Below are 56560 nucleotides of genomic sequence, written 5' to 3'. Positions count from 1 at the left end.
GGGCGCGCAATATTTTCCATTGCGCTCACGAGAACCGAACCCATCAGCGCGAATTGATGCAAATGTTGCGGCTCGCAATCGACATTTGCGCCAAGATCCAGCATGTAGGTGGGCGCGCCTTTCTGATTGGGAATGATGCCGCAAATTGCCGGACGGTGGACGCCCGGAATGGTCTTGAGAATATAGCGGGAAACCGCCATCAGTGCGGCTGTATTGCCTGCCGAAACGCAGGCGTGGGCAGCGCCATTCTTGACCAGATTGATCGTTACCCGCATCGACGAATCCTTCTTTCGGCGCAAGGAAATCTCGAGCGAGTCGCCCATCTCCACCACTTCGGACGCGGGTACAACAGTGATGCGTGGATGCGCAACGCACTTGAGTTTCTTGAGCTCTGCGTGAATCAGCTCTTCTTTGCCGACCAACATCAACTCGGCCTCAGATTCGCGATTGACGAAGGAGACTGCCGCCGGAACGGTCACTGATGGGCCATGATCGCCACCCATGCAGTCAATTGAAATTTTTATTGTCATTGATTTGATTCAATACCCTGTCCCAGCCGCAACAGGGGCCAGATTTGGCGTGATTCAAACTGACGCAACGTACTGTGTCAACACGTGAAAAAGCGGCACCAGGCAAAAAATACGCTGCGCCGCTTTCAATTTTGTTACTGACAAATTTACTCGTCGTTTTTCGTTTTGAGAACTTTGCGACCACGATAGTAGCCGGTTGGGCTAATGTGATGACGCATGTGTGTTTCACCGGTGGTTGGCTCGATGGCCAGTTGCGGTGCTACCAGGAAGTCGTGTGAACGATGCATGCCACGCTTGGACGGGGACTTTTTGTTTTGCTGAACAGCCATGATTACTCCTAAACCTTAAGATCTGAAATTTTAACATAGTCGACCTCGCCAATTGCGACGAGACCGAACAACACTCTGTACATAATGGCCGTGAACAGTCTTCGGCTTGCTACTAAGAACGTCTAACAAAATGCGCCTTGCTGCGTTGCCAGCCACGTTTTGTTAAACGTTCTAAAAACGATTACCGCTTTAATTCTTTCAGCACGTCGAATGCCGACGGCTTCTTTCCCGCATCGTACGACGCCGCCGAATCTGCCGGGCAAACGTCATGCTTGACCGACAAGGGGATGGACAGCAATGCCTCATCCTCAATCAGATCCGATATCAACATTGCTTTCGAACCCACGATCACATCGACTTCGTCGTCGGACAACAATTCGTCGATACGGTCCGCCTCGACCTCATCCTTGGCAACAATCAGCCGGGACGTTGACGAGATATCGACATCAAGCGGCGCCAGACAGCGCTGGCATGCCAACTGAACCGACCCGGAAATCTCCAGCAACAATTGTGCATGACCGAACTGGTCGGCGCCACCCTGCAATGACCAAACCAGCCCTGCCGACTCGCCAACAACTTCTTGCGCCAGACGGGTCAGATCTGCCACGGGCATTTGCCCATTTCGGCTTTCTTTCAACCGGCAAAACTCGAAGCTGTCAATTATCAGCGTGCTCATGTCGAAAGTCGAATCCGGAAAACCTGCGATAATAACAGCCTTTTCCCTTATTCGTCAAAGCCTTAGCACTGCTTTCTCTACGCCCCTTCAAACCATACAACCATCGATGGCCAAACTACTGCAACAACCGACGCTGGTACTTGCGTCGGGCTCGATTTATCGACAGGAACTGCTGTCGCGCCTGCGATTTCAGTTCACGGCGATCTCACCCGACATTGATGAAACAGCCCTGCCCGCCGAGGCGCCGCAGGATACCGCGCTGCGGTTGGCGCAATCCAAAGCCGAAGCAGTCAGCGACCGGCTGCCGGAGTGCATCATTATCGGATCTGACCAGGTCGCGCTGCTGGACGGCGAGCAACTTGGCAAGCCAGGAAGCCACGCCAACGCCCTTGCACAACTCCTGAAAATGCAGGGCCGCGAGGTGCATTTTCATACTGCCCTGTGCCTTCTGGACGGGCGTGCCAGCAACAAATCGACGCGAATTCAGCTTGCCAACATTGAAACGGCGGTGAAATTCCGGCGATTACCCGAAAATCAACTGGATGCCTACTTGCGTATCGAGCAACCGTACGACTGCGCGGGCAGCGCCAAGAACGAAGGTTTGGGCATTGCGCTAATCGAATCCATCGTCAGCAATGATCCCACCGCCCTGACCGGACTACCCTTGATTGCACTGACGACAATGTTGCGCAATGCCGGCTTTTCCTTTTTTTCCGCCACGCCGTAACGCGTGGTCGGCCCATCCCGTTTGCGAAGCTGATCCGTCATGCCTGGAATTCTTTACCTTATCCCCACTACCCTAAGTGCTGCAGCGAGCGCCGACGCCGATTTACTTGCGACGATCATTCCCGATCACGTGCAAAAAATCACGGCCAGCCTGAATTACTTCATCGCCGAGAATGCCAAGACAGCCCGCGCGCATTTGAAACTTATCGCGCAGCACCATCCTCTGGCGACGGCAATGCAGGAAATTCGTATCAAGGAATTGAGCGTCAACACCGCCGCAACCGAATTGCCCGCCCTCCTCGCGCCCTTGCTGGCAGGGCAGAATGCGGGGTTGATCTCCGAAGCCGGCGTACCCGCGGTCGCCGATCCCGGCGCAAACCTGGTCCGCCTGGCGCATCAACATGGCGTGATCGTCAACCCGTTGGTCGGCCCGTCGTCCTTGCTGCTGGCAGTCATGGCCAGTGGCTTCAACGGTCAGAGCTTTGCCTTCAACGGCTATTTGCCGATCGACGCGGACGCGCGCATGAAGCGCATCAAACTGCTGGAAGATCGATCGCGCCAGGAAAAGCAGACCCAGCTATTCATTGAGACGCCATACCGCAATTCCGGAATGCTGGAGGCACTGGCAGCGACCTGCTCGCCGACGACACTGATCAGCGTCGCAACGGCATTGACAACTCCGGACGAGAAAATAAAGACGCAATCGGCAGCGCAATGGAAGAAGGACCTGGCGGCGGCGAGGGCGCCGGACTTCCACAAGAAACCAACCGTGTTTCTGTTTCTCGCAGAATAGCGCCGGAAATGCGAAACGGCGGGTTAAACCGCCGTTTCAATTGCCCCCGAACGGGACACCTCATGAGAGACGGACTGTCCCTCTATCCCGCGCGTCGCGCGGGTGTCAGCCCAACTGCAGAATCACCGAGCCAATCCCGTATGCCCTGTCGCTGAAGATCACTGATACTTCATCTTAGTTAAAAAACTGACACAAGCAAGTACGAATAGTGTGAAGAGCGCCGATTAACGAAGGTGCGATCCGGTGCCGGACACCATCGACTTCATCGCGCCAGCGCCCATTGCCGCGCCGAATTTTTTCAGCACGCGTTCCGGCAAGCCCTCGTGCTGCGTGTAGTCAACAATATCCTCGGCCTTGAATTCGTCACGGGCAATGCTTTCGACCGTGCCAAACCCGTCGGCCAGCCCCAGCTCGACCGCCTTTGAGCCGGTCCAGAACAATCCCGAGAACGTGTCTTGTGTTTCCTTCAGCCGTTTGCCGCGTCCCTTGCGCACGACGTCGATGAATTGCTGATGGATTTCGTCGAGCATTTCCTGTGCATAGGCCTTTTGCTTGTCGCTTTGCGGGCTAAATGGATCCATGAATCCCTTGTTGACACCTGCGGTTTGCAGTCGCCGCTCAACGCCGACCTTTTCCATGAGTCCGGTGAATCCGAAACCATCCATCAACACGCCAATCGAGCCAACGATGCTGGCCTTGTTGACGTAAATCCGGTCAGCTGCAACGGCAATGTAGTAGCCGCCGGAGGCGCACATTTCGTCGACCACCACGTAGAACGGCTTCTTCGGATGTGCCTTGTGCAGGCGCACGATTTCATCATTGATCATGCCTGCCTGAACGGGACTGCCGCCGGGACTGTTGATGCGCAAAATGATGCCGACCGCCGCCGTATCGGCGAATGCCTTGTTCAGGGCGGGAATGACCGATTCCGCCGCACCGCTGCCGCCACCGGATTCAATGGTGCCGTCAATATCGATCAATGCCGTGTGCGCGGTCAGCATTTCCACTTCGGCCTTGTTGAAATTGAACAGGACGGCAATCGCAAGCAACGCCACGACCAATGTCGACAGCTTGAAGAAAATACCCCATCTACGGCGCGACCGTTGTTCACGCAGGGAGGCATACGCGAGCTTCTCGATCACTTCGCGCTCCCAGCCGTCCTTCATTGGCTTGCCGCTGGATGCGGGCGGGACCGGATTGAATTCGTCATTGTTCATTCGTGCTCTTTTCTGTCGGTTGGCTGCAGTATTGCAATCGGTGCGGTGACATAGTCATCGGGATGCCAGCAAATCTGGCCCGCCACCTCGGTGATGCTAATCGGACGCAATTTTCCGCCGCGGCACGGTCCGCCCTGGCAGTGTCCACTTTCGGGCGCATAGATCGCGCCGTGGGTCGAACACATCAAGTAAAACCCGCTCGATTCAAAAAATTCTCCCTTGGCCCAGTCAAGTTCAATCGGCACGTGGGCGCAGCGATTCAGATAAGCGTATGCGACGCCGTGATAACGCACGACGAAGCCGGTACCCTGCCAGTCACCGGTGGCAACCGGAAACCGGATACCCTTGCCGCCTTCCTCCACGTCCGAGGAAGCGCAAACAGGGATTGCATTCACGGTCTCCATGGTTCACGCATTGGTGGACAACCACGCATGCAACTCAGCCACGGAATTGGCTGCATACATTGGCTGCAATTCCGCCAGCTCTTGCGCTGAATGGGCGCCATAGTGCACGGCAACGCCACCTGCCCCGGCATTCAATGCCATCTGCAGGTCATGCGTGGTATCGCCAATCATCAGCGTGCGCTTCATGTCCTGGCCCAATTCCCGCGTGAGTTCCTGCAACATGGCCGGATGCGGCTTCGAAAAGGTTTCGTCGGCGCAGCGCGTGGCATCGAACATGGACAATAACCTGGCTGCGTTCAAGGCCCGATTCAAACCGACACGACTCTTTCCGGTTGCCACTGCCAGGAAATAACCATCCTGCGACAGCTCCGTGAGCATTTCACGAACACCCTCGAACAGGGTCAGATCATTATCCTTGGCCAGGTAATGGTGCCGATAGCGCTCCACCATCTTCGGGTAATACTTGGGATCGAGGTCCGGCAAGGCAGCTTCCATTGCGTCCTGCAATCCGAGCCCGATTACATACGACGCGGCCCGCTTGTCGGGAATCGGCAAGCCGAGGTCGCGTGCAGCATCCTGAATGCATTTGACGATGGTGGCCGTGCTGTCCATCAAGGTCCCATCCCAGTCGAATACGATTAAATCAAATTGTTTTCGCGCCATGATTCCCGGCAGCAATGCCGCCGACTCCGTCTGTTGACTTGTAAGGATTATGCCGTAGCAGAAGATTCTTTGAGGCTGTCCAGAAAGCGCAGGCACTCCGCTGGCAAGGGCGCGCTCAGGGTCATTGGCTTGCCAGTTTCCGGATGGACGAACGTGATCTGGTGCGCATGCAGGAACATGCGTTTCAACGCAACGCGTTGTCCATCCGCCTTTTGCAGTGCCCGGTTGAGCGCAAAGTCGCCATATTTGTCGTCACCGGCGATGGCGAAGCCGCTCGACGACAGGTGCACGCGGATTTGATGGGTGCGACCTGTCTTCAATTCTGCTTCGAGCAAGGCGAACTTGCCGTATCGCCGCAGCAGGCTGAATACCGTGTGTGAGGCCAGACCGTCGGCCTGCACGCGAACGCGGCGCTCGCCATCCGGCGCATTGTATTTATGTAACGGCAAACGGATGTGCTGACGGGCATTGACCCAGTCACCCTGAACCAGCACCAGATAGCGCTTGTCTGGCTCGCCATCGCGGATCTGCTCGTGCAGATTGGTCAGCGCCGAGCGTTTCTTGGCCAGCAGCAGAATGCCTGACGTATCGCGGTCCAGCCGATGCACCAACTCCAGAAACTTGGCATCCGGCCGCGCCGCGCGCAGTTGCTCGATCACGCCGTAGCTGATGCCTGATCCGCCGTGGACGGCAACACCAGCCGGCTTGTTAATGATCAGCAAGTGACTATCTTCGAACAGAATGTCGAATTCGGTGCCCGGCGCCGTGGATTCTTTCTTTTCAGCCACCCGTACAGGTGGCACGCGCACGATATCGCCCTCGGCCAATCGGTAGGTCTGGTCGATCCGGCCCTTGTTGACGCGCACTTCCCCGGAGCGCAAAACCCGGTAGATATGGCTTTTTGGCACGCCCTTACAAATACGTAACAGGAAGTTGTCGATCCGCTGGCCCGACTCTTCATCGGAAATGGTGATGAGCTGCGCTTGAGGAGGGACTTGCGACGACCGGGAGGGCAATGGCGTTTCCAGCTCTTTCCCAGAAAATCTCTCTAAGTCCTTCATTTTGAATATATAATTGTTTCGCAGTGGTTACAAAACTACTGCTGGTGTGAGAATAAAAAAGCACATTCTACACAGGGGCGTCTCCATCGGCCTCGCCAATTTGCAAATTCGATGGAAAAGATGTGTATGCACCCTTCCTGCGCGAGTCAAGGTCGCACCGTTGATGTCATCGGACAGCGCGCAAGAGGGCTGATAAGAGTAGTCGGAATGTACGGATATGTCGGGCCAGCTTGCCAGCTCAAAGGCAGCTTGCCCGTTGACGATGTTGAACCCTGTTTGCCGAATCTGCTGAACCCGATGGTTTGTTTAGCTCAACCAAGTTGCTTTGCTGCCGATGCCGCGCTCGATCAATTCGATGCGCGCGGTGTCAGACGGTGCGCGCTCGGCATTCCGGAAAACCTCATCTGAGTCAGACTGCGGTTGGCGCCGGTTTTCCCGGCACGCTGCAAGACAGGACAATTCCCTCCCGCCTGCTCCAATCTCGCGTACATCCCTGTACTCGTGCCGCCACTTTAGAAGCAGGCGGCACTTAAGACGGCCACTGAGTCGTCACGGAGCAAAATAAAATGAAACGCATGTTGTTTAACGCGACGCAACAAGAAGAATTGCGCGTCGCCATCGTTGACGGTCAAAAACTGATCGACATTGATATCGAAACCACCGGCCGCGAACAGCGCAAATCGAACATCTACAAAGGCGTCATCACCCGCATCGAACCCTCGCTGGAAGCCTGCTTCGTCAATTACGGCGAAGAGCGCCATGGCTTTCTGCCATTCAAGGAAGTCGCCCGCACCTACTTCAAGGACGGTGTCGATGTGCGCACTGCCTCGATCAAGGAAGCCCTGCGCGAGGGCCAGGAAATCATGGTCCAGGTCGAGAAGGAAGAACGCGGCAACAAGGGCGCGGCACTGACGTCGTTTGTTTCGCTGGCCGGACGCTACCTCGTTCTGATGCCGAACAATCCGCGTGGCGGCGGCGTGTCGCGCCGGGTCGAAGGCGAAGATCGCCAGGAACTGCGCGAAACCATGGACAAGCTGGATCTGCCCACTGGCATGTCCGTGATTGCCCGTACCGCAGGCATCGGCCGCAATGTCGACGAACTGCAATGGGACTTGAACTACCTGATGCAACTCTGGCGCGCCATCGAGGGCGCCGGCCAATCGTCGACCGGCGCTTTCCTGATCTATCAGGAATCCTCGCTGGTCATCCGCGCCATCCGCGATTATTTCCAGCCTGACATCGGCGAGATCCTGATCGATACCGATGACATCTATGAACAGGCACAACAGTTCATGAGTCACGTGATGCCGGACATGGTGCATCGGGTCAAGCGCTACCGCGACGACGTGCCGCTGTTCTCGCGCTTCCAGATCGAACATCAGATTGAAACGGCGTACTCGCGCACGGTGCCATTGCCTTCCGGCGGCGCCATCGTCATTGATCACACCGAAGCACTGGTCTCGGTCGACGTCAACTCGGCGCGCGCCACCCGTGGCAGCGATATCGAGACCACCGCATTCAACACCAACTGCGAAGCCGCTGAAGAAGTCGCCCGACAATTGCGCCTGCGCGACCTGGGTGGCTTGATCGTCATCGACTTCATCGACATGGAAAACGCGAAGAATCAGCGCGAAGTCGAAACCCGCCTGAAGGACGCCCTGCACTTCGACCGTGCTCGCGTCCAGATGGGCAAGATCTCCCGCTTCGGCCTGATGGAATTGTCACGTCAGCGTCTGCGTCCGTCGCTGTCCGAAGGCAGCCATGTGACCTGCCCGCGTTGCAATGGCACGGGCCACATTCGCGATACCGAATCGTCTGCATTGCAAGTCCTGCGCATCATCCAGGAAGAAGCGATGAAAGAGAATTCGGCCGCGATTCATATTCAGGCGCCGGTCGATGTTGCTGCGTTCCTGCTCAATGAGAAACGTGGCGAGATCCTGAAGATCGAAACCCGTCATCGTGTCTCGATCATCATGATTCCGAACAAGCATCTGGAAACGCCGCACTACAAACTGGAACGCATCAAGCATGACGATGCGCGCCTGGAAGAAGTGCAAGCCAGCTATGCGATGGCCGAAGAAGCCGAAACCGACATCAGCTACAGCAAGCGCCAGAAAGAAGAAGGCAAGCCGCGTCAGGAAGCCATGGTCAAGAGCATCACGCCAGACCAGCCGGCGCCAGTCGTCGAACGCAAAGTCGTGGAAGCCAAGCCGGTCGTGCCAGCCTTGATGGTTGCACCGGAAGAGAGTTTCGTCAGCAAACTGCTTGGTTTCTTCTTCAAGAAGCCTGCTGCGCCAATCGTGGTGGTGCCGGTGGTTGAAGACAAGCCCGCACAGAAAAACGACCGCGGCGATCGCAACAACCGCAATCCCCGTGGCCGCAGCCGAGGTGGGCGCGGTGGTCGTGAAGAGCGCGACGAGCCAGTCAAGGCAGTAGCGACGGAAGAGGCGGCACCGGCGGCGCGACCACCGCGTCCACCGCGTGAGCCACGCGAACCGCGTGAAAAGAATGCCGAGGCACGCGAACCCCGCGAAGGCAACGAAGGTCGGCGCGAGCGTCAACCACGTCCTCCGCGTGAAGACCGCAAACCGGCATCGCCAGAGTCAAAGCAGGAAGAGCTGCTGCTCAATGTCGTGGCCCCCGCAGCTGTGGTTCAGCTCGACGTTGCGCCATCGCAGGATGACGAAGAGCAAACCGGCATCACCGCAGTTGACGGTGAAACCGGCGAGCAATCGGAAGAAAAGCGTCGGCGTCGGCGTCGCGGTGGTCGTAACCGCAATCGTCGTGATCGCGAAGGCGGCGAAGCGGTCGAAGGCAGTGTCGACGGCGAAGGCGACGAAGAATCGGCAGTCGTCTTGCATGATGCCCCGTCCGGCGAACCGGTCTTCGTGCCGGTGGCGTCGAACGCCATCGCTGAAGCTGCAGCCATTGCCAAAGATGAAGCAGCACAATCCGAGAATGACGTCGTGTATGCGCCGTCTGCCTTGAGTACGGCAATGCCGGCACCGCTGATTCCCCAGGAAGTCATGAGCGAGCAGGATGTTGCGACCGCTGCCACCGTCGCGGCAATTCCGATGCAGATCGAACCGGCTGCAGTGGTTGCTGCGCCGGTCGTCGAGCGCGTTGCTGAAGTTGTTGCCGCGCCAGTGATTGAAGCCGTTACGCCGGAAATTGACGTAGTGCCGCTGGTGCCAAAGATGGTGGTTCAGCCGACTATCCTGGTTACGCCAGAGGTAGCCGCACCTGTGCCGGCTGTCGCCGAAGCACGCCCGGTGGAGCCAGTCGCTGCGCCAGCAGTCACCCTCGCTGAGGAAGCTGCCGCTCCGGTCGTCGTGGCAGCACCAGTCGCTGCTCCTGTCGCTGCTGCGGTTGCTGCTCCGATCGCTGCTGCGGTTGCTGCTCCTGTCGCTGCTGCGGTTGCTGCTCCGGTTGCTGCTCCGGTTGCTGCTGCGGTTGCTGCTCCTGTCGCTGCTGCGGTTGCTGCTCCTGTCGCTGCTGCGGTCGCTGCTCCAGTGGCCAAGGTCGAAGATCTCGCCGAGGTCCTCAAATCGGCAGGTCTGACGCTGGCAGCAACCGATCCGGCCAAGCTGCGTGCTGCCCAGGAAGCGGCCGAACAGGCGCCAGCTGCACCACGGGCGCCACGCCAACGCCGCGCCAAGCCAGCGCAGCCGGATGAGCCGTTGGTGCAAATCGAAACACAGCGCTGATGGCGTGACGCCATGCGCATCCTCATCGATGCGCATGGCAGCGAAGGTATGATTGACCAGGGAGCGCATGCTCCCTTTTTTATTGCTGACGGCATCCCGAATTGCCGCACGCGGAATCCTCATTGATGCGATGACCAATCCTGAATTGACTCCACCTTCCCCCGTCCGCCTGTCCGAGGCATTCTGGTACTGGCTCAAGTTGGGCTTCATCAGTTTCGGCGGGCCCGCCGGACAGATTGCGCTGATGCACAGTGAACTGGTCGAAAAGCGTCGCTGGATCTCCGAACAGCGCTTCTTGCACGCGCTGAATTACTGCATGGTGCTGCCCGGACCGGAAGCTACCCAACTGGCCGTCTACATCGGCTGGCTGATGCATCGCACGCGCGGTGGCGTGATGGCGGGCGTGTTGTTCGTGCTGCCGTCGTTGCTGATCCTGATTGCATTGAGCTGGATCTATCTGACCTTCGGCAACGTCTCGCTGGTGGCCGGCATCCTGTATGGCATCAAACCCGCGGTGGTCGCCATCGTGCTGGCAGCGGCGTGGCGAATTGGTTCGCGCACGCTGAAGAACAACTGGCTGCTTGGCATTGCCGTGCTGGCGTTTGCAGCCATTGCGCTGGGACAAATCCCCTTCCCGCTGATTGTTCTGGCGGCGGCATTGGCCGGCTGGCTGGGTGGACGCCTGCGGCCCGACAAATTCCAGATCGGTGGCGCCCATCATGCGCAGGCAAAGGCGTCGTACGGACCGGCGTTGATCGACGACACGACGCCGACACCCGCGCATGCCCGCTTCGCACTGTCGCGGTTGATCCTCATCGGCGCCGCCGGGGTCGGACTTGGCCTCGCCACCTGGCTGGTCATTGCGCTGGCGTTCGGCAGCGCCAGCGCCCCGGCGCAAATGGGCTGGTTCTTTACCAAGGCCGCCATGCTGACCTTCGGTGGCGCCTACGCGGTTTTGCCGTATGTGTATCAGGGCGGGGTTGACCATTACCACTGGGTGACTGCAACGCAAATGATCGATGGCCTGGCGCTGGGCGAAACCACGCCCGGACCGTTGATCATGATTGTCGCGTTTGTGGGTTTCGTCGGCGGCTGGGGCAAGGAAATTTTCGGTGCGCACAATCAGCTGGCCGCTGGCGTTCTGGGTGCCTGCGTGGCCACCTGGTTTACCTTTTTGCCGTCCTTCATTTTCATTCTGGCCGGTGGCCCGCTGGTCGAGTCGACCCGCGATAACATCCGCCTGACTGCCCCTTTGACGGCGATATCGGCAGCGGTGGTCGGTGTGGTGGTCAGCCTTGCGGTGTTCTTTGCAGAACAGGTGTTCCATCTGCAGCAGCCACCCGGCCACTGGGACTGGTACGCCATGTTGATCACCGTGGCCGCGTGCCTTGCGCTGTTCCGGTTTAAACTTGGCACCATCACGGTGATCGTCGGCTGTGCGATAGCGGGCCTCATGGTATCGTTGCTGGCCTGACGCGGGCCCTTGTTCACCTTCAAAAAAGCATCAAACCTCATGACTGACCGTGTTATCCCGATCACCGATTTGCGCGCGCAACAGCGCGTCCCGGTCATTCCCGCCGATGCCGATGCGCCCACCGGGTTGCTGGCCGACAGCATGGCGCGGCCGTTGCATGACCTGCGTATTTCCGTGACGGATCGCTGCAATTTTCGCTGCGTTTATTGCATGCCAAAAGAGGTGTTCGACAAGGATTACGTCTTCATGCCGCAGACGGCCCTGCTGTCATTCGAAGAGATCACCCGCATGGCACGCATTTTCATCGACCATGGCGTCGAAAAAATTCGCCTGACCGGTGGTGAGCCACTGTTGCGCAAGAATCTCGAGCGCCTGATCGAGATGCTCAGTCGCCTCACCACCCGCAACGGCCAGCCACTCGACCTGACCCTGACCACCAACGGCTCCCTGCTCGCAAAAAAAGCACAGTCGCTGAAAGATGCCGGCCTCAAGCGCGTTACCGTCTCGCTCGATGCGATCGACGAAGCGATTTTCCGGCAAATGAATGACGTCGATTTTCCGGTCGCGGATGTGTTGCACGGCATCGATGTGGCCGTTGCGGTCGGGCTCGCGCCGATCAAGGTCAACATGGTGGTCAAGCGTGGCATGAACGATGCCGAGATCCTGCCGATGGCGCGACATTTCAAGGGTTCAGCAGCGATTCTGCGGTTTATCGAATACATGGATGTCGGCAGCTCGAACGGCTGGAACATGGCAGAGGTGGTGCCGTCCGCCGATGTCATCGCGCGCATCCATGCGGCCATGCCGCTGCACCCCATGGCTGCCAATTACGCCGGCGAGACGGCGGGCCGCTGGCGCTATGCCGATGGGTCCGGCGAAATCGGCGTGATCTCCAGCGTCACCCAGGCCTTCTGCAGCGATTGCAGTCGCGCCCGCCTGTCGACCGAGGGCAAGCTCTACACCTGCCTGTTCGCGACCGAGGGCCATGACTTGCGCGCCTTGCTGCGCGCCGGTCACAGCGATGCCGAGCTGGCGGCGGCGATCGGTCATATCTGGCAGCGCCGCAGTGACCGCTATTCCGACCTGCGCACGGCCAATACCGATGGCCTGCCGCCCCGCGCCAACAAGGTTGAAATGTCTTATATCGGAGGTTGAACGCATGACGATTACCGGATTGATTCTGGCAGGTGGGCGCGGTTCGCGCATGGGCAATGTTGACAAGGGACTGCAGGCGTTTCGCGGTGCGCCGATGGCGATGCATGTGCTGATGCGCCTGGCGCCCCAGGTCGACCAGGTGATGATCAGTGCAAACCAGAATCTGGCTGCCTACGAAGCTATCTGCAGCTCGGTCTGGCCGGACGACATGCAAGGCTTTGCCGGCCCGCTGGCGGGCTTGCAGACCGGCTTGATGCATTGCGAGACACCGTATCTGGTCACGGCACCGTGTGATTCGCCGTTTCTTCCGTCCGATCTGGTCGAGCGCCTGCAGGCGGCCTTGCTGGCGCAGGACGCCGACCTCGCGGTGGCCGTCACCGGCGACGCTGAGCAACGCCAGGCGCATCCGGTGTTCTGCCTGATGAAATCTTCGCTGCTGTCACATCTGACCCTGTTCCTGCAAAACGGCGGGCGCAAGATCGACGCCTGGTATGCCTCGCTGGCGGTGGCCGAAGTCCACTTCGACGATGAAGACGCATTCCGCAACATCAATACGCTGGACGACCTGCGTCGGTTCGAGGCGGCATGAACCAGTCGCCACGCACCCTTGCCGAGGTGGTCAGCTGCCTGTCCGAGTATGACCCGGACGCGCTGCCGGTCGCGGCAGCGCAACGCATCATTCGCGACTTCATCAAACCGGTTCAGGCAATCGAGCAGGTTGCGCTGCGCAGCGCGCTGGGGCGTGTACTGGCCACCGATATCATTTCACCGATCTGCGTGCCGTCGCATGACAATTCGGCGATGGATGGGTATGCCTTGCGCAGCAGCGACCTCGGCGAACAGCCGCTGCGCCTCGATGTGATCGGGATCGCGTATGCCGGTCGCGCCTTCGCGGGAGATGTCGCCGCCGGCCAATGCGTGCGCGTAATGACCGGCGCCATCATGCCATCCGGCTGCGACACCGTTATTCCGCAGGAATTCACGCAGGCGGCCACCGACACCAGCGTGACGATTCCACCGGGCGCCGTGCGCAGCGGCGACAATCGCCGGCTGCGCGGCGAGGACCTGCAAACGGGCAGCGCCGCCCTCGCCAAGGGCCGCATCCTGCATCCCGCCGATCTAGGCCTGCTGGCCTCGCTCGGCATTGCCGAAGTGCCGGTGCAGCGTCGTCTGCGGGTGGCGTTTTTTTCGACCGGCGACGAGCTGCGTTCGATCGGCGAGCCGCTCGACGCCGGTTGCGTCTACGACAGCAATCGCTACACGCTGCACGGCATGCTGACGCGACTTGGCTGCGACCTGATCGACATGGGCGTCGTCAAGGACGAACCTGCCGCGCTCGAAGCGGCATTGCGCACGGCCTGCGAGAATGCCGACGCGATCATCACATCGGGCGGCGTCTCGGTCGGCGCGGCCGACTACACCAAACAGATCATGGCCGAACTGGGCGACGTGACGTTCTGGAAGATCGGCATGCGCCCCGGCCGCCCGATGGCATTCGGAAAAATCCAGTCGAACGGCCACAGCGCCTTCCTGTTCGGCCTGCCCGGCAATCCGGTGGCGGTGATGGTCACGTTTTATTTTTTTGCGCGCGAAGCGCTGCTGCACATGATGGGCGCGGATGCCACGGCGCCGCCATTGATGCGCGCCGTGTCGCGTGACGCGATCCGCAAGAAGCCCGGCCGCACCGAGTACCAGCGCGGCATCTTGTCGACCGACGCCGAAGGCCGTCGGCAAGTGCGCATCACAGGTGCGCAAGGCTCGGGCATCTTGCGTTCGATGGTCGAAGCCAACTGCATGATCGTGCTGCACGATGCCCAGGGCGCGGTGCAAGCCGGCGATCTGGTCGACGTGATGCTGTTCGACGGACTGACCTGACCCCCACCTCACAGGACAAGCAAGCCATGACTACAACCCTGAAAATTGATTTCGTCTCCGATGTCTCCTGTCCCTGGTGCATCATCGGCCTGAAGGCGCTGGAACAGGCGGTCGCGCAGCTTGACGGCGAGGTCGCCATCAACCTGCACTTCCAGCCGTTCGAGCTCAATCCTGCCATGCCGGCCGAGGGGCAGGACATTACCGAACACATTGCGCAGAAATACGGCGCCACCGCCGAGCAGACCCAGCGCAACCGCGAAGCGATCCGTGCCCGTGGCGAAGAACTCGGCTTCAGGTTCAGCATGGACAAGCGCAGCCGCATCTACAACACCTTTGATGCGCATCGGCTGTTGCATTGGGCCGAACTCGAAGGCAAGCAAATCGCTCTGAAGCACGCGTTGTTCGATGCCTACTTTACCGAGGGCAAGAACCCGTCGTCACATGCCGTGCTGGTGGACGTCGCACGCACGGTTGGGCTGGACAGCGAGCGTGCCGCGCATATACTGGAATCGGACGAATTCGCCACCGAGGTGCGCGAGCGCGAACAGTTTTATTTGCAACAAGGGATTAATTCGGTGCCGGCGGTGATCATCAATGACCGCCATCTGATTTCGGGCGGGCAACCAGTCGAGGTGTTTGCCGGCGCCTTGCGCGAGATTGCGGCACGCAACCCCGACGCGGCGTCGCGTTGAACTTGATAAAACCCGGCATCAAGAGTACGGTTCGCCCCCTCCCCCTTTTCTTCACACTTTCATCAGGACACCATCACGCATGAGCGATCAAGCAACAAAACCCGCATTCTGGGACGAATGGCAGCAAGCAGCACTGGCAGCAGGCGTCGCGGCCCCACTGGCCGAATTGGGTTGCGAAGTCATGCGCACCCACCGCAAGAATCGTTGGAGCAAGGATTTTCTGGGCGTCGAGGACGATGGTCCGCAGATGCTGGAAATGTGCCTGACCGAACCGGCCGAGGCCGAAATGCTCTTCACGGAAAACCTGTACCCGTACAACGTTGCGTTGCTTGAGGCAACCCGCAAGCGACTCAAGCTGTAAGCGTCCCGGCCCTGCGCGCCGCTCAGGTCGGCCGGCGCATCCGGAACAACTGCTCCGGTCCGACCGAGAAATAGTCGCCCGCACCGCCGGCCCGCAGCACATGCCCGGCCGTGGCCGTGTCGTAGATGCCGTCCTTCAGCGCGGTCTCGGCGATATGCACGGCGACCACTTCGCCCAGCACCAGCCAGGTCGACACCTTGATGCCATCGCTGCCCTGCAACTGGATGATCTGGGTGGTGCGGCATTCAAACGAGACCTGGGCTTCTGCGACCCGCGGCGTCGTGATGACGCGCGAGGCCACTGGCGTCAGGCCAGCCAGATCGAACTCGCTGACCTCGGGCGGCACCGGAGCGCAACTGGCGTTCATTGCCTCGGCCAGATCGCGCGTCACCAGATTCCAGCCGAATTCTCCGGTCTCTTCAATGTTGCGCAGCGTGTCCTTGTAGCCGATGCTGGCAAAGCCGATGATCGGCGGCGTGTAATTGAAGGCATTGAAAAAACTGTACGGCGCCAGATTCAATTGGCCGGCGGCGCTGCGCGACGAGATCCAGCCGATCGGACGCGGCCCGACAATCGCATTGAACGGATCATGCGGCAATCCGTGTCCATTGCGCGGTTCATAAAAATGCATTGCAGCGGGCATCACAACTCCTCGTCAGGTTCACTGGCATCCACACCGAGCAGCCGTTGCGCCGCTTCGGTCGGCAACGCCTCGACCGACTTCAGCTTGCGCGCCATCTGGCGGCTGCGCACTTCGGCATTCTCGATATTCTTGGCAGCGCGCTCGAGCGTCAGCTTGGTGGCCGACAGCACATCGCCAAACTTGCCGAACTCGGTCTTGACCGCACCCAGCACCTGCCACACTTCCGACGAGCGCTGCTCCAGCGCCAGCGTGCGAAAGCCCATCTGCAAACTGTTGAGCAAGGCCGATAACGTCGATGGTCCCGAGATGCTGACCCGATACACGCGCTGCAACTCGTCGGCCAGGCCGGGACGACGCATGACTTCGGCGTACAGCCCTTCGGTCGGCAGGAACATCAGTGCGAAGTCGGTGGTCAGCGGCGGCGACAGGTATTTTTCCGAGATGGTCTTGGCTTCCGCGCGAATCGCCCGCTCCAGTTCGCGCCCGGCCACGGCAACACCGTCGGCATCGGCACGCTCGGCCGCGTCGCACAAGCGCTCGTACTGCTCCTTCGGAAATTTCGCGTCGATCGGCAGCCACACCGGCGTCGCGCCATTGTCCTGGCCGGGCAGCTTGACCGCAAATTCCACGCGCTCGCCGGTGCCGGGAACGGTCTCGACATTCTTGGCGTACTGATCCACCGTCAGCACCTGTTCCAGCAGCATTTCCAGCTGCACCTCGCCCCAGGTGCCACGCGTCTTGACGTTGGTGAGCACCCGTTTCAGGTCACCCACGCCAATGGCCAGTTGCTGCATCTCGCCCAGTCCCTGATGCACCTTTTCAAGCCGGTCCGAGACCAGCTTGAACGATTCACCCAGCCGCTGTTCCAGCGTGGCGTGCAGCTTTTCGTCGACGGTCTTGCGCATTTCTTCCAGCCGCGCGCCGTTATCCGTTTGCAGGTCCTTGATCTTCGCTTCCAGCGTGGCGCGAATTTCGAGCATGCGCTGGGCGTTCGATTCGGTCATGGTCATCAAGGCCTGGTTGAGCGTATCGCCGAACCGTTTCAACGCAATGGCCTGCTCCTCGCGACCATGCTGGGCCTGCATCGTGATGGCTTGCCGCATCGCTTCAAGTTGCTGCGCATTGGCTTCGTTGAGCTTGGCCAGTTGCTGTGAGAACGCATCGATCTGGCCATTCTGCAGCGTGGCAGTAGCCGTCAGCTGCGCCGTGAGGATTTGCTGAAACTGGCCGAAGTTCCCGCTCAGCTCCTGGCGTGTACCCTGCGCAGTGGTCTGCACCTGGGTGCGCAATTCACGTTCGTTGCGTTCGCTGGTGTACTCCTGATGACGCTGCAGTTCGGCCTGCATCTGCACCAGGCTCGGGCCGATATCAGCGGCGCGGCCGCGCAGCAGCAGGATGATTTGCAACACCAGCAAAAGCGCCACCAGGGCAATCAGAATCAGTTCGACAGAAGTCATGTGGTTTCCAAATTATTCCGGCTGCAGCTCAACCCTCGCGGTTGCGCATCCAGTCGGCGGTTTGGTAGAAGGATTCGAGCAGGCGTTCGCTCAGTGCATCATCCAGCGCGCAATCCTGCATGGCACTGGCCATGCAGGCCAGCCATTGATCGCGTACCGACAGCCCGATCGGGTACGGCAAATGGCGTGCGCGCAGGCGCGGGTGGCCAAACCGTTCGATATACAGGTCCGGCCCGCCGCTCCAGCCGGTCAGGAACCAGTACAGCTTGTCGCGCGAGCCGTCCAGCGTGGTCGGATGCAAGGCGCGCAATTCGGCGAATGTCGGTTCGAGTTCCATCAAATCATAGAACCGGTCCACCAGTGCACGCAGCGGTGCTGCGCCGCCGATCAAATTGAACAGCGTTGTCGGTTCTTGTGTCATGGCGCGAATGATAGCGTATCGATGTCAGGCTTCGCGCAAGGTTTGCAATGGCGGCTGATTCAGCACGGTGCGCAGGCCCAGCCAGCCGCCACCCACCGCACACAAGGCCCCGGCCGACAGCCCGGCCAGCCAGACCAGCGGACTGAATTGCCATTCAAAATTGAATACGTAAGTCGCCAGCGACCAGCCCACTGCCGCCGCGCCGCTGGCTGCCAGCAAGCCCGACAGGCCGCCGACCAGCACGAACTCGATCCACTGCGCCTGCGACAACTGCTTGCGGGTGGCGCCGAGCGCGCGCAGCAAGCCTGCCTCGCGCGTGCGTTCATCCTGCGATCCGGCCAGCGCCGCGTACAGCACCAGCACGCCGGAGGCCAGCGTGAACAGGAACAGGAATTCGACGGCCGTGACGACCTGATCGATGACCGCTTGAATCTGCTTGAGCACGCTGCCGACATCGACGATGGTCAGGTTTGGAAATTCACGGGTCAGTTGATCGACCAGTCCGGCATGTTCCGGCGGCAGATGAAACGCGGTGATCCAGCTTTGCGGGGTATCGGCCATCAGCTTGGGATTCAGAATCACGAAGAAGTTGACCCGCATCGAACCCCAGTCGAGCTTGCGCAAACTGGTCACCGGCGCCTCCACAATCTGGCCGGCGATATCGAACTTGAGCCTGTCGCCAAGCTTGAGATTGAGCGTCTTGGCCAGGCCCTGCTCGACCGAGGCTTCCGGCTTGCTGTCATCGAACCAGCGTCCGGCACTGACCTGGTTCTGCGGCGGCGGCGCGGCCATCGTCGACAGATTGAATTCGCGCTCGACCAGGCGCTTGGCGCGCTCGTCGACGAAGGTGTCGCCACCCATGACTTGTTCGTTGACCTGAATCAGCCGGCCCCGAATCATCGGAAACAGCTGCGCATTGCGCACGCCGCCGCTGCGCAGGCGCGCGGCGAAGGCGTCGCGCTGCTCGGGCTGGATGTTGAGGACAAACTGATTCGGCGCATCCGGCGGCGTGGCCTGCTGCCAGGCGCTGATCAGATCACCCCGTATCACCGTCAGCAGCAGCAGCGCCATCAGGCCCAGCGCCAGCGCGACAATCTGCACCACGGTGGCGCCCGGCCGGCGTTGCAGGCCCGTCAGCGCAAAGCGCCAGCTCGGATGGTTGATCAATCCGCGCAAACCGCGCAAGGCTTTCAGGCTGAGCCAGCCGATCACGGCAAAGCCGGCCAGTCCGCCCAGGAACCCTGCTGCGGTCAACAAGCCGAGCTGCAGATTGCCGGCTTGCCACAACAGCAGTCCGATGAATGTCGCCAGTCCGAGTCCGTACGTGAGCACCGCAATCGGCTGCGGCGCATCCTGTTCGCGCCGAATGACACGGTTGTGCGGGACATTGCGCAGCTGCAGGATGGGCGGCAGCGCGAAGCCGATCAACAGCAGCAATCCGGTCGCGATGCCCTGGATGCCGGGCAGGATGCTGGCCGCCGGCAAGTCGCTCGAGACCAGTTTGCCAAGCCACTCCAGCAGGACGAAATGGGCGGCAAATCCGGCCAGCGCACCGGCCGCGCTGCCCAGCAAGCCGATCATGATGAACTCGGCAAAGTACATCACCGTCACTTGATTCTGCGTCAGTCCCAGGCAGCGTAGCATCGCGCAGGCATCCATGTGACGCAGCATGAAGCGCCGTGCCGCCATGGCAATGGCGACTGCCGCCAGCATCGCCGACAACAGGCCGACCAGCGACAGGAATTGTTCGGCGCGATCCAGCGTGGCGCGCATCTCCGGCCGGCCGGTTTCCAGCGATTCGAGCCGTACGCCCTTGACCGCATTGGTCTCGATGCTGGTCTCGACCCATTTCTGGAAGGCGGCGGCGCTGTCGTTCGGCCCTGCAACCATCAATCGATAAGTCACACGTGAGCCGTACTGGATCAGATTGGTTGCCGCCAGATCGCTGGCGGCCAGCATCACACGCGGTGAGAAATTCATGAAGGCCGCGCCGCGGTCCGGCTCGGCCGCGATGACACTGGCAATGGTGAACAGCTTGTCGCCCAGCTGCAGTTTGCCGCCGACCTGCACGCCCAGTGCGGTCAGCAAATTCGGATCGACCCAGACCGTGCCCGGTTGCGGAATCGCATGGGTGACGGCGCCGGCGTCATGGCCATTTGCGGCAATCTTCAGGCTGCCGCGCAGCGGATAGCCGGCAGTAACGGCCTTCACCGACGTCAGCTTCGAATGCGACTGCTCGTCCGTGCCGGTTTGCGCCATGCTAGGAAAGGCCACCGTGTCGGCCACGGTCAGGCCACGCCGCAGGGCTTCGGCACGCCAGGCCGGATTAATCGGCGCATCGCCGCTAATGACCAGATCGGCGCCGAGCAACTGATGCGCATCGCGATTGAGGCCGGTGCGCATCCGATCGACGAAAAATCCGACCGAGGAGAGCGCGGCGACCGCAACGACAAGAGCGATCAGCAGGAAGCGCAGTTCACCGGCACGCCAGTCGCGCAATGTCATGCGCAGGGCCTGTTTCAACATGGGGTGCCCGATGCTTGCGCGGCAAAGAAGGCGTCGACTTGCGCGAGCCAGGATTGCCGCAGTGGTTCGTCCAGAAATGCCGCCGCGAAGCTGTTGCGCGCAAGGCGATGTGCGTCACCCAGCGTCAATGGCAAGGCCTCGAACGCGGCGAGGAAATTGTCGTTCAGGTAACCGCCGAAATAGGCCGGGTCATCGGAGTTGAGGGTGACCATCAGGCCGGCTTCCAGCAAGGCCGGAAGATTGTGATCGGCCATCCGTTGCACCACGCGCAGCTTGACATTCGAGAGCGGACACACTGTCAGCGGCACCTGCTCGCGCGCCAGGCGCGCGGTCAGGGCCGGGTCTTCAAGGCAACGCACGCCATGATCCATACGCTCGACCTGCAGCACATCCAGCGCCGTCGCAATGTAGGCGGGCGGCCCCTCCTCGCCGGCATGGGCGACCAGATGCAATCCCAGCTTGCGGCATTGGGCAAACACCCGGGCGAATTTTTCCGGTGGGTGGTCGCGCTCGGAGGAATCCAGCCCGACACCGATGAATTTGTCGCGATGGGGCAGCGCCTGTTCCAGCGTCGCGAAGGCGTCGGCTTCGGACAGGTGCCGCAGGAAACACAGGATCAGGCCACCGCTGATGCCATACGCGCGGCGTGCGTCCTGCAGCGCGCGGTCGATGCCATGGATCACGACCTCGAAGGGCACGCCACGCGCGGTATGCGTTTGCGGATCGAAGAAGATTTCAACGTGGCGCACGTGGTCGGCCTGCGCGCGCAACAGATACGCCTGCGTCATGTCATAGAAGTCCTGCTCGGTGCACAGGACGCTCGCGCCGGCGTAATACACATCGAGAAACGACTGCAGGTCGCTGAAGGCATAGGCGTCGCGCAAGGCATCGACCGACTCGTAAGCGAGCGCAATCTGATTGCGTTGAGCCAGCGCAAAAATCAGTTCGGGCTCCAGCGAACCCTCGATGTGGATATGCAGTTCTGCCTTGGGCATCTGTTGCACGATATGGCGCAGGGCATCGTTCATGCGGATTCCTTTGGTCGGGTCGATCATCATAATGGAATTCGCAAAATCCGACGCTACCGCTACCGCCGCGGTGCACGCGATGCCGGCGCGACGCCGCTGGTGTCCCTGGTGGCCGTCGATATCGGCGCATCAAGGCCTGTTGCGAAGCGCAGACTTCAACTACACTCGAACGACGAAGAAGTACCTCGAAAGGCACCCCATGCCGGAAGTGACTCTCCATCTGAGCAGGCCGGAGTACACCCTGCTGCAGAACCGCTTTGCGCAGGATGCAACGACAGCACCGCTGCCGACCTTTGAACAATGGTTGATCCGTACCGCCATTGAGCAAGCGGCCGGCGCCGGTCAACAGGACGATATCCGGCATTTCAAAATCATCGAAGGCCTCATCACCGGTCTGCAGCAGTGCGGATATCAACTGGTGCAAACCGGGCCGGATCGCTCCGCCGAGCGCGCGACCCTGGACCTGTCGGTCAAGCTTGCCAGCGAATTCGATGGTCCGGAATTTTATGTCAGGCGTATTCATGAGTTGCTCGACTATTATCAGAAACTCTCCCATGACGTTACGGCAAGCGCTCGGGACGCGGCTGCCGGCGCGATTGGCGCGACCTTGCACGACGCCTGGCTTACCTTATTGCAACGCACCGGGCGCAATTCGCTGAGCGGCGAGCGCGCCATAGGCCGCGTCGAAGGCGCCGCCGCCATGCTGGTCAGCGCTGGCGTGCTGGATCGCCGCGCTGCCCAGGAACACACCGATGCGTACAAGGCGGCAATTCGCACCAATAAAAAATCCTCGTGGGTCGGCAAGGTATTTGGCGGCGCCGACGACCAACATTGAAAAAGTTGCCGTTGCGAAACTCTTGGCTTTATGTGAAGCTCCACACATACACCAGCACCAACGTTGTACCGACGACCGTTCTGTAACTCGAACGCAACCAGACAGGATACCCAACGATGTTGAAAGTCGTAATCATCGACAGCAATGCGATATCACGCAATCTGCTGGGCAGTGTCCTGACAGGCGGAGGCCACGAGGTGGTTGGGGATGCCAGCAGCAGTAACGCCGGCCTGGCACATGCCGTCAAGCTGCGTCCTCAAGTCATTTGCGTCGACATTGGAACAGCGAAAGACAACCTCGATATCCTGGATCTGCTGCGCGAAGCGCTTCCCAAGACATTGCTGTTTCTCGTCTCCGCATCGTTTGATCCGGACACGGTGCAGGCCGCCATGCAACGCGGGGTGCTCGGCTTCATTGTCAAACCGTTCAATTCGGTCACCGTCCTGAAGGTTATTCGGACAGGGATCCTGAAGGTTGCGCAGCAGGCGGGAAGAGTCAATCAGGCCTGAAGAAAGTCTCCAGCGGTTTCAGACAAGCTTGCCTGGCATTTTCCGCACCCGCATTGTGACCAAAAGGCGACGCAAAAAAAGAATTTTTTCACCAGTAGTTACCGGCAATGACTACCGGCAGTACAATGAAACTGTTTCATCTGCAATACCTCTCCAAATGGGTTTGAGCCCGCTTCACAGCGGGCTCTTTTTTTTGCAGAATGACACTTATCGACCGGTGCATGATGCCGGGAGTACGGTGAGCAAAACCACGCCCGTCCCTTCCCGATCCTGGCTCCTGCGCGCACCAGCTCGACATTTGCGGCCGCCGACCGGCATCCGTCGCACCCGGAAATTTGATTGCGTTGCAGAGTTTTCCACCAACGATGATTGTTCCGATCGCAACGCTCTGTTGCTTCGTGCAGATTAAACAACATTCATGTGAAAAAAACCAGAAAGGCCCAATTTTTATCCCTATTCGAAGTTGCTTGACCTATTATTTTGTAAGTCCTTGTCAACAATTTTGCGACAAGGCACCGTAACTGGCCAGTGCGGCTGTCGACTGGTGCAAGCAGGCTGTCCCGTGGCATGACCAAAACCGATGGCGCATTCACCATTCTTTGCAATTTAGCCAACTAAGAGCGCCAGCGAACATTGATGAATGAATCTGTAAATTACACTGCGTCAGCAACAGAAACGATTGCATTCTCGAAACTATGTGGACGGAGCCAGCGATTGCTTGAAACAAGGTTCAACCTCCGTTCCGACCTGAGCAGCGACGCAATCAGTGTTTTATTGGAAACACTGTCAACAAGGAGAAATCAATGAGCGATATTAGCAACCTCGACAATGTCGATTACGATCCGAACCGTTTGCTGGATTTTTTGATCGACAAAATGCGTACCAAGAATGATGCGGGCCTGTCACGTGAACTCGGGGTAGCGCCACCGGTGATCAGCAAGATCCGGCACCGGCGCTTGCCGGTTGGTGCGTCAATGCTTATCCGCATGCATGAGATCAGCGATCTGAGCATTCGAGAGTTGCGCAACCTGATGGGCGACCGGCGCGAAAAGCATCGCATCAGTCCGGAACAGTTCAAACCGAAAACGCAGTGATTTGACTTACCGGTCGGGTCAGCTGACTCGACCGGAAAGCGGCGAGGCGGCGGCAGGATTTTGCTGGCGAATTTGCCCGCTGATCCCCGGTGTGCGCGATCGGCCAGTTTTTTGGCCAAGCGAAAGGGTGGGGAGTGTTTGGTCGAATCGGCGCATGCGTCGACCAGGATGCAGGCCCATTGTCATCGCATCGGCAGAATCAATTGCCGACGAATTCAATGGCTCTGAAAAGCAAAAATGGAAGCCGCACTGCGCTTCCATCATGGACCATCACTTGCAAATTTGCCCCAAATTTATTCTGCTTGTCCGACCAATACAGTCAGACCGAACAAACAGAACCAGAAATTTGGTAGGCACGATTGGACTCGAACCAACGACCCCTACCATGTCAAGGTAGTGCTCTAACCAGCTGAGCTACGCGCCTAAAGAAGCGAGATTATAGCCAACTATCTTTGGTTTTGCCAGCTCTGCAATGCAATTATTTAGAACGTTCTGAAAAATGGATGTGACACCGCCTCGCAACCCGACCAGGAGCATCTCTGCACCGCTCATCAGTTGCGCCTGACCTCGGTTACGCCGTCGACTTCGCGAATCACCGAAAGCGCCTTCTGCAACTGCGCCGTCGATCCGATTTCGGCGGTGAACGCCATGCGCGCCTGCCCCTTTGCACTTTGCGTGCTGACACCGACCACATTGATTTTCTCGCGCAAGAACACTTCCGAGATATCGCGCAACAATCCCTGTCTGTCGCCGGCCAGGACAAAAATATCCACCGGGTAGACCGTTTCGAGTTCCGGCCTGCCCCAATTGGTCTGGATCACCCGCTCCGGCGTTTGGGCTTGCATCTCGACGAAGTTCTTGCAACTGGCGCGATGAATCGACACACCTTTGCCGCGCGTGATGAAGCCGACAATCGGGTCCGGCGGCGCCGGCTTGCAGCACTTGGCCAGCTGCGTCATCAGCCCATCCGTACCGACTACCAGAACGCCTGACTTGGCGCCCTTGACCACGCTCGACGCACTATTCTTTTTGGGCACCACCGCATGTTCAGCATGACTCTGCTTTTGCGCGGTCTTGACTGGCTCGCCGGCGTGCAGGGCCTGTTCGACCTGGCGCAAACTGAACTGATCCTTACCGACCGCCAGGTAGAGATCGTCCGGTTTCTGGAACCCGAGTTTGTGCGACAACTCTTCCAGATTGACAGCGGTCTTGCCTTCGCGCTGAAGGGTTTTTTCAATCATGCCCCGGCCGGTGGCCAGCGTTTCTTCCTGATCGATGGCATTGAACCAGGCACGTACCTTGGCACGCGTGCGTGCGCTGACCGCATAGCCCGGGCTGAGCCAGTCGCGTGACGGACCGGCCGCGCCCAGCACCACGCTCGATCCGCGTGCGGTGATGATCTCGACCGTCTGGCCGTTCTTCAGCGCGGTATTCAACGGCACCATCGCGCCATCGACCCGGGCGCCGCGGCAACGATGGCCGACGTCGCTGTGCAGATGGTAGGCAAAATCAATTGGCGTGGCGCCGCTGGGCAGTTCGATCACGCGCGCTTGCGGTGTCAGTACATAAATCCGGTCGTCCAGCGTGGCCGACTTGAGCTTGTCGACCCACTCGCGGCGTTCGTCATCGTCGTGCCCAACGACGCTGTCGGCGACATCGCTTTTCCATGCCAGCAGTTGCCGCAACCACGCAATCTTCTCGTCGTATTTTTGCGCCGCGAAGTTCGAGCCGCCGCTTTCCTTGTAGCGCCAATGCGCGGCCACGCCGTACTCGGCAAAGTGATGCATGGCATGGGTGCGTATCTGGATTTCGAGCGGACGGTCATCTTCGGCCATCACCACGGTATGCAGAGACTGGTAGCCATTGCCTTTCGGACGCGCGATGTAATCGTCGAATTCCTGCGGAATCGGGGTCCAGTGGTCATGTACGATGCCAAGCACCGCATAGCAGGTTTTGACGTCATCGACGATGACGCGGAATGCGCGCACATCGTACAGCTCGGAAAAGTCGATCGACTTGCCGCGCATCTTGTTCCAGATGCTGTAGATATGTTTTGGCCGGCCGAACACTTCAGCCTTGATCCCGGCCGCTGCCAGTTCGGACTGCAGTCGCGCGATCGCGCTTTCGACGAAGCCCTGGCGTTCAATGCGCTTTTCTTCCAGCATCCTGGCGATGCGCTTGTACGCGGCGGGTTCAAGAAAACGAAACGCCAGGTCCTCCAGCTCCCATTTCAATTGCCACACGCCGAGCCGATTGGCCAGCGGCGCGTACAGATCCATGGTTTCGCGCGCATACCGTTCGGTGCGCGCGTCTTCCACACGCTGCTCGGCAAAATACCGCAGGGTGTTGGCACGGGAAGCGAGTCGGACCAGCACCACGCGCATGTCCGAGGCCATCGCCAGCAGCATCTTGCGCAGTGTTTCGAGTTGCGCCGCAGCCTGTTGCGCCGCATTCTTGCCACGCGCGACCTCCTGCTGTCCGAAGGTCAGTTCGTGCAAGCGCATCAACTGGCGCACATCGCCGACAAAGTCGGAAATTTCCTTGCCGAAGTGGGACTCGATCTGCTCGGCGATTTTTGGTTCGACGATCGGCAATTCGAACAGCAGCGCCACGATGCGGGTATCGGCATCGGTGTTGAGCAACGCCAGCGTACCGGCCACGCCGAGCGAAAACGCCAGCGCATCCTGACCGGTCGGGACCACCCGACCGGTGTAGACCGGCGTCACGAAGGCCACGGCATCGGTGACCCGGGCCACATCCTCGTCGCTCAATCCTGCGGTGAGCTGGTCCAGTGTTGCCAGCGGCGCTGCTATCGAAGAAACCATCGAACTTGACTGCCCTATTTTCGTGCTGCGGTGACGACCATTTCAATTAACCAGTCCGGATTGGCCAGTGCTGCCTGCACCGTCGCGCGCGGCGGCGTTTGTCCGGGTGTTACCCACGCATTCCACACCTGGTTCATGGCCGGAAAGTCGGCCAGGTCGGCCAAAAAAATCTGACACATCAGGATGCGGCCGCGATCGCTGCCGGCATCGTTCAAGAGGCGGTCGACATGCGCCAGCACCTGGGCGGTCTGGCCGCCGATGTCCTGCGACGCATCATCGGCAACCTGTCCGGCCAGCCAGACCGTGCCCTGGTAAATCGCCACCTCGGATAAGGTCGGGCCGACATGCAAGCGTTCAATGTTCATGATGGCTACCCTGTGCCAAGCAGGAAGTCGCGCGCCAGCGCAATCTGGTCGGGCTGGACGAAGGTCGGTGCATGGCCGATGCCGGGCAATTCGACCAGTCGCGCCTTCGGTCCACGTTGCGTCATCTGGCGCGCCGTGTCCGGCGTCAGCAGATCGGATTGCGCGCCGCGCACCAGCAGCGTATCGCAACGAATCGCATCCCATGCCTGCCACAGCAACGCTTCGCCCTGCAGTGTCGATTCCTCGGTGGCACTCTTGAATGGCAGCGCCAGCGCGAGATCGTAATGCCGCACCCACTGGCCGTCGGCGTTCTGCCGCAGCACGTCGCGTGCGATCTTTAGCCACTGGGCATCGGTATGCGGCCCGAAACCCAGCGAGATCGCCTTGATGTAGGCCAGCGCCTCGTCGAAGGTGGCAAAGCGCAAGTCCTCGCCGATGTAACCGCCGATGCGTTCCAGCGCAGTCCAGTTCAGTGCCGGACCAATGTCATTGACGATCATCTTGCGCACCGGATTGTCCGGCAACGACGCCAGGCCAATCCCGATCAGCGCACCCATCGAGGTGCCGAACCAGTCGACTGATTCGGCGTCGACGCGCGCCAGCAGCGTGACCATGTCGGCCACGTACTGTGGCAAGGCGTAATTCTGCGGATTCAACAGCCGTCCCGAGCGGCCCCGGCCGACCACGTCCGGGCACACCACACGATAGACATCACTCAGGGCCGCAGCCAGATCGTCAAAATCGTCGGACACGCGCGTGACGCCATGTACGCAAACCAGCACGCGGCGGTTGGCCGGATCGCCCCACTCCTTGTAGGCCATCCGGTGCAGGCCGGTGGGTGACAGGCATTGAACGGACTTGTTTGCAACTGCGGACATGGGCGGCTCACCAGTAGTTAGGTGCCCTATTTTACCGGGCAGCGGGGGCCAGCGCCGCCAAAACGCAAATTACATTACCGCGCCGCAAGCGACGGAAATTGCTGCAGGCGTTCGCCGTCCATGGCTGGCATCGCGCTGCACATGACGCCGGAGACAAGGCGCATGCGGCGCTAAAGACGACGCGCCGAGACATAAAAAAACCCGCTTGCGCGGGCTTTTTTTGCCGGGCTGGTTACGCTACTGCCCGCACATCGAGCGGCGCGCCAGTGCGTTCGACGACCTCGGCCACCGTCACACCCGGCGCCAGTTCGATGAGCTTCAAGCCATCCACCGTGACATCAATGACGCACAGATCGGTAATGATGCGGTCGACCACGCCAACACCGGTCAGCGGCAGATCGCACTTCTTCAGGATCTTTTGCGTGGTGCTGCCATCCTTGGCCCTGGCGACGTGTTCCATCAACAGCACCACGCGCTTGACGCCGGCGACCAGATCCATTGCACCGCCCATGCCCTTGACCATTTTCCCGGGAATCATCCAGTTGGCCAGATCGCCGGTTTCGGAAACCTGCATCGCCCCCAGGATCGCCAGATTGATCTTGCCGCCGCGGATCATGCCGAATGAATCGGCCGAACTGAAATACGACGCCCCCGGCAGCGCCGTGACGGTCTGCTTGCCAGCATTGATCAGATCCGCATCGACCTCGGCTTCAGTCGGAAACGGGCCAATGCCGAGCAAGCCGTTCTCGGATTGCAGAAACACTTCAATCTCTTTCGGCACGTAGTTCGCCACCATCGTCGGCAAGCCAATGCCGAGGTTAACGTAAAAGCCGTCCTGCAATTCCTGCGCAGCGCGCGCCGCCATTTCTTCACGAGTCCATGCCATGTTCGTTCTCCGCTTACTGTGCACGTACCGTGCGTTGTTCGATCCGTTTTTCGGGCTTGGCGTTGACCACGATGCGATGCACAAAGATGCTTGGCGTGTGGACCTGGTCGGGATCGATCTCACCGATTTCAACCAGCTCTTCGACCTCGACGACGGTGATCTTTCCGGCCATCGCCACGTTCGGATTGAAGTTGCGCGCGGTCTTGCGATACACCAGATTGCCGGCGCGATCGGCCTTCCATGCCTTCACCAGCGCCACATCGGCCACCAGTGATCGCTCCATCACATACTGCTCGCCATCGAACTCGCGCACTTCCTTGCCATCGGCGACGATGGTGCCAACGCCGGTCTTGGTAAAGAAGGCCGGAATGCCGGCACCGCCGGCCCGCAGCTTTTCAGCCAGCGTGCCCTGCGGCGTGAATTCCAGCTGCAGTTCACCGGCCAGGTATTGACGTTCGAATTCCTTGTTCTCGCCCACATATGATGCGATCATCTTCTTGATTTGACGCGTGGCAAGTAATTGACCGAGGCCGAAACCATCGACGCCGGCGTTGTTGGAAATGGCGGTCAGGTTGCCGACGCCGGAATCACGCAGCGCCGCGATCAGCATTTCAGGGATGCCGCACAATCCGAAACCGCCAACGGCGATGGTTTGTCCGTCCTTAACGATGTCGGCGAGCGCGCTAGCGGCGTCGGGATACAGTTTTTTCATACCAGGCCTTTTCAGTTATCGGGGCGAACCACTGCAGCAAATCTTGCAGGTTGACCAGCATATTGCGCAGGCACGCCACGCACAATACCGTAGAAATACTTTAACGTTTTAGCAAAATACCACGAGACGATGAGCGAGATACAGACGATCGATTACGAGCTTCTCTTTCAGCATGCACCCGTTGGCATGTGCATTTCCGAGCGACGCATCATTCGTTCTGCCAACCGGGCCCTGGCTGCCATGTTCGGCTGCACCACCGAACAATTGGCCGGCCAATCCTTTTTAATGCTCTATCCCAGCTCCGATGAATTCGAGCGCACCGGCGCCCGCATTGTTCCAATCATGAACGTCAATGGCTGCTATTCCGACGAACGCATCATGAAGCGCGCCAATGGCGAACTGTTCTGGTGCCACGTGAGCGGCTCCGGGCTGGTCGGCGACGACCCGCACGCGGCCGGCATCTGGACCTTCGACGACCTGAGCGCGAAACGCCCGGTGACCGCACAACTGACCCCGCGCGAGCGCGAAATTGCCGCATTGCTGGTGGAAGGAAAAACGAGCAAACTGATTGCACGGCAAATCGGCATGAGCCCGCGGACGGTGGAAATGCATCGCGCCAAGCTGATGAAGAAATTTTCGGCGGCCACCTCCAGCGAACTGGTGCATCGGCTGCTTGGCGTGCAGCAACAGTAGTTCTTTGCACCGCTACAAAACGGCGCGGCGTGCAAGAGACCAAATTTGCCTGCGTGCTGAACCATTGTTAAATCCGGAAATCTGATTGCGGTTGCAACGAGCATCACCGACCCAGACTTGGCCTTTCGCGATCCCATTTCCTTCTCCAGGTGCCCAATGACAATTTCTCACTGGATCCGTTTTCCCGGCAACCCGCGCACTCCGCATGGCGCCGCGCTGGCACTGTGTTCGGCGTTGCTGGTTGCGGGCTGCGGCGGCGGCAGTGTCGGTGTCACGATCGATACCGGCCTGCCCCAGACCAACGTGGCGGCAACGGCCAACACGACGCCGGTGGTGCTTTACACGGACATTGTCTCCGGCCCGACATCGGGTGGCGAGAACAACAATGGCGCCTACCTGTCGATCTTCGGGCGGCATCTCGGCAGCGGCGGACTGGGATCGACCACCAAGGTCTTTGTCGGCGCCAGCGAGGTCGCCAGCTATCGTCCGGCGCAGACCAGCAAAGTTGCCAGCGACGTCGGTGTCGAGCAGATCACGGTGCAGGTCGGCGCACTGGGCGGTGCCACTCAGGGTGTCGCGTTGCCGATCAAGATCGTCGTCAATGGCACCACCTCCAACACCGATGTGACGTTCACGCCAAATCCCGGACGCCTGCTGTATGTCGACAATGTCGCAGGCAACGACGCCACGGCAGTCCCCGGCGACATCAACAAGCCCTATCGCTTCGTGCAAACTCCCGCCCTGTACACCGGCGGTGCATGGTCCGCAGTGCGCCCCGGCGACATCATCGTCATGCGCGGTCACGGCAATGCCAAACCCTGGACGGACGTTGGCTTCGAGAATTACTTCATGCGTTTTCGCGACAAGTCCGGCACCGCGCCCACCGGCGCAGTCGGGACTGGCGCGATCGCGCTAATGGGGTATCCCGGTGAAGATGCATTTATCCGCGGCACGCTTGCCAACGGCATGACCGGCGGCTGCATCTCCGCCATCAACGGCCAGTCGTTTCCGGGCCTCGGCCAGGGCGCCGTGATCAGCAATCTGCGCATTGACTGCGAGGGCTACGACGGCCCGATCAGCCAGGAGATCTTCGGCCACAACTGGCGCGTCATCAACAACGATCTGAGCGCGTCGACAGCACCGACCAGCGGCAACAGTGTGCCACGCATGGCCGGCATCACCGGCAACGGCAACAACGCGGTCTGGTACGGCAACCACATTCACGACATCCAGGGCAGCAGCGGCGAATGCCATGGCATCTATATCGACGGCGATGGCTCCTACGAGATTGCCTGGAACAGCATCCACAACATTCGCTCCGGAAACGGGTTCCAGGTCTACGTCGATGGCAGCAATGGCACCACGGTCGCCAACAACGTCAACCTGCACCACAACCTGATTCATGATGTGTCCAAGCATGGCATCAACATTGCCGATGGCAGCAGGAACAACATCAAGTTGTGGAACAACATTGTCTATAACGTTCAGTTCGCCGCGCTGCGCTTCAACAGCACCATTCTTGGCAGCACGCAGGTCTTCAACAACACCTTCTTCAACACCAACCAGAACGGCAATACCGGCTATGGCGCGCTCACCAATGACAGCAATTTGCCGGCCGGATCGGTGGATATCGAAAACAATATTTTCTATGTCGCCGGCGGCACGCCGTACAACTCCGGCTCAACCGGTCTGCCCGGCAGCGCCGGCACGATCACACGCAACCTCTGGTTCAATGGCGCCGGCAGCACCGCCTTCGACAGCAGTCCGGTCGTCGGCGATCCGCGCTTCGTCAGCAACGGCGTCGACTTCCATCTAAGCGCCAACAGCCCGGCGATTGGCTCGGGCTCCCTGACGGCGGCGGTGAAGGCGCTGGTGACGACGGATTTTGTCGCGTGGTTGCGTGGCTTGACGATCGACCTTGGCGCCTTGCAGCACCAGTAACGGCAGCGCTAGGCCTTACGCCTGGTGGTTGCCAACGCCATCTGGTGGCCGCAGGATGCGCAGCCGAATGGCGTCCGGGATGACGATCGACTTCTCCAGCCGGTAGTCGGTCCAGACAATCTTCGCACCACCCTCGGCGACCAGCACCTCCGGCATGTCGACGCGCCGGATTTCATGGTAGGTCTCAAAGCTGGAACGCCCCAGCGGAGCGACAAAGGTCGTGACTTCGATGTCGCCGGGGAATTTCAGCTGGCGCAAAAACGTGCAGTGCGCGTTGATGATCACCGCGCCGGTTCCGGCCGCCGGACTCGGCACGCAATCAATGGCAGCAAACCATTCAATGCGCGCCTGCTCGAAGAAGCGGAAATAGACCGTATTGTTCACATGGCCCATGGCATCCATGTCACCCCAGCGAATCGGCATGCGGGTGGTGTGGACCAGCGTGCGTTCCATTACATCGCACTCATGCCATCGTCGGCCGTCATGATCGCGCCGTTGATGAAGTGCGATTCTTCCGACGCCAGCAACAGCAGCAGGCCATCGAGGTCCTGCGGCTTGCCGACGCGCTTGCGCGGCAGCGTGTTGAGCAATTGCTGGCCGTGTTCGCCGCGAAAATGCTCTTCATTGATTTCGGTGCTGATATAACCCGGGCAGATTGCATTGACGTTGATGCCGTAGCGGCCCCACTCGATCGCCATCGATTTGGTCATGTGCACGACTGCCGCCTTGCTCATGCAATACAGACCAATCTGCGGCAACACGCGCAGGCCGGCGACCGAGGCAATGTTGATGATGCGGTGCTGCAGTTTCGGATCACCCTTGGCGCGCGCGATCATCCGTTTCGCCGCTTCCTGCGCGACAAAGAAGGCGCCGCGCTGGTTGGTGTCCATCACGTAGGCGTAGTCTTCCGGTGTCGCGTCAATGAGCCGCTGGGTGGTCGAGACGCCCGAATTATTGACCAGGATATCGATCGGCCCGGCTTCGGTTTCGGCATGTGCGATGGCCGATTTGATGCTGGCGTAGTCGGTCACGTCGAGCGCGACGACGTGTGCCGCACCGCCTTCTGCTTCGATTTCGGCACGCAATTCCTTGAGACGATCAATGCGGCGCGAGGCCAGCACTACCTGCGCGCCGGCTTGCGCCAGGACTTTGGCAAAACGCGCGCCGAGCCCGCTGGAGGCGCCGGTGATCAGCGCGATCTTTCCTTCAAAATTGACTTCAATGCCCACGGAATTCTCCCTTTGTGCGATGTCTGGTAAACGAGCGGACATGATTACATGAATGCTGACCGATTAGAGTACCGCCCCTAGCATTCTCGGGCAAAATGCCAGACAATTCGCACGTTCGTTCGATAATTATTACAAGGTGAGACCATGCCGCATACCCAGAACCAAGCCCTGCTCGAGCAATACGGCCCCCGTGAAGCGATGGAATACGACGTCGTCATTGTTGGTGGTGGCCCGGCCGGTTTGTCGGCAGCGATCCGCCTCAAGCAGCTGGCTGTGGCAAAAGGCAGCGAGGTCTCGGTCTGCGTGCTGGAAAAAGGCGCCGAACTCGGTGCGCACATCCTGTCCGGCGCGGTGATGGACCCGATCGCCATGAACGAATTGTTCCCGAACTGGAAGGAACTCGGCGCGCCGCTGAACACCCCCGTGTCCGAGGACCGGTTCCTGTTTCTGGGCGAGACCAAGGCCCTGCGCACGCCGGGCTGGATGCTGCCATCGTGCTTCAACAATCACGGCAATTATGTGGTCTCGCTGGCCAACGTGGTGCGCTGGCTCGGACAGCAGGCCGAAGCCGCCGGAGTCGATATTTTCCCCGGCTTTGCAGCCGCTGAAATCCTGTTCAACGATGACGGTTCGGTCAAGGGCATCGCCACCGGCAACATGGGCGTCAACCGTCATGGCGAACCGACCGCGGCGTTTGCACTGGGCATGGAACTGCATGCGAAATACACCTTCTTTGCCGAAGGCGCGCGTGGCCATCTGGGCAAGCAGCTGATGGAAAAATTCATGCTCAACAAGGGCAAGGATCCACAGACCTACGCGATCGGCATCAAGGAATTGTGGGAAATCGATCCGAAAATGCACAAGCCTGGCCTGGTAGTCCACACCGCCGGCTGGCCGCTCGATCGCAGCACCTATGGCGGCTCGTTCTTGTACCATCTCGAAAACAATCAGGTCGCAGTCGGTTACGTGGTCGGCCTCGGCTACGCCAATCCCTACCTGTCGCCGTACGAAGAATTCCAGCGTTACAAAACCCATCCTGAAATCCGCAAGTTCCTGGAAGGCGGCAAGCGCATTTCGTACGGTGCGCGCGCCATTACCGCCGGCGGCTTGCAATCGCTGCCGAAGCTGACCTTTCCGGGCGGCGTGCTCATTGGCTGCGACGCCGGCTTCCTGAACGCACCGCGCATCAAGGGCAGCCACGCCGCGATGAAGACCGGCATGCTGGCCGCCGAAGCCGCCTTTGAAGCCCTCGGCAATGGCCGTCAGGCCGATGAGCTGGTGGCGTTCCCGGCCGCCTTCGAAGCCTCATGGCTGCATGCCGAATTGCATGTCGCACGCAATTTCAAGCCATGGCTGAGCAAGGGACTGCTGACCGGGACGCTGATGTTCGGCATCGATCAAATCGTCTTCCGCGGCAAGGCGCCATGGACCTTGCGCCATACCCACGCCGATCACGAATGCCTGCAGCCGGCCGCCGACTACAGCCCGATCAGCTACCCGAAACCGGATGGCAAACTGACCTTCGATCGCCTCTCGTCGGTCTTCATTTCGAACACCAACCACGCCGAAGATCAGCCGATCCATCTGACGCTGAAAGACCCGACCATCCCGGTCCATGTCAATCTGGCCAAGTATGCCGGTCCGGAAGCGCGCTACTGCCCGGCCGGCGTGTATGAATATGTCAAGACCGACACCGGCGCGGATCGCCTGCAGATCAATGCCCAGAACTGCGTGCATTGCAAAACCTGTGACATCAAGGACCCGACCCAGAACATCGTCTGGGTGACACCGGAGGGCGGCGGCGGGCCTGGTTATCCGAACATGTAGTTGATCGGTGCAGACCCTGCCGCAAGCAACCGCCACCTGAAGCCGCCGTTGGCCATCCAGCCCGATCCGCAATCGCTGGCCGCGCGTCGGCCGTTCCTGACGGCGTTCGCGTTGTCATTGGGTGCGGCGATTTCACTCGGACTGTCGCGCTTCTCCTACGCCCTGCTGTTGCCGCCAATGCGTGCCGATCTGGGCTGGAGTTACCTGCTGTCCGGCTCGATGAACACGGGAAACGCACTCGGTTACTTTATCGGCGCGCTGGTCACGCCGCTCCTCATGCGGCGGTATCGCGCGCAGACCGCGCTGGTCGGCGGTGCGCTGCTGGCCGGCGTGATCATGATGCTGTCCGGTCTGGTGGTGGATGCCAATCTGCTGATTGTGCAGCGCGTGCTGGCCGGCATTGCGAGTTCCTTCATCTTCATTTCGGGCGGTGTGCTGGCGGCGCGCCTGAGCATGCTGCATCCGCAGCGCGCCGGCCTGCTGATCGGGATCTACTACGGCGGCACCGGTTTCGGCATCGCACTGTCGGCGTTGCTGGTACCGCTCGCCTTGAGCATCGCCAGTGCCCATGGTGCCGCGCATGCGTGGCAGTGGGCCTGGGTTGCGCTTGGCGCCGTTTGCCTGTTGGCGACGCTGGTGATGGCGCTGCCATCGGCCCGCATCGACGGCACCCCGTCAGCGCCCGGTGCGCACGGCAATTTCCGGCTCAGGCCATTCGCGTTCGGGTTGGCAGGCTATCTGATGTTCGGTGTCGGCTATATCGGCTACATGACCTTCGTGATTGCGCTGCTCAAGGAGCAAGGCATGAGCGCCAGCAGCATCACCTGCTTCTATCTGGTGCTGGGATTGGCCGTGATGGCCTCCTCGCGCGTCTGGGCGCGCATGCTCGACCACTTCAAGGGCGGCCAGTCGATGGCCATTCTGAACGGCCTGCTGGGGCTGGCAACGATCTTGCCGGCGTTGACCGCGGCGCCACCGCTGATGTTCGCGTCAGGCGTGCTGTTCGGGGGGATTTTTCTGTCGCTGGTGGCCTCCACCACTGCGCTGGTGCGCCACAACCTGCCGGCGCACGCGTGGTCGTCCGGCATCAGCGCGTTCACGACGGTATTCGCGCTCGGGCAAATCATCGGCCCTTCCGTCATCGGCTGGATCGCCGACGGGCCCGGCGGATTGCAACGCGGGCTGGTCTTTTCAGCGCTCGCGCTGTTCACCGGCGCGCTGCTGGCATCGCGCCAACGGGCCTTGTAGCGCATCATGAAACCGAGCCGTCAGACCGACACCGGAATCAACCGACTTCGACCAGCAACTTGCCACGATGCTCGCCCGTAAACAAGGCGTTGAGCGTCGCCGGCAGTTCGGCAAAACCGTACACGATGGTCTCGGCAAACACGATCTCGCCGCGCTGCACCCACGGTCCGACCACCCGCAGCATCTCATCCATGCGGTGCGCATAGTCGCGCGCCAGCATGCCCTGGATGGTCGCGCGCTGGTACAGCATATGCTGCAGAAAACGCGGTCCCAGTTCGGCCTCGTCCAGCCCGCCGGAATACTGGCTGATGGTGCCGCAGATCACGATGCGCGCACGCCGGTGGATAATCGGGAAAATGGCATCGGTGATCCAGCCGCCGACATTATCGAAGTACACGTCGACGCCCCCGGTACAGGCCTTGATCGCATCGCTCAGACCTTGCGCATCACGGAAGCTCTTGTAATCCAGCGCCCAATCCAGGCCGAGCGACTCGGTCAGCCAGCGGCACTTCTCGGCGCCACCGGCGATGCCGAGCACGCGGCAGCCATGTTTTTTGGCGAACTGCGCCACCAGTGAGCCAACCGCACCGGCGGCGCCCGACACCACCACCACCTCGCCGGCGTGCGGACGGCCTGACTCGGTCAAGCCGAACCACGCGGTGCGCCCGGGCATGCCCAGCACACCCAGTGCCGTGCTGACCGGCGCGAAATCCGGATCCAGCCGGCGCAGCGCGCTGTGATGCATGCGCGCATGGGTCTGCCAGCCGAGCATGCCCTCGACCCAGTCACCGACAGCCAGGCCGGGTGATTGCGACGCAAGGACTTGCCCGACGCCACCGGCTGACTGCACCACATTCAGCGGGTGCGGCTCGGCGTTGTAGGTTGGCTTGCGCGACTGGTTGATGCGCATGTAGGGATCGACGCTGATGAAACGCGACGCCACCAGCACTTCGCCTTCGGACAGCGCCATCGACAGCGGCTGGGTCGTCAGCTCATAGTGTTCCGGTCCGACCACACCGACCGGTTGATGACGATAAATCCATTGTTGATGCGCGGTGGTGGTGGCGGTCATGGTCAGCAATCAGAAAGGGGGAAAGGCCCGGCTAGCGGAAAACGGCCGGGTCCGGCAGCGTAACAATACAGGACTGCGTCGCACGCGATGGCACGACGCTTGATCGTACTAGCCTGGACCGACGTTGTCCTGCAGCTGCCAGTCGCCGGCCAGAATCTTCTGCAGCCAGAAGGTGCCGATGACCGTCTTGACGTCGGTGACCTTGCCTTGCCGCACCCAGTCGAGCAATTCGTCGACGCTGGCGGTAAAGGTTTCCAGGAATTCGCCATCATCAAGGGCGCTCGGCCCCGCGACCAGGCCGCGCGCCAGATAGATTTCCAGGTGCTCGTCGGAGTAGGCGATGGCGTTGTGGATGGTGCAGACGAACTGCCAGTCGGTTGCGGTGTAGCCGGTTTCTTCCTGCAATTCGCGCTTGGCGCAGGCCAGCGGATCTTCGCCCGGATCGATCTTCCCGGCCGGATACTCGATCATCACGCGATCGACCGGATAGCGGTATTGGCGCTCCAGCAGCACGCTGCCATCCTCCAGCAGCGGCAGGATCACGACTGCGCCGGAATGCCGGATGAACTCCCGGGTGCCGGTCTTGCCGTCGGGCAGCCGGATCGTGTCCTTGTGGATCTTGAGGAACTTGCCATCGTAGGCCAGGCCACCATCGATACGTGTTTCCTTCAGATGCTGGTCCATGCCCGGTTCCGATCGATAGCGTTTAAAACAGACTGCGCACGAAGGCCCGCAGGGACAGCCCCACCGCCGACTCGCAGGCCGCCATCAGCGCGCCCGGCATCAGTCCCAGCGCCAGCACGGCGGCGCCATTGATGCTCAGGATGATGCGCATGTCGGTATTGGCGACGATCTTTTCATTGCTGGTCGGAGCGTCGAAATACATCACCTTGATCACGCGCAGATAGTAGTAGGCGCCGATCAGCGAGAACAGCACCGCCGTCACGGCAAGCCAGACATGGCCGGTGCCCAGCACCGCCTGCAGCACCGACAGCTTGGCGTAGAAACCCATGGTTGGCGGGATGCCAGCCAGCGAAAACATGAACAGCATCATCACCAGCGCAAACCACGGGCTGCGTTGATTCAAGCCCTTCAGGTCGTCGATGCTTTCGGCTTCAAAGCCCTTGCGCGACAGCAGCATGATGATGCCGAACGTACCCAGCGTTGTCAGCACGTAGGTGATGGTGTAGAACATGGCCGAGCTGTAAGCATTGACGGCGGAAAAACCATTGCCATCGGTGATACCCGACAGCAGCCCGAGCAGCACGAAGCCCATCTGCGAAATGGTGGAATAGGCCAGCATGCGCTTGAGATTGGTCTGCACGATGGCGGTGATATTCCCGATCGCCAGCGACAGCACGGCCAGGATCAGCAGCATCTGTTGCCAATCGCCCGCCAGCGGCAGCAAGCCTTCGACCAGCAGGCGCACGATGATGGCAAAGGTGGCCAGTTTCGGGCCGCTACCCAGCAGCAGCGTGACCGCCGTAGGCGCGCCCTGATACACGTCGGGCACCCACATGTGGAATGGCACAGCGCCCAGCTTGAACGCCAGTCCCGCCACCACGAATACGATGCCGAACACCAGCACGGTCTTGTTGGCGGTGCCCGACATGCTGACCTTGACGATATCGCTCAGGTCCATCGAGCCGGTCGCACCGTACAGCATCGACATCCCGTACAGCAGGAAGCCGGAGGCCAGCGCGCCAAGGATGAAGTACTTCATGGCCGCTTCGGTCGACTGGGTATGGTCGCGCCGCAACGCCACCAGCGCGTACAGCGACAGTGACATCAGTTCGAGGCCGAGGTAGATGATCAGCAGATTGCTGCCCGAGATCATCACCATCTGGCCGAGCAGGGAAAACAGCGCCAGCACATAAAATTCGCCGCCCAGCTTGTCATTGACGATGCCGCGCGCCTCGACGTAACTGCGCGAATACACCAGCGTGACACCGACGGCCAGGTAGGACGCCAGCTTGAGCAGATTGGCCATCGGGTCAACCACCACCATGTTGCTGAACAGGTAGGTGCTCTCGCCTGTTTTCAGATACACGAAACTGAGCGCAGCACAGATAAACAGGGTTACCAGCGATAGCGCATACGTGAGGCTGCGCTGTTTATCCGACAGGAACATATCGATGAGCAGAATCACCGAGGTGGCAATCAGCAGAAAGATTTCCGGGTACAGCGGGATCAGATTGAGGTTATTCATTTTTGTGCCGCAACCGGCTGTCCACGATAGATGTTGACGATGGCATTCATCAGTTGGCTTTGGAAATGGAAACGTGCTGCAACAGATCGGCGACCGAGGTTTGCATCACATCGGTGAACGGGGCCGGATACAGTCCCATCACCAGCACCGCAATCGCCAGCACGCCGAGCATGAAGAATTCGCGCTTGTTCAGGTCTTTCAGTTCGGCGACGTGATGATTCGCCACGGCGCCAAAAATCACCCGCTTGACCAGCCACAGCGAATACGCAGCACCGAAAATCAGCGCGGTCGCAGCCAGCAGGCCGATCCAGAAATTGAACTTGATGGCGCCCAGGATCACCATGAACTCGCCGACGAAGCCGGAGGTCGCTGGCAAGCCGCAATTGGCCAGCGAGAACAGTACGAAGAACGCGGCAAACTTCGGCATGGTGTTGACCACGCCGCCGTAGTCGGCGATGGCGCGCGAATGCATGCGGTCGTACAGCACGCCGATGCACAGGAACATCGCGGCCGAGACGAAGCCATGAGAAATCATTTGCACGATGCCGCCCTGCACTGCCATCTCATTGAAGGCAAAGAAGCCCAGCGTGACAAAACCCATGTGCGCAATCGACGAGTAGGCGACCAGCTTCTTCATGTCAGCCTGCACCAGCGCCACCAGACCGATGTAGATCACCGCGATCAGCGACAGGGTGATGACGAACGGCGCCAGATAGTGACTCGCGTCCGGAGTGATCGGCAACGAGAAGCGCAGGAAACCGTAGGCGCCCAGCTTGAGCATGATGGCAGCCAGCACGACCGAGCCGCCGGTTGGCGCTTCGACGTGCGCGTCTGGCAACCACGTATGTACCGGCCACATTGGCACCTTGACCGCGAACGCCATCATGAAGGCCAGGAACAGCCCGATCTGCACATGCATCGGCAGCGGCAGCTCGTGCCAGTAAGTGATGTCGAACGATCCGCCTGATGCGAAGTACAGGTAGATCAGTGCAACCAGCATCAGCAGCGAGCCGAAAAACGTGTAGAGGAAGAACTTGATCGCCGCATAGACGCGGTTGGCGCCGCCCCAGATGCCGATGATGATGAACATCGGGATCAACGTCGCCTCGAAGAAGACATAGAACAGCAAGCCATCCAGCGCGCAGAACACGCCGATCATGATGCCCGACAGGATCAGGAAGGCGCCCATGTACTGCGCGACCTTCTTCTCGATGACTTCCCATGCCGAGATGACGACGATGATCGTGATGAATGCCGTCAGCACCACGAACCACAGCGAGATGCCGTCGATGCCAAGGAAGTACTGGATATTGAAGCGCTCGATCCACGGCATTTTTTCGACGAACTGCATGCCGTGGGCGGCATTGTCGAAGCGATCGAGCAGCGGCAGCGTGACCAGAAAACTGACCACCGAGCCAATCAGCGCGGCGATCCGCACCAGCGTCGGATTGTCGTCGCGGCCAAACGCCAGGATAAGGATCCCGAAGGCAATCGGGCACCAGATGGCCAGACTGAGGATGGAAAACGCGTTAGAAATATTGGACTGAATCATGATTATTATGGGTTGGCGTGGCCAGCTTATTGGCTGAAAGGAAAGCGCGGAAATGGCAGGAACACCACCAGGAAACCGAGCACGCCAAGAATCATCACGAACGCGTAATGATAGATGTAGCCGGATTGCAGTTTGCGCACGACGGTCGAGAACCAGCCCACCAGCTTGGCACTGCCATTGACGAACAGCCCGTCGATCAGCATGCGGTCACCCAGCAGCGAGAAGCCGGAACCGATCAGGCGTGCGCCTTTGGCAAAGACGATCTCGTTGAACGCATCGAGGTAATACTTGTTGTCCAGCAGGCGGTAGATCGGGCCGCAGCGCGCCTTCATCGCAGCCGGCACTTTCGGATTGACCATGTAGAAGTAGTACGCGCTGGCGACACCGGCAGCCGCCAGCAGGAACACCGGCGACAGCAGGCCATGCAGCGCCATCTGCAACGGGCCGTGGAATTCGGTACGCAATTCTTCCATCGCCATGTGCGCTTCATTGACTGCGATCACACCCTTGAAGAAATCGCCGAACAGCATTGGCTCGATGGTCAGGAAGCCGATCACGGCCGACGGGATCGCCAGCAAGATCAGCGGCAGCGTGATCACCCACGGTGACTCGTGCGGTTTCTGTCCAGGCGCCAGGCCGTGGTGCTCGTCGTGGCCATGCGCTTCTTCCTCGGCGCCATGATGTGCAGCGTGCGCGGTATCGTGATGCGCGGCATGTGCCTTGCCGAAGCGCTCTTCGCCATGGAACACGATGAAGTACATCCGGAATGAGTAGAACGCCGTCACAAAGACACCCGCCATCACGGCGAAGTAGGCAAAGCCCGAGCCGGCCAGATGCGTGGCCTTGACGGCCTCGATGATGCTGTCCTTCGAATAGAAACCGGAGAAGAACGGCGTGCCGATCAGCGCCAGCGAACCGACCAGCGAGGTGATCCAGGTGATCGGCATGTACTTGCGCAGGCCGCCCATGTTGCGGATGTCCTGGTCGTGATGCATGCCGACGATGACCGAACCGGCGCCGAGGAACAGCAGCGCCTTGAAGAAGGCATGGGTCATCAGATGGAACACGGCGACCGAGTAGGCCGAGCAGCCCAGCGCCACCGTCATGTAGCCGAGCTGCGACAGCGTCGAGTACGCCACGACACGCTTGATGTCGGTCTGGATGATGCCGAGGAAACCCATGAACAGCGCGGTGATCGAGCCGATCACGAGGATGAACGACAGCGCCGTATCGGACAGCTCGAACAGCGGCGACATGCGCGCCACCATGAAAATGCCGGCCGTGACCATCGTCGCGGCATGGATCAGCGCGGAAATCGGGGTCGGGCCTTCCATCGAATCCGGCAGCCACACGTGCAGTGGGAACTGCGCCGACTTGCCCATCGCACCGATGAACAGGCAGATACAGGCGACGGTCAGCAGCATCCAGTCGGTGCCGGGCAACATCAGCGTCGCCAGCTCGTCCTTTTTGGCGAACACATCGAGGTAGTTCATGGAGCCGGCATAGGCCAGCAGCAAGCCAATACCGAGGATGAAGCCGAAGTCACCGACCCGGTTGACCAGGAAGGCCTTCATGTTGGCCGCAATGGCGGTCGGCCGGGTGTAATAGAAACCGATCAGCAGGTATGACACCAGGCCCACTGCTTCCCAGCCGAAGAACAGCTGCAGGAAGTTGTTGCTCATGACCAGCATCAGCATCGAGAACGTGAACAGCGCGATGTACGAGAAGAAGCGGTTGTAGCCTTCGTCTTCCTGCATGTAGCCGATCGTGTAGATGTGCACCATCAGCGACACGAAGGTCACCACGCACATCATCATCGCGGTCAGGCTGTCGATCATGAAACCGACTTCCATCTTCAGCGAACCGACCGTCATCCAGGTGTACAGGGTGCCGTTGTAGCTGGCGCCGTCCAGCACCTGCAGCAGGGTCTGGATCGAAATCAGCAGCGCGACAAACACGCCGAGGATGGTCACCGAATGCGACACCTTGCGGCCGACGACGTTGCCAAGAAACTTGGTACCGAGCAGGCCTGCAATGGCCGAGCCGACCAGCGGCGCGAGCGGGACGGCAAGCAAGAGTTGGGGATTGAGTTGGCCTGCCATGTTAGACCTTAGCGTTATTTTTGCGATGCATGTGGTGGACTATCCCTTGAGGCTGTCGAGGTCTTCGACGTTGATGGTGTCCAGATTGCGGAACAGCACCACCAGAATCGCCAGGCCGATCGCCGACTCGGCGGCGGCCACGGTGAGGATGAAGAAAACGAAAATCTGCCCGGCCGCGTCGCCGAGGTAATGCGAGAACGCGACGAAATTCATGTTCACCGCCAGCAGCATCAGTTCGATGGCCATCAGCAGGATGATGATGTTTTTGCGGTTGAGGAAAATACCGATGATCGAGATGGCGAACAGGATCGCGCCCAGGATTAGATAATGTGCAAGCGTGACGGTCATGGCGGCCCCTTATGGCTGGTCTGCTGCAGGCGCAGCGGGGGTGGCATCGACATTGCGGGTCGACTCGGACGGCATCTTGACGATGCGCACGCGATCTTTCGCCTTGACCTTGACGGCCTGGGCCGGATCAAAATACTTGCTGTCCTTGCGTTTGCGCAGGGTCAGCGCAACCGCCGCCACGATCGCAACCAACAAGATGGCGCCGGCGATTTCAAACGCGTAGATGTATTCGGTGTAGATCAGCTTGCCCAGCTCCTTGGTGTTGCCGATCGACGCTGCCGCGGCAGGAATCTGCGGATCAGGCGACCAGAATGCCTGCAGCAACACGCCGGACATTTCGAGCACGATCAGGGCGCCGATGACTGCGGCAAACGGCAGGTATCCCCAGAATCCCTCTCGCATCTTGTCGAGATTAATGTCGAGCATCATCACCACGAACAGGAACAGCACCATGACTGCGCCGACGTACACCAGCACCAGAACGATGGCGAGGAATTCTGCCTTGAGCAACATCCACAGCGCCGCCGCCGAAAAGAACGACAGCACCAGAAACAGCGCCGAGTGCACGGGATTGCGGTCGGTGATGACCTTCAGCGCGGCGATCACGAGCAGTGTCGAGAACGCGTAGAACAGAGCGGTTTTAAATTCCATGATGAACCAGAAAAATCGGCCGGCGGCGCGCCTGATTGGGTTGAATGACGGAGAGTGGCATCAGCGCTTGCATTAACGATACGCAGCATCGGCGGCGCGGGCCGCAGCGATGTCTTTTTCGTAGTGGTCGCCAACGGCCAGCAGCATTTCCTTGGTGTAGTACAGGTCACCGCGTTTTTCGCCGTGGTATTCCAGAATGCTGGTCTCGACGATCGAATCGACCGGGCAGGATTCTTCGCAGAAGCCGCAGAAGATGCACTTGGTCAGGTCAATGTCATAGCGCGTGGTGCGGCGCGAACCATCGTCACGCTCTTCCGACTCGATCGTGATGGCCATGGCCGGGCAGACCGCCTCGCACAATTTGCAGGCAATGCAGCGCTCTTCGCCGTTCGGATAGCGGCGCAATGCATGCAGGCCGCGGAAACGCGGCGACTGCGGCGTCTTTTCTTCCGGGAACTGCACGGTGATCTTGCGCGCGAACATGTAGCGGCCGGTCAGGGCCAGGCCCTTGATCAGCTCACGCAGCATCAGACTGTTAAAAAAATCCTTGATGGCTTCCATTTTTCCGAGCCTCTTTCTTTACTTCCAGATATTCCATGAGGTCTGCATCCAGGCAGCGACGATGACCAGATAACCAAGCGTGAGCGGAATGAAGACTTTCCAGCCCAGACGCATGATCTGGTCATAGCGATAGCGCGGGAACGAAGCCCGTACCCAGATGAAGATCGAAACGACCAAAAAGGTTTTGATGCCGAGCCAGATCCAGCCCGGCAGATAGGCCATCAAGCCCAGCAGCGGCACCTGTTCGCCAATCGGTGAATTCCAGCCACCGAGGAACATCAGCGACGCCAGCGCCGAGATCAGGATCATGTTGGCGTATTCGGCCAGGAAGAACATCGCAAACGACATGCCGGAATACTCGACCATGTGGCCGGCAACGATCTCCGACTCGCCTTCGACCACGTCGAACGGATGGCGGTTGGTCTCGGCAATGCCAGAAATGATGTAGACCACGAACATTGGCAGCAGCGGCAGCCAGTTCCACGACAGGAAGTTCAGCCCGAGATCGGCCATGCGGCCATGTGTCTGCCCCATCACGATATCGGTGAAGTTCAGGCTGCCCGATACCATCAGCACGATCACCAGCACGAAGCCCATCGAAATTTCGTAGGACACCATCTGCGCCGAGGCGCGCATGGCGCCGATGAAGGCGTATTTCGAGTTCGAGGCCCAGCCGGCGATGATCACGCCATACACTTCCATTGACGTGATCGCCATGGCGAACAGCAAGCCGGCATTGATATTGGCCAGCGCCTGCTCGGGTCCGAACGGCACCACCACCCAGGCGGCCAGCGCCGGCATGATGGTCATGATCGGTGCGATCACGAACAGCGCCTTGTTGGCTTTCGCCGGAATGATGATTTCCTTGAGCAGCAGCTTGAGCGCATCGGCAATCGGTTGCAGCAAGCCGGCGGGTCCGACCCGGTTCGGGCCGATCCGCACATGCATCCAGCCGATCATCTTGCGTTCCCACAGGGTCAGGTACGCCACACAGCCCATGATTGGCAACACCAGGCAAATGATCTTGACCAGGTTCCAGACCAGCGGCCAGAAATAGCCGAACCAGCTGTTGCCGGTGGCGTGGATCGTGACGAGGAAATGATCCATCAAAGGCTCTCCACGCTGATTGGGCCGAACATTGCACCGAGCATCGCCGTACTGGCGTGACCGGCGGCCACGCGCACCGCGTTGGCCGGCAGTTTGGCGTCAACGGCGGCAACCAGAATTGCCTGGCCGTTGCCCTGGCTGACCTTCAGGCTTGCGCCGTCGGCGACGTTGAGTTTTGCTGCCAGTGCCGTCGAGATCCAGACCTTCGGTGCATGCGCATCGGTGGTTTGCTGGAGCGACTCGGCGCGCCGGACAATCGCGTCGGTAAAATAAATCGGCACATCGGCGACGCGCTCCAGCCCGCCGGGCGCGGCGGCCGCAACGTGCGGGATCAGCGTCGAGCGGTTGTTCAAGTGCGCCGTCAGGTCGCTGCGAGCGGCCAGCACTTCGTCACGCACCGCTTCCGATGTTTCGTAGTCGAACCCGGTCAGCGTCAGCAGATTGCCCAGCACGCGCAGCACTTTCCAGGCCGGGCGGGTGTCGCCGAGTGGCTTGACGGTGCCGTTGAAACTTTGCGCACGGCCTTCGCAACTGACGAAGGTGCCGGAGGTTTCGGTGAACGGTGCGATCGGCAACAGCACGTCGGCATAATCGGCGCCGTGCTGGAAGGCTGACATCACGACAACCATCTCGGCCTGGCCGAGTGCGGCGCGCGCGGCTTGCGGATTGAAGGTGTCGAGTTCGGCTTCGACATTGAGCAGAAGATACGCCTTGCGCGGCTGGGCGAAGGCGTCGATCGCATTGGCGCCCTTGCCCGGGATCGCATTGGCCAGATAGCCGCCCACGGTGTTCGCGGCTTCCGTCAGGAAACCGAGCGTGGTGCCGGTGGCGTCGGCGATCCATTGTGCGGCCGCGTGCAGTTGGGCTGCCTGCGGATGCTGCGCAGCGGCATTGCCGAGCAGGATCGCGCCGGGCTCGCCCGAGAGCAAACTGGCGGCGATCTGCTTGGCTTCCGGCGAGGCTTCCACCGCCTCGAAACCGGCCGGAGCAGCAATCGATTTTGCTTGCGCCACGGCGGCAATGACTTGATGCAGCGCGGCGAGCCAGTCCGACGGCGCGGCGATGATCTTGTTGGCAATCGGCATCAGCAAGTCGTCATCGGTGGCATGCAGCAGGCTGATCTTTGCGCCATTCTTGACGGCTTGACGCAGGCGCGCGGCCAGCAACGGATGATCCTTGCGCAGGAACGAACCAATCACGAAGGCACGCTGCAGCAGGCCGAAATCGGCGACTGACATGCCCAGCCACGGCGTGACCGCAGCATCGAGCGAAAAATCGGATTGACGCAAGCGGAAATCGATATTGTCCGAACCCAGCCCGCGCACGACCTTCTGCAGCAGCGCCATTTCTTCCAGCGTCGAATTCGGCGTCGCCAGTGCGGCGATCGCATCGGCGCCGTGTTCGTGCTTGATGTTGCGCAGTCCGTGCGCGACATATTCGAGCGCGGTTTGCCAGCTGACTTCCTGCCACTTGCCATCCTGCTTCAACATCGGCGCGGTCAGTCGCTCGGCGCTGTTGAGGCCTTCGTAGGCAAAGCGATCCTTGTCGGAGATCCAGCATTCATTGATCGCATCGTTTTCGAGTGGCAGCACACGCATGACGCGCGCACCCTTGACCTGCACCACCAGGTTGGTGCCGAGGCCGTCATGGGCGCTGATCGACTTGCGGCGCGACAATTCCCAGGTGCGGGCGCTGTAGCGGAACGGCTTCGAAGTCAGGGCGCCGACCGGGCACAGGTCAATCATGTTGCCGGACAATTCGGAATCGACGGTCTTGCCGACGAAGGCGGTGATCTCTGCGTGCTCGCCACGGCCCAGCATGCCGAACTCCATCACACCGGCGATTTCCTGGCCAAAACGTACGCAGCGGGTGCAATGGATGCAGCGCGTCATCTCTTTCATCGAGATCAGCGGACCGGCATCTTTCGGCGTCACGACACGTTTTTCTTCTTCGTAGCGCGACGAGGACTTGCCGTAACCGACTGCCAGATCCTGCAACTGACATTCGCCTCCCTGGTCGCAGATCGGGCAATCGAGCGGATGGTTGATCAGCAAGAACTCCATCACACCCTTCTGGGCCTCGACCGCCTTGGCGCTGTTGGAGCGCACGATCATTCCGGCAGAAACCGGCGTGGCGCAGGCCGGTAACGGTTTTGGCGCCTTCTCGACTTCGACCAGACACATGCGGCAGTTCGCCGCAATCGTCAATTTCTTGTGATAGCAAAAATGCGGGATGTAGGTGCCGAGCTTGTTGGCGGCGTCCATCACCATGCTGCCTGCTGGCACTTCAACTTTTTTGCCGTCTATTTCGATTTCAACCATGGCCATCTTTGTTGCCCAAGTGGTGGCGGAGTGCGTTGTGCGCGCCGCGCTGCTTAATTGTTTGTCCGGGAGTGACCCGGCTGTGCTGGATCAAATGTAGGTCGGGACCAGACAGTGCTTGTGCTCGATGTGGTACTCGAATTCTTCGCGGAAGTTCTTGATCATGGCGCGCACCGGCATGGCCGCTGCATCGCCCAGTGCACAAATCGTGCGACCCTGGATGTTGTCGGCGATCGAATTGAGCAAATCCAGATCATCCGCCCTGCCCTGGCCATGTTCGATCCGGTGCACCATCCGGTACAACCAGCCGGTGCCTTCGCGACATGGCGTGCACTGGCCGCAGGATTCCTCGTAATAGAAATACGACAGCCGCAGCAAGGACTTGACCATGCAGCGCGTTTCATCCATCACGATGACCGCTCCCGAGCCGAGCATCGAACCGGCTTTGGCAATCGAGTCGTAATCCATGTCGGTGGCCATCATCACATCGCCGGTCAATACTGGCATGGATGAGCCGCCCGGGATCACGGCCTTGATCTTCTTGCCGTCGCGCATGCCGCCGGCCAGTTCGAGCAGGGTCGCAAACGGCGTGCCCATCGGCACTTCGTAATTACCCGGCTTGGCGACGTCGCCGGACATCGAGAAAATCTTGGTGCCGCCGTTGTTCGGCTTGCCCAGGCCGGCATAGGCTTCGCCGCCCATGGCGAACACGAAGGGCACGGCCGCGAAGGTCTCGGTGTTGTTGATGGTGGTCGGTTTGCCGTACAGGCCGAAGCTGGCAGGAAACGGCGGCTTGAAGCGCGGCTGCCCTTTCTTGCCTTCGAGCGATTCAAGCAGCGCGGTCTCTTCGCCGCAGATGTAGGCGCCGTAACCGTGAAATGCATGCAACTGGAAATTGAAATCACTGCCGGCGATTTTGTCGCCCAGCATGTTGCCAGCACGCGCTTCTTCGATCGCTTCTTCGAAGCGTTCGTAATCGGCCCAGATCTCGCCGTGAATGTAGTTGTAGCCGACGGTAATGCCCATCGCGTACGCACCGATGGCCATGCCTTCGATCAGCGCATGCGGGTTGTAGCGCATGATGTCGCGATCCTTGAAGGTACCCGGTTCGCCTTCGTCGGAATTGCAGACCAGGTATTTTTGGCCGGGGAACTGGCGCGGCATGAAGCTCCACTTCAGGCCGGTCGGAAAACCGGCGCCGCCGCGACCGCGCAACGAGGATGCCTTCAGTTCGGCAATTACCTGCTCCGGCGTGATCTTGTCGTTCAGGATGCGCTTGAGCTGCGCGTAACCGCCGCGCGCAACGTAGTCCTCCAGATGCCAGTTCTTGCCATCGAGGCCGGCCAGGATCAGTGGCTTGATATGACGACTATGCAGGCTGGTCATTTTTTCAGCTCCTCTACCAATCCGTCGATCTTTTCGTTGGACATCCAGCTGCACATGCGCTTGTTATTTACCAGCATCACTGGCGCATCGCCGCAGGCGCCCATGCACTCGCCTTCCATCAGCGTGAACTGGCCGTCGGCCGTGGTTTCGCGATAGTCGATGCCGAGCTTCTGTTTCAGATACTGCGCGGCCTTCTCGCCACCCGACAACGCGCAAGGCAGATTGGTGCAGACGGTAATCTTGAATTTTCCAACCGGCGCGGTGTTGTACATGACGTAGAACGTCGCGACTTCCTGCACCGCAATGGCCGGCATGTCGAGATAACCGGCAATGTCAGCGATCAGCTCGGGCGACAGCCAGCCGGCTTCGTCCTGGGCAATCGCGAGCGCCGCCATCACTGCCGATTGCTTCTGCTCGACAGGAAACTTCGCGACTTCGCGATCGATCTTTTTATACGCTTGTTCTGATAACAGCATGCTTGTGCCTCAATTGGCGATCGCTTTTCAGCAATCAGACTCAGCGATCAATTTCGCCAAAAACGATGTCTTGCGTACCGATGATGGTGACGGCATCGGCGATCATGTGGCCCTTGGCCATTTCGTTCAATCCCTGCAGATGCGCGAAACCAGGCGCGCGGATCTTCAGGCGATATGGCTTGTTGGCGCCGTCGGAAATCAGGTACACGCCGAACTCGCCCTTCGGATGCTCGACGGCCGCGTAGGCTTCGCCCGGCGGCACATGGAACCCTTCGGTGAACAGCTTGAAGTGATGGATCAGCTCTTCCATGTTCGACTTCATGTTCACGCGCGATGGCGGTGCCACCTTGTGGTTGTCGGTCATCACCGGGCCGGGATTGTTGCGCAGCCATTCGACGCATTGCTTGATGATCTTGTTCGACTGCCGCATTTCTTCGACGCGCACCAGATAGCGGTCGTAGCAATCGCCGTTGACGCCGACCGGGATATCGAAATCCAGCAGGTCATAGACTTCATACGGCTGCTTCTTGCGCAAATCCCATTCGACGCCGGAACCGCGCAGCATCGGACCGGTGAAGCCCATCGCCTTGGCACGCTCGGGCGAGACCACGCCGATGCCAACCAGGCGCTGTTTCCAGATGCGGTTGTCGGTCAGCAGCGTTTCATACTCATCGACATAGCGCGGGAAGCGCGCGGTGAAATCCTCGATGAAGTCCAGCAGGGAACCCTGCCGGTTTTCGTTCATCTGGCGAATCGCCTTGTCGTTCTTGAGCAGCGAGGCGCCGTACTTCGGCATCGTGTCCGGCAGGTCGCGATAGACGCCACCCGGCCGGTAATAGGCCGCATGCAAACGCGCGCCGGACACGGCTTCGTAGCAGTCCATCAAATCTTCGCGTTCGCGGAAGGCGTACAGAAACACGCCCATGGCGCCAACGTCGAGGGCATGCGCGCCCAGCCACAGCAGATGATTGAGCAGGCGCGTGATCTCGTCGAACATCACGCGGATGTACTGGGCGCGCAACGGCACATCGATGCCGAGCAGCTTTTCGATCGACATCACATAGCCGTGTTCGTTGCACATCATCGACACGTAATCGAGACGGTCCATGTACGGCACGGATTGCAGATAGGTTTTTTGTTCGGCCAGCTTTTCGGTGGCACGATGCAACAGGCCGATGTGCGGGTCGGCGCGTTGAATGACTTCGCCGTCCAGTTCCAGCACCAGTCGCAAGACGCCATGCGCGGCCGGATGTTGCGGGCCGAAGTTGAGCGTGTAGTTTTTAATTTCAGCCATTATTTGAGCCCGTACTGTTCTTCGCGGATCACGCGCGGCACCACTTCGCGCGGCTCGATCGTGACTGGTTGGTAAATCACGCGCTTTTGCTCGGGATCGTAACGCATCTCGACATAGCCCGACACCGGGAAGTCCTTGCGGAACGGATGACCGATGAAGCCGTAATCGGTGAGGATGCGGCGCAGGTCGTTATGGCCGTCAAACAGGATGCCGAAGAAATCGAATGCTTCGCGCTCGTACCAGTTGGCCGCGTTCCAGATGTCATTGAGCGAGGCCACCATCGGCACTTCATCGTCTTCGGCGAAGACGCGCACACGCAAACGCCAGTTGTGCGCCATCGACAGCAGATGCGTGACCACGGCAAAGCGCTTGCCCGCCCAAACCTGGTCGGTATAGGTCGAATAATCGACGCCGGCCAGATCGATCAGCTCCTCGAACCGGCAATCGGCATGATCGCGCAGCACGCGCATGGCGGACAGGTAATCGGTGTCCTTGACGACGATGGTGATTTCACCCAACGCATTGGTCAGGCTCTGGATTTGCGCACCGATCGCATTGTGCAAAGCGGCTTCGAGGTTGGCGAGTTTGGTTGTCATCGTGGCCTAGCGAGCGATCGTGTTGGTGCGTTTGATCTTGTTTTGCAACTGCATGATGCCGTACAGCAGGGCTTCAGCGGTCGGCGGGCAACCGGGCACATAAATATCGACTGGCACGATACGGTCGCAGCCGCGCACCACCGAGTACGAATAGTGATAGTAGCCACCGCCGTTGGCGCAGGAGCCCATCGAAATGACCCAGCGCGGCTCGGCCATCTGGTCATACACCTTGCGCAATGCGGGCGCCATCTTGTTGCACAGCGTACCGGCCACGATCATCACGTCGGATTGGCGCGGCGACGGACGGAACACCACACCGAAACGGTCCATGTCGTAGCGTGAGGCGCCAGCATGCATCATCTCGACAGCGCAGCAGGCCAGGCCAAACGTCATCGGCCACATTGAACCGGTGCGGGTCCAGTTGATCAGCTTGTCGGCTGTGGTGGTAACAAAACCTTCGTTCAGTACGCCTTCAATAGACATGATTTATTCCCAGTCAAGGGCGCCTTTCTTCCAGATGTACCAAAAGCCGACGGCAAAAATGACGATAAACGACAGCATCACGACAAAGCCGTTCCAGCCAAGTTCGCGCATCGCTACGCCCCATGGGAAGAAAAATGCCGTTTCAAGATCAAACAGGATGAACAGAATCGCAATCAGGTAATAACGCACATCGAATTTCATGCGCGCATCTTCGAATGCTTCAAAGCCGCATTCGTAAGGGGAATTTTTTTGTGAGTCAGGCTTGAATGGCGCAAGAACACGGCCAAGTAATTGTGGCACGACACCGACGCCGATGCCGACCAGGATAAAAAGCAGAACGGGGAAATAATTTTCTAGATTCACGGTACGCGCATTCAGGTTGAAAAATTAAACTGAAAGGAAACCCAATCAAACTTCCTCGATAAAAAGCCAGCCCGGATTATATCCGGCTGGCCTTTTTCTTGTATGGTGCCGACGGCGAGACTCGAACTCGCACAGCTTTCGCCACTACCCCCTCAAGATAGCGTGTCTACCAATTTCACCACGTCGGCGTGAGGCGCGTATTCTAACTCGATTTACCCTTTTTGTTCAATGCACAAATGCAAGAAGGAAGCCTGAATCGCGAATGAATTGCGCCGTTATTGCACTTATTTTGGAATCTGATTTGATTGACCCGCTGGCGTGCCGCTGGCAGGGGTCGGCGCAGCGGCTTTTTCCGGTGTCGCAGCGGCAGGCGGGGTCACGCCGCCGGCAGCCGGTGCGACTGGTTTGGCCGGGGCTACCGTCATCGTATCGGTAATGCTGCCACTCGATGCGCTGCGGTTCGTGCCAAAAAACGCCAGTGCCAGCGTCGCGCCGAAAAAGACCGCTGCCGCCACGCCGGTCGACTTCGACAGGAAATTCGATGACCCGGTTGCACCAAACAGACTGCCTGAGGCGCCCGAGCCAAATGCCGCGCCCATGTCGGCGCCCTTGCCATGCTGGACCAGCACCAGACCGATGATGGTCAATGCCGACAGGACCTGGATGACGACGATGATAGTGAGAAGTGAGTTCATTACTGGGTTTCCGATTCTGGTTTGGTTCTGTTGCTATGTGAATGTGAAATAACGCCTGGGCATTGCTGCGGCATGGTCCGCGCCGTTACGCGGCGTGAATGATTGCCAGGAAATCTGCGGCCTTCAACGCGGCGCCACCAATCAGGCCGCCATCGATATCGGCCATCGCCATCAATTGGCGTGCGTTGTCGGGCTTCATGCTGCCGCCATACAGGATCACGGTCTGCGCAGCCGTCTCCGGATTGCGCCGTGCCAGCCGTTGACGCAGGGTCGCATGCACTTCCTGCGCCATTTCCGGGGTGGCGGTCTTGCCTGTCCCAATGGCCCATACCGGTTCGTAAGCCAGCACGATGTTGCTCAGATCAGCGTCATCGAGCACCGCAAGGACTGCGTCGAGTTGTCCGCCAACAATCGCGCCGGTTTGTTGCGCCTCCCGTTGCGCCAGCGTTTCGCCGACACACACGACGGGCACCACACCGGCCCGCACCGCGCGCAAGGCTTTCTGCGCCACCAAGGCATCGGTTTCGCCATGATAGGCACGCCGTTCCGAATGACCAACCAGCACGTAGCGACAGCCGACATCGCGCAGCATCGCGCCGGAGACCTCGCCGGTAAAAGCGCCGGCCTCGTGCACCGAGACATCCTGCCCTCCCCACGCTACCGCAGTTCCATCAAGCAGTTGCTGACACTGCGCAAGGTAAGGCGCGGGAGCGCAGACAGCGACGTCGCACGCCGGGAGCGTACCAAGGCCATGCAGGATTTCTTTCAGCAGCGCGGCATTGGTGGCGAGAGTGCCGTTCATCTTCCAATTGCCGGCGACGAGCTTTCGACGCATAGGACTCTTCCGGATTTCAATAACCCGCCATTCTATCCTCTCGTGCCAGCGTGGGTCAAACCGGAGCCGCCGCGATTAGCGCACGATGGCGCTGGCCGCCTCGTCAATGACCAGCATGATCTTGCCAACGTGGGCGCTTGACTCCATCAGCACATGCGCAGCACTAGCCTGGGCCAGCGGAAACGTCTTGAAGATCACCGGCTTGATTTTTCCCGATGCCAAAAGTGGCCACACCCGTGTGCGCAGATTGCGCGCGATGTCAGTCTTGAATCCCACCGAGCGCGGACGCAGTGTCGAGCCGGTGATGGTCAGGCGGCGGCGCAATACCTGCCCCAGGTCGATCTCCGCCTTGGCGCCGCCCAGCAGAGCGATCAACGCAATGCGGCCATCGTCGGCCAGGCAATTGATCTCGCGCGGCACATAGTCGCCACCGACCATGTCCAGCACGACGTCGACACCCTTGCCGGCCGTGAGCTCCTTGATGACCGCGACAAAATCCTCGGTACGGTAGTTGATGGCCCGCTCCGCGCCCAGCGCTTCGCTGGCACGGCACTTGTCGTCGGAGCCGGCGGTGGCGAAAACACGATGCCCCAGCGCCGTGGCAAGCTGGATCGCGGTCACGCCAATCCCCGAGGTGCCGCCCTGCACCAGCAAGGTTTCTGCGCCCGACAATCGTACCCGGTCAAACACATTGCTCCATACCGTAAAGAAGGTCTCCGGCAGCGAGGCTGCCTGCAGGGTCGTCAAACCGGCCGGCACCGGCAGGCATTGACCGATCGGCGCCACGCAGTATTCGGCGTACCCGCCGCCTTGCACCAGCGCACAGACGGCGTCGCCCAGCGCCAGATCACTGCCCGACAGGTCGCCACCGACAAGCTCGCCAGCGACCTCCAGCCCGGGCAGATCGGAGGCGCCGGCGGGCACCGGATAATTTTCGGTGCGCTGAAATACATCGGGCCGATTGATCCCGGCGGCATGCACCCGGATCAGCACCTCGCCCGCCTTCGGAACGGGCATCGGCCGTTCGCAGGGTTGCAGAACTTCGGGTCCGCCGAATTGCCGGATTTCGATTGCATGCATGGTGTGTTCTCCGCAAAAAAAGTCATTGTACGGGCAATGCGAGCGGTGCGATGGCCATGGCCCGGACGAAAAAAAACCGGCCGTGGCAAACGCCACGACCGGCTTGTTCATCGCGCCGAAATGCCGGCTTATTGTGCTTCTGGCGCCGCGACTGGTGCCGTGCCTTCATCGCTGGCAGCGGCTTTCATCGACAGTTTCAAGCGGCCGCGGTCATCGGTTTCGAGGACCTTGACGCGCACTTGCTGGCCTTCTTTCAGATAGTCAGCGACCGCATTGACGCGCTCGTTGGCGATCTGGCTGATGTGCAGCAAGCCGTCCTTGCCCGGCATGACCTGAACGATCGCGCCGAAGTCGAGCAGCTTCAGGACGGTGCCTTCATAGACCTTGCCGATTTCGACCGATGCAGTCAGCTCTTCGATGCGGCGTTTGGCTTCCTGGCCGGCAGCAGCGTCGACGGAGGCGATGGTGACCACGCCTTCATCGCTGATGTCGATCTGGGTGCCGGTTTCTTCGGTCAGCGCACGGATGACCGCGCCGCCCTTGCCGATCACATCGCGGATTTTTTCCGGATTGATCTTGATGGTGATCAGGCGCGGTGCGAAGTCGGACAGTTCAGTGCGACCGACTGGCACGGCTTGCTGCATCTTTT

At 59.9% G+C, this 56560-nt stretch carries 57 protein-coding genes and 2 tRNA genes (2 of these 59 only partly in view); 17 read left to right on the top strand and 42 right to left on the bottom strand.

Going from position 1 to position 56560, the window contains the following annotated elements:
* The 3 genes from plsX to RCH09_RS06785 all read right to left on the bottom strand — a co-directional run.
* Positions 1 to 530 carry the beginning of a phosphate acyltransferase PlsX gene (plsX, locus tag RCH09_RS06795; RefSeq protein WP_326940299.1) on the bottom strand. Its footprint begins 562 nt before the window's first position, so 530 of the gene's 1092 nt are visible here — the first part of the coding sequence; it begins with the start codon at positions 528 to 530; the stop codon falls past the left edge of the window.
* A gap of 146 nt (positions 531 to 676) precedes the next feature.
* A complete protein-coding gene (rpmF, locus tag RCH09_RS06790) occupies positions 677 to 859 on the bottom strand; it encodes a 50S ribosomal protein L32 (protein ID WP_326940298.1) in 183 nt (60 codons plus the stop codon).
* A gap of 181 nt (positions 860 to 1040) precedes the next feature.
* Positions 1041 to 1472, bottom strand: coding sequence for a YceD family protein (locus RCH09_RS06785; RefSeq protein ID WP_326940297.1), 432 nt, complete (start codon positions 1470 to 1472; stop codon positions 1041 to 1043).
* A gap of 169 nt (positions 1473 to 1641) precedes the next feature.
* Here RCH09_RS06785 and RCH09_RS06780 point away from each other — a divergent pair, with 169 nt between their 5' ends.
* Positions 1642 to 2262: a Maf family nucleotide pyrophosphatase gene (locus RCH09_RS06780; protein WP_326940345.1), complete on the top strand. Its 621-nt coding sequence runs from the start codon at positions 1642 to 1644 to the stop codon at positions 2260 to 2262.
* 39 nt (positions 2263 to 2301) lie between these two features.
* Positions 2302 to 3054, top strand: coding sequence for an SAM-dependent methyltransferase (locus tag RCH09_RS06775; protein ID WP_326940296.1), 753 nt, complete (start codon positions 2302 to 2304; stop codon positions 3052 to 3054).
* A 224-nt stretch (positions 3055 to 3278) separates the two neighbouring features.
* On the opposite strand, the gene RCH09_RS06770 is transcribed toward RCH09_RS06775, so the two are convergent.
* From RCH09_RS06770 to RCH09_RS06755, 4 genes are read right to left on the bottom strand one after another with little or no spacing between them, the layout of a single operon-like run.
* Complete coding sequence (locus tag RCH09_RS06770; RefSeq protein WP_442785011.1) at positions 3279 to 4271, bottom strand: S49 family peptidase; 993 nt, start codon at positions 4269 to 4271, stop codon at positions 3279 to 3281.
* Positions 4268 to 4675 (bottom strand): Rieske (2Fe-2S) protein, encoded by a 408-nt coding sequence (locus RCH09_RS06765; protein ID WP_326940295.1) that lies wholly within the window; start codon positions 4673 to 4675, stop codon positions 4268 to 4270. Before RCH09_RS06765 ends, RCH09_RS06770 begins: the two co-directional genes overlap by 4 nt.
* Before the next feature lie 3 nt (positions 4676 to 4678).
* The gene (locus RCH09_RS06760) at positions 4679 to 5338 is read right to left on the bottom strand and encodes an HAD-IA family hydrolase (RefSeq protein ID WP_326940294.1); all 660 of its coding nucleotides are present in this window, start codon (positions 5336 to 5338) and stop codon (positions 4679 to 4681) included.
* Positions 5339 to 5385: 47 nt separating this feature from the next.
* Positions 5386 to 6399: an RluA family pseudouridine synthase gene (locus RCH09_RS06755; RefSeq protein ID WP_326940293.1), complete on the bottom strand. Its 1014-nt coding sequence runs from the start codon at positions 6397 to 6399 to the stop codon at positions 5386 to 5388.
* Between the two features lie 207 nt (positions 6400 to 6606).
* On the opposite strand from RCH09_RS06755, the gene RCH09_RS06750 reads away from it, so the two are divergent.
* The 8 genes from RCH09_RS06750 (at position 6607) to RCH09_RS06715 (ending at position 15663) form a co-directional block, all read left to right on the top strand.
* Positions 6607 to 6807 carry a hypothetical protein gene (locus tag RCH09_RS06750; RefSeq protein ID WP_326940292.1) on the top strand — a complete coding sequence of 67 codons (201 nt, stop codon included), beginning with the start codon at positions 6607 to 6609 and terminating at the stop codon, positions 6805 to 6807.
* 158 nt (positions 6808 to 6965) lie between these two features.
* Positions 6966 to 10106: an Rne/Rng family ribonuclease gene (locus tag RCH09_RS06745; RefSeq protein WP_326940291.1), complete on the top strand. Its 3141-nt coding sequence runs from the start codon at positions 6966 to 6968 to the stop codon at positions 10104 to 10106.
* Positions 10107 to 10236: 130 nt separating this feature from the next.
* Positions 10237 to 11580, top strand: a complete 1344-nt coding sequence (gene chrA / locus RCH09_RS06740) for a chromate efflux transporter (RefSeq protein ID WP_326940290.1) — start codon at positions 10237 to 10239, stop codon at positions 11578 to 11580.
* Positions 11581 to 11619: 39 nt separating this feature from the next.
* Positions 11620 to 12735: a GTP 3',8-cyclase MoaA gene (gene moaA, locus RCH09_RS06735; RefSeq protein ID WP_326940289.1), complete on the top strand. Its 1116-nt coding sequence runs from the start codon at positions 11620 to 11622 to the stop codon at positions 12733 to 12735.
* Positions 12736 to 12739: 4 nt separating this feature from the next.
* Positions 12740 to 13324 (top strand): molybdenum cofactor guanylyltransferase MobA, encoded by a 585-nt coding sequence (mobA, locus tag RCH09_RS06730; protein WP_326940288.1) that lies wholly within the window; start codon positions 12740 to 12742, stop codon positions 13322 to 13324.
* Positions 13321 to 14610: a molybdopterin molybdotransferase MoeA gene (moeA, locus tag RCH09_RS06725; protein WP_326940287.1), complete on the top strand. Its 1290-nt coding sequence runs from the start codon at positions 13321 to 13323 to the stop codon at positions 14608 to 14610. The genes mobA and moeA overlap by 4 nt, the downstream gene beginning before the upstream one ends.
* Positions 14611 to 14636: 26 nt before the next feature.
* Positions 14637 to 15302: a DsbA family oxidoreductase gene (locus RCH09_RS06720; RefSeq protein WP_326940286.1), complete on the top strand. Its 666-nt coding sequence runs from the start codon at positions 14637 to 14639 to the stop codon at positions 15300 to 15302.
* 79 nt (positions 15303 to 15381) lie between these two features.
* Positions 15382 to 15663 carry a hypothetical protein gene (locus tag RCH09_RS06715; protein ID WP_326940285.1) on the top strand — a complete coding sequence of 94 codons (282 nt, stop codon included), beginning with the start codon at positions 15382 to 15384 and terminating at the stop codon, positions 15661 to 15663.
* A 22-nt stretch (positions 15664 to 15685) separates the two neighbouring features.
* Here RCH09_RS06715 and RCH09_RS06710 read toward each other — a convergent pair whose 3' ends face one another.
* From RCH09_RS06710 to RCH09_RS06690, 5 genes are read right to left on the bottom strand one after another with little or no spacing between them, the layout of a single operon-like run.
* Entirely contained in the window at positions 15686 to 16306 is a 621-nt protein-coding gene (locus tag RCH09_RS06710) for a flavin reductase family protein (protein ID WP_326940284.1), read from the bottom strand.
* Positions 16306 to 17763, bottom strand: coding sequence for a DNA recombination protein RmuC (locus RCH09_RS06705; protein ID WP_326940283.1), 1458 nt, complete (start codon positions 17761 to 17763; stop codon positions 16306 to 16308). The genes RCH09_RS06710 and RCH09_RS06705 overlap by 1 nt, the downstream gene beginning before the upstream one ends.
* 28 nt (positions 17764 to 17791) lie before the next feature.
* Positions 17792 to 18184 (bottom strand): group II truncated hemoglobin, encoded by a 393-nt coding sequence (locus RCH09_RS06700; RefSeq protein WP_326940282.1) that lies wholly within the window; start codon positions 18182 to 18184, stop codon positions 17792 to 17794.
* A 24-nt stretch (positions 18185 to 18208) separates the two neighbouring features.
* Complete coding sequence (locus tag RCH09_RS06695) at positions 18209 to 20710, bottom strand: ABC transporter permease (protein WP_326940281.1); 2502 nt, start codon at positions 20708 to 20710, stop codon at positions 18209 to 18211.
* Positions 20704 to 21738, bottom strand: a complete 1035-nt coding sequence (locus tag RCH09_RS06690) for an adenosine deaminase (protein WP_326940280.1) — start codon at positions 21736 to 21738, stop codon at positions 20704 to 20706. The genes RCH09_RS06695 and RCH09_RS06690 overlap by 7 nt, the downstream gene beginning before the upstream one ends.
* A gap of 10 nt (positions 21739 to 21748) precedes the next feature.
* Here RCH09_RS06690 and RCH09_RS06685 point away from each other — a divergent pair, with 10 nt between their 5' ends.
* The 3 genes from RCH09_RS06685 to RCH09_RS06675 all read left to right on the top strand — a co-directional run bounded on the left by RCH09_RS06685 (position 21749) and on the right by RCH09_RS06675 (position 24176).
* Positions 21749 to 22573: a hypothetical protein gene (locus tag RCH09_RS06685; RefSeq protein ID WP_326940279.1), complete on the top strand. Its 825-nt coding sequence runs from the start codon at positions 21749 to 21751 to the stop codon at positions 22571 to 22573.
* Between the two features lie 116 nt (positions 22574 to 22689).
* Complete coding sequence (locus RCH09_RS06680; RefSeq protein WP_326940278.1) at positions 22690 to 23082, top strand: response regulator; 393 nt, start codon at positions 22690 to 22692, stop codon at positions 23080 to 23082.
* A gap of 803 nt (positions 23083 to 23885) precedes the next feature.
* A complete protein-coding gene (locus RCH09_RS06675) occupies positions 23886 to 24176 on the top strand; it encodes a hypothetical protein (RefSeq protein ID WP_326940277.1) in 291 nt (96 codons plus the stop codon).
* Positions 24177 to 24194: 18 nt separating this feature from the next.
* On the opposite strand, the gene RCH09_RS06670 is transcribed toward RCH09_RS06675, so the two are convergent.
* The 7 genes from RCH09_RS06670 to RCH09_RS06640 all read right to left on the bottom strand — a co-directional run bounded on the left by RCH09_RS06670 (position 24195) and on the right by RCH09_RS06640 (position 29842).
* The gene (locus tag RCH09_RS06670) at positions 24195 to 24440 is read right to left on the bottom strand and encodes a hypothetical protein (RefSeq protein ID WP_326940276.1); all 246 of its coding nucleotides are present in this window, start codon (positions 24438 to 24440) and stop codon (positions 24195 to 24197) included.
* A gap of 83 nt (positions 24441 to 24523) precedes the next feature.
* Positions 24524 to 24600 (bottom strand) — tRNA-Val (locus tag RCH09_RS06665).
* 127 nt (positions 24601 to 24727) lie between these two features.
* The gene (locus RCH09_RS06660; RefSeq protein WP_326940275.1) at positions 24728 to 27001 is read right to left on the bottom strand and encodes a RelA/SpoT family protein; all 2274 of its coding nucleotides are present in this window, start codon (positions 26999 to 27001) and stop codon (positions 24728 to 24730) included.
* Between the two features lie 14 nt (positions 27002 to 27015).
* The gene (locus RCH09_RS06655; RefSeq protein WP_326940274.1) at positions 27016 to 27366 is read right to left on the bottom strand and encodes a RidA family protein; all 351 of its coding nucleotides are present in this window, start codon (positions 27364 to 27366) and stop codon (positions 27016 to 27018) included.
* A gap of 5 nt (positions 27367 to 27371) precedes the next feature.
* The gene (locus tag RCH09_RS06650) at positions 27372 to 28244 is read right to left on the bottom strand and encodes an alpha/beta fold hydrolase (RefSeq protein ID WP_326940273.1); all 873 of its coding nucleotides are present in this window, start codon (positions 28242 to 28244) and stop codon (positions 27372 to 27374) included.
* Between the two features lie 232 nt (positions 28245 to 28476).
* Positions 28477 to 29130 carry a CoA transferase subunit B gene (locus tag RCH09_RS06645; RefSeq protein WP_326940272.1) on the bottom strand — a complete coding sequence of 218 codons (654 nt, stop codon included), beginning with the start codon at positions 29128 to 29130 and terminating at the stop codon, positions 28477 to 28479.
* A gap of 13 nt (positions 29131 to 29143) precedes the next feature.
* A complete protein-coding gene (locus RCH09_RS06640; RefSeq protein ID WP_326940271.1) occupies positions 29144 to 29842 on the bottom strand; it encodes a CoA transferase subunit A in 699 nt (232 codons plus the stop codon).
* Positions 29843 to 29971: 129 nt separating this feature from the next.
* On the opposite strand from RCH09_RS06640, the gene RCH09_RS06635 reads away from it, so the two are divergent.
* Both RCH09_RS06635 and RCH09_RS06630 read left to right on the top strand, forming a co-directional pair.
* On the top strand, positions 29972 to 30535 hold the full coding sequence (locus RCH09_RS06635; protein WP_326940270.1) for a LuxR C-terminal-related transcriptional regulator: 564 nt from the start codon (positions 29972 to 29974) through the stop codon (positions 30533 to 30535).
* Between the two features lie 156 nt (positions 30536 to 30691).
* Entirely contained in the window at positions 30692 to 32476 is a 1785-nt protein-coding gene (locus RCH09_RS06630; protein WP_326940269.1) for a hypothetical protein, read from the top strand.
* Between the two features lie 15 nt (positions 32477 to 32491).
* Here the strand turns inward: RCH09_RS06630 and RCH09_RS06625 are convergent, their stop codons facing one another.
* Positions 32492 to 32929: an acyl-CoA thioesterase gene (locus tag RCH09_RS06625; RefSeq protein WP_326940268.1), complete on the bottom strand. Its 438-nt coding sequence runs from the start codon at positions 32927 to 32929 to the stop codon at positions 32492 to 32494.
* On the bottom strand, positions 32929 to 33705 hold the full coding sequence (locus RCH09_RS06620) for an SDR family oxidoreductase (protein ID WP_326940267.1): 777 nt from the start codon (positions 33703 to 33705) through the stop codon (positions 32929 to 32931). The genes RCH09_RS06625 and RCH09_RS06620 overlap by 1 nt, the downstream gene beginning before the upstream one ends.
* Before the next feature lie 144 nt (positions 33706 to 33849).
* Between RCH09_RS06620 and RCH09_RS06615 the strand changes: the two genes are divergently transcribed.
* Positions 33850 to 35532 (top strand): electron transfer flavoprotein-ubiquinone oxidoreductase, encoded by a 1683-nt coding sequence (locus tag RCH09_RS06615; protein WP_326940266.1) that lies wholly within the window; start codon positions 33850 to 33852, stop codon positions 35530 to 35532.
* A gap of 48 nt (positions 35533 to 35580) precedes the next feature.
* Complete coding sequence (locus RCH09_RS06610) at positions 35581 to 36780, top strand: YbfB/YjiJ family MFS transporter (protein ID WP_326940265.1); 1200 nt, start codon at positions 35581 to 35583, stop codon at positions 36778 to 36780.
* A gap of 37 nt (positions 36781 to 36817) precedes the next feature.
* On the opposite strand, the gene RCH09_RS06605 is transcribed toward RCH09_RS06610, so the two are convergent.
* The 21 genes from RCH09_RS06605 to pnp form a co-directional block, all read right to left on the bottom strand.
* Entirely contained in the window at positions 36818 to 37852 is a 1035-nt protein-coding gene (locus RCH09_RS06605) for an NADP-dependent oxidoreductase (protein ID WP_326940264.1), read from the bottom strand.
* A gap of 108 nt (positions 37853 to 37960) precedes the next feature.
* Positions 37961 to 38536: an NUDIX hydrolase gene (locus tag RCH09_RS06600; protein WP_326940263.1), complete on the bottom strand. Its 576-nt coding sequence runs from the start codon at positions 38534 to 38536 to the stop codon at positions 37961 to 37963.
* A gap of 22 nt (positions 38537 to 38558) precedes the next feature.
* A complete protein-coding gene (gene nuoN / locus RCH09_RS06595) occupies positions 38559 to 40061 on the bottom strand; it encodes an NADH-quinone oxidoreductase subunit NuoN (RefSeq protein WP_326940262.1) in 1503 nt (500 codons plus the stop codon).
* A gap of 49 nt (positions 40062 to 40110) precedes the next feature.
* Positions 40111 to 41613 (bottom strand): NADH-quinone oxidoreductase subunit M, encoded by a 1503-nt coding sequence (locus tag RCH09_RS06590; protein ID WP_326940261.1) that lies wholly within the window; start codon positions 41611 to 41613, stop codon positions 40111 to 40113.
* Positions 41614 to 41639: 26 nt separating this feature from the next.
* Positions 41640 to 43715, bottom strand: a complete 2076-nt coding sequence (gene nuoL / locus RCH09_RS06585; protein ID WP_326940260.1) for an NADH-quinone oxidoreductase subunit L — start codon at positions 43713 to 43715, stop codon at positions 41640 to 41642.
* Positions 43716 to 43754: 39 nt separating this feature from the next.
* Complete coding sequence (gene nuoK / locus RCH09_RS06580) at positions 43755 to 44063, bottom strand: NADH-quinone oxidoreductase subunit NuoK (protein WP_326940259.1); 309 nt, start codon at positions 44061 to 44063, stop codon at positions 43755 to 43757.
* Positions 44064 to 44072: 9 nt separating this feature from the next.
* Complete coding sequence (locus RCH09_RS06575; RefSeq protein WP_326940258.1) at positions 44073 to 44714, bottom strand: NADH-quinone oxidoreductase subunit J; 642 nt, start codon at positions 44712 to 44714, stop codon at positions 44073 to 44075.
* Between the two features lie 72 nt (positions 44715 to 44786).
* Positions 44787 to 45275, bottom strand: a complete 489-nt coding sequence (gene nuoI / locus RCH09_RS06570; protein ID WP_326940257.1) for an NADH-quinone oxidoreductase subunit NuoI — start codon at positions 45273 to 45275, stop codon at positions 44787 to 44789.
* 18 nt (positions 45276 to 45293) lie between these two features.
* Positions 45294 to 46382, bottom strand: a complete 1089-nt coding sequence (gene nuoH / locus RCH09_RS06565; RefSeq protein ID WP_326940256.1) for an NADH-quinone oxidoreductase subunit NuoH — start codon at positions 46380 to 46382, stop codon at positions 45294 to 45296.
* Entirely contained in the window at positions 46382 to 48703 is a 2322-nt protein-coding gene (gene nuoG / locus RCH09_RS06560) for an NADH-quinone oxidoreductase subunit NuoG (RefSeq protein ID WP_326940255.1), read from the bottom strand. The genes nuoH and nuoG overlap by 1 nt, the downstream gene beginning before the upstream one ends.
* A 90-nt stretch (positions 48704 to 48793) precedes the next feature.
* Positions 48794 to 50089 carry an NADH-quinone oxidoreductase subunit NuoF gene (gene nuoF / locus RCH09_RS06555; RefSeq protein ID WP_326940254.1) on the bottom strand — a complete coding sequence of 432 codons (1296 nt, stop codon included), beginning with the start codon at positions 50087 to 50089 and terminating at the stop codon, positions 48794 to 48796.
* Complete coding sequence (nuoE, locus tag RCH09_RS06550; RefSeq protein ID WP_326940253.1) at positions 50086 to 50565, bottom strand: NADH-quinone oxidoreductase subunit NuoE; 480 nt, start codon at positions 50563 to 50565, stop codon at positions 50086 to 50088. The genes nuoF and nuoE overlap by 4 nt, the downstream gene beginning before the upstream one ends.
* Before the next feature lie 40 nt (positions 50566 to 50605).
* A complete protein-coding gene (locus RCH09_RS06545) occupies positions 50606 to 51859 on the bottom strand; it encodes an NADH-quinone oxidoreductase subunit D (protein WP_326940252.1) in 1254 nt (417 codons plus the stop codon).
* Positions 51859 to 52455 (bottom strand): NADH-quinone oxidoreductase subunit C, encoded by a 597-nt coding sequence (locus RCH09_RS06540; protein ID WP_326940251.1) that lies wholly within the window; start codon positions 52453 to 52455, stop codon positions 51859 to 51861. Before RCH09_RS06540 ends, RCH09_RS06545 begins: the two co-directional genes overlap by 1 nt.
* A gap of 6 nt (positions 52456 to 52461) precedes the next feature.
* Positions 52462 to 52938, bottom strand: a complete 477-nt coding sequence (locus RCH09_RS06535; RefSeq protein ID WP_025917902.1) for a NuoB/complex I 20 kDa subunit family protein — start codon at positions 52936 to 52938, stop codon at positions 52462 to 52464.
* 3 nt (positions 52939 to 52941) lie between these two features.
* The gene (locus tag RCH09_RS06530) at positions 52942 to 53301 is read right to left on the bottom strand and encodes an NADH-quinone oxidoreductase subunit A (RefSeq protein WP_326940250.1); all 360 of its coding nucleotides are present in this window, start codon (positions 53299 to 53301) and stop codon (positions 52942 to 52944) included.
* A gap of 103 nt (positions 53302 to 53404) precedes the next feature.
* Positions 53405 to 53489, bottom strand: a tRNA-Leu gene (locus RCH09_RS06525).
* A gap of 96 nt (positions 53490 to 53585) precedes the next feature.
* Positions 53586 to 53996: a preprotein translocase subunit SecG gene (gene secG, locus RCH09_RS06520; RefSeq protein ID WP_326940249.1), complete on the bottom strand. Its 411-nt coding sequence runs from the start codon at positions 53994 to 53996 to the stop codon at positions 53586 to 53588.
* Positions 53997 to 54081: 85 nt separating this feature from the next.
* The gene (tpiA, locus tag RCH09_RS06515; RefSeq protein ID WP_326940248.1) at positions 54082 to 54831 is read right to left on the bottom strand and encodes a triose-phosphate isomerase; all 750 of its coding nucleotides are present in this window, start codon (positions 54829 to 54831) and stop codon (positions 54082 to 54084) included.
* Between the two features lie 75 nt (positions 54832 to 54906).
* A complete protein-coding gene (locus tag RCH09_RS06510) occupies positions 54907 to 55911 on the bottom strand; it encodes an NAD(P)H-quinone oxidoreductase (protein ID WP_326940247.1) in 1005 nt (334 codons plus the stop codon).
* Between the two features lie 128 nt (positions 55912 to 56039).
* Positions 56040 to 56560, bottom strand: partial view of a polyribonucleotide nucleotidyltransferase gene (gene pnp, locus RCH09_RS06505; protein WP_326940246.1) — the final stretch only. Its footprint extends 1618 nt past the window's final position; the window shows 521 of its 2139 coding nt (coding positions 1619-2139); the start codon falls outside the window, past its right edge; it ends in the stop codon at positions 56040 to 56042.

The organism is Actimicrobium sp. GrIS 1.19 (assembly GCF_035984655.1).
Lineage (GTDB): Bacteria > Pseudomonadota > Gammaproteobacteria > Burkholderiales > Burkholderiaceae_D > Actimicrobium.
Note: the sequence above shows the minus strand (reverse complement) of the source record. Positions and strands in the feature narration are given on the sequence as shown.

Excerpts from the sequence above, each read along its gene's own strand:
- RCH09_RS06635 (WP_326940270.1), top strand. The coding sequence starts at position 29,972 with ATGAGCGAGATACAGACGATCGATTACGAGCTTCTCTTTCAGCATGCA.
- RCH09_RS06575 (WP_326940258.1), bottom strand. The coding sequence starts at position 44,714 with ATGGAATTTAAAACCGCTCTGTTCTACGCGTTCTCGACACTGCTCGTG.
- RCH09_RS06605 (WP_326940264.1), bottom strand. The coding sequence starts at position 37,852 with ATGACCGCCACCACCACCGCGCATCAACAATGGATTTATCGTCATCAA.
- RCH09_RS06695 (WP_326940281.1), bottom strand. The coding sequence starts at position 20,710 with ATGTTGAAACAGGCCCTGCGCATGACATTGCGCGACTGGCGTGCCGGT.
- RCH09_RS06775 (WP_326940296.1), top strand. The coding sequence starts at position 2,302 with ATGCCTGGAATTCTTTACCTTATCCCCACTACCCTAAGTGCTGCAGCG.
- RCH09_RS06660 (WP_326940275.1), bottom strand. The coding sequence starts at position 27,001 with ATGGTTTCTTCGATAGCAGCGCCGCTGGCAACACTGGACCAGCTCACC.
- RCH09_RS06600 (WP_326940263.1), bottom strand. The coding sequence starts at position 38,536 with ATGGACCAGCATCTGAAGGAAACACGTATCGATGGTGGCCTGGCCTAC.
- RCH09_RS06770 (WP_442785011.1), bottom strand. The coding sequence starts at position 4,271 with ATGAACAATGACGAATTCAATCCGGTCCCGCCCGCATCCAGCGGCAAG.
- RCH09_RS06675 (WP_326940277.1), top strand. The coding sequence starts at position 23,886 with ATGAGCGATATTAGCAACCTCGACAATGTCGATTACGATCCGAACCGT.
- RCH09_RS06540 (WP_326940251.1), bottom strand. The coding sequence starts at position 52,455 with ATGACAACCAAACTCGCCAACCTCGAAGCCGCTTTGCACAATGCGATC.
- tpiA (WP_326940248.1), bottom strand. The coding sequence starts at position 54,831 with ATGCGTCGAAAGCTCGTCGCCGGCAATTGGAAGATGAACGGCACTCTC.
- RCH09_RS06720 (WP_326940286.1), top strand. The coding sequence starts at position 14,637 with ATGACTACAACCCTGAAAATTGATTTCGTCTCCGATGTCTCCTGTCCC.
- RCH09_RS06710 (WP_326940284.1), bottom strand. The coding sequence starts at position 16,306 with ATGCCCGCTGCAATGCATTTTTATGAACCGCGCAATGGACACGGATTG.
- nuoH (WP_326940256.1), bottom strand. The coding sequence starts at position 46,382 with ATGGATCATTTCCTCGTCACGATCCACGCCACCGGCAACAGCTGGTTC.
- secG (WP_326940249.1), bottom strand. The coding sequence starts at position 53,996 with ATGAACTCACTTCTCACTATCATCGTCGTCATCCAGGTCCTGTCGGCA.
- RCH09_RS06650 (WP_326940273.1), bottom strand. The coding sequence starts at position 28,244 with ATGTCCGCAGTTGCAAACAAGTCCGTTCAATGCCTGTCACCCACCGGC.
- RCH09_RS06785 (WP_326940297.1), bottom strand. The coding sequence starts at position 1,472 with ATGCCCGTGGCAGATCTGACCCGTCTGGCGCAAGAAGTTGTTGGCGAG.
- nuoF (WP_326940254.1), bottom strand. The coding sequence starts at position 50,089 with ATGACCAGCCTGCATAGTCGTCATATCAAGCCACTGATCCTGGCCGGC.
- chrA (WP_326940290.1), top strand. The coding sequence starts at position 10,237 with ATGACCAATCCTGAATTGACTCCACCTTCCCCCGTCCGCCTGTCCGAG.
- nuoG (WP_326940255.1), bottom strand. The coding sequence starts at position 48,703 with ATGGTTGAAATCGAAATAGACGGCAAAAAAGTTGAAGTGCCAGCAGGC.
- RCH09_RS06780 (WP_326940345.1), top strand. The coding sequence starts at position 1,642 with ATGGCCAAACTACTGCAACAACCGACGCTGGTACTTGCGTCGGGCTCG.
- moaA (WP_326940289.1), top strand. The coding sequence starts at position 11,620 with ATGACTGACCGTGTTATCCCGATCACCGATTTGCGCGCGCAACAGCGC.
- RCH09_RS06655 (WP_326940274.1), bottom strand. The coding sequence starts at position 27,366 with ATGAACATTGAACGCTTGCATGTCGGCCCGACCTTATCCGAGGTGGCG.
- RCH09_RS06630 (WP_326940269.1), top strand. The coding sequence starts at position 30,692 with ATGACAATTTCTCACTGGATCCGTTTTCCCGGCAACCCGCGCACTCCG.
- RCH09_RS06745 (WP_326940291.1), top strand. The coding sequence starts at position 6,966 with ATGAAACGCATGTTGTTTAACGCGACGCAACAAGAAGAATTGCGCGTC.
- RCH09_RS06700 (WP_326940282.1), bottom strand. The coding sequence starts at position 18,184 with ATGACACAAGAACCGACAACGCTGTTCAATTTGATCGGCGGCGCAGCA.
- moeA (WP_326940287.1), top strand. The coding sequence starts at position 13,321 with ATGAACCAGTCGCCACGCACCCTTGCCGAGGTGGTCAGCTGCCTGTCC.
- RCH09_RS06755 (WP_326940293.1), bottom strand. The coding sequence starts at position 6,399 with ATGAAGGACTTAGAGAGATTTTCTGGGAAAGAGCTGGAAACGCCATTG.
- RCH09_RS06690 (WP_326940280.1), bottom strand. The coding sequence starts at position 21,738 with ATGAACGATGCCCTGCGCCATATCGTGCAACAGATGCCCAAGGCAGAA.
- rpmF (WP_326940298.1), bottom strand. The coding sequence starts at position 859 with ATGGCTGTTCAGCAAAACAAAAAGTCCCCGTCCAAGCGTGGCATGCAT.
- RCH09_RS06545 (WP_326940252.1), bottom strand. The coding sequence starts at position 51,859 with ATGGCTGAAATTAAAAACTACACGCTCAACTTCGGCCCGCAACATCCG.
- RCH09_RS06615 (WP_326940266.1), top strand. The coding sequence starts at position 33,850 with ATGCCGCATACCCAGAACCAAGCCCTGCTCGAGCAATACGGCCCCCGT.
- RCH09_RS06765 (WP_326940295.1), bottom strand. The coding sequence starts at position 4,675 with ATGGAGACCGTGAATGCAATCCCTGTTTGCGCTTCCTCGGACGTGGAG.
- nuoL (WP_326940260.1), bottom strand. The coding sequence starts at position 43,715 with ATGGCAGGCCAACTCAATCCCCAACTCTTGCTTGCCGTCCCGCTCGCG.
- nuoE (WP_326940253.1), bottom strand. The coding sequence starts at position 50,565 with ATGCTGTTATCAGAACAAGCGTATAAAAAGATCGATCGCGAAGTCGCG.
- nuoK (WP_326940259.1), bottom strand. The coding sequence starts at position 44,063 with ATGACCGTCACGCTTGCACATTATCTAATCCTGGGCGCGATCCTGTTC.
- RCH09_RS06705 (WP_326940283.1), bottom strand. The coding sequence starts at position 17,763 with ATGACTTCTGTCGAACTGATTCTGATTGCCCTGGTGGCGCTTTTGCTG.
- RCH09_RS06625 (WP_326940268.1), bottom strand. The coding sequence starts at position 32,929 with ATGGAACGCACGCTGGTCCACACCACCCGCATGCCGATTCGCTGGGGT.
- nuoI (WP_326940257.1), bottom strand. The coding sequence starts at position 45,275 with ATGGAAGCCATCAAGGATTTTTTTAACAGTCTGATGCTGCGTGAGCTG.
- RCH09_RS06510 (WP_326940247.1), bottom strand. The coding sequence starts at position 55,911 with ATGCATGCAATCGAAATCCGGCAATTCGGCGGACCCGAAGTTCTGCAA.
- RCH09_RS06645 (WP_326940272.1), bottom strand. The coding sequence starts at position 29,130 with ATGGCATGGACTCGTGAAGAAATGGCGGCGCGCGCTGCGCAGGAATTG.
- RCH09_RS06670 (WP_326940276.1), bottom strand. The coding sequence starts at position 24,440 with ATGATGGAAGCGCAGTGCGGCTTCCATTTTTGCTTTTCAGAGCCATTG.
- RCH09_RS06760 (WP_326940294.1), bottom strand. The coding sequence starts at position 5,338 with ATGGCGCGAAAACAATTTGATTTAATCGTATTCGACTGGGATGGGACC.
- nuoN (WP_326940262.1), bottom strand. The coding sequence starts at position 40,061 with ATGAATAACCTCAATCTGATCCCGCTGTACCCGGAAATCTTTCTGCTG.
- RCH09_RS06680 (WP_326940278.1), top strand. The coding sequence starts at position 22,690 with ATGTTGAAAGTCGTAATCATCGACAGCAATGCGATATCACGCAATCTG.
- RCH09_RS06715 (WP_326940285.1), top strand. The coding sequence starts at position 15,382 with ATGAGCGATCAAGCAACAAAACCCGCATTCTGGGACGAATGGCAGCAA.
- RCH09_RS06535 (WP_025917902.1), bottom strand. The coding sequence starts at position 52,938 with ATGTCTATTGAAGGCGTACTGAACGAAGGTTTTGTTACCACCACAGCC.
- RCH09_RS06750 (WP_326940292.1), top strand. The coding sequence starts at position 6,607 with ATGTACGGATATGTCGGGCCAGCTTGCCAGCTCAAAGGCAGCTTGCCC.
- RCH09_RS06590 (WP_326940261.1), bottom strand. The coding sequence starts at position 41,613 with ATGATTCAGTCCAATATTTCTAACGCGTTTTCCATCCTCAGTCTGGCC.
- mobA (WP_326940288.1), top strand. The coding sequence starts at position 12,740 with ATGACGATTACCGGATTGATTCTGGCAGGTGGGCGCGGTTCGCGCATG.
- RCH09_RS06640 (WP_326940271.1), bottom strand. The coding sequence starts at position 29,842 with ATGAAAAAACTGTATCCCGACGCCGCTAGCGCGCTCGCCGACATCGTT.